The following is a 46,115-nucleotide window of genomic DNA, read 5'->3' on the forward strand; positions in this document are numbered from 1 at the left end:
CATCTCCCCCGCAAGGGGGGAAGATCGGCAGCTTCGCCGCCCCGCAAACATCTGAGGCGTTGCTACCGATCCACCCGCGTCGACAAAATAATCGACGACGAGGTCCGCTCTACCCCGTCCATCGCGCCGATCCGGTCGAGCAGCGCGTCGAGATCGCGGATCGACGGCGCGTCGACGATAACGATCATGTCGAAATTCCCGCTCACCGAATGCACCGTGCGGACCGGCGCCATCGCTTCCAGGCTGCGCACCACCTTGTCGGCGAGTTTCGGCGTGACGGTGAGCAGCACATGCGCCTTGACCAGCCCTTGCTCGTAGTCGAGCGACAGCCTCGCCCCATAGCCGGCGATGATGCCGCGCTGCTCCAGCCGCTCGATGCGGCTCTGCACCGTCGTGCGCGACACGCCGAGCTGCCGCGCGAGCTCCGCCGTCGAAGCGCGGGCGTTGGCGCGCAGCAGGGTAAGCAGGGCTTGTTCGGCTTCCGTGATCATTTCGACGAAACCTTTCGGCAGATCGCTTAAAGTTTGGCTTCATATTGCCAGATTCCACGCTTCCTTTCGACAGGTAAGCTGCGAAGATTCTCGTCAATCGAATTGGCCCAAATCAGGATTGGCCCAAATCAGAATTCGCAGGGGATATTGATCATGAAGAACATCGTTGTCGTCGGCGCCGGCAAGATCGGCTCGACCATCGCCGAAATGCTGAGCGCCACGGGCGACTATCGCGTCACGCTCGTCGACCGCTCGGCCGCCCAGCTTGCCGCCGCCGAACTGCCGGCCGGCGTCGAGACGCAGGAGCTCGACATCGCCGCCGTGGGTGAGCTCGAGAAGGTTCTCGCCGGCAAGTTCGCCGTGCTGAGCGCCGCGCCCTTCCACCTCACCACCCGCATCGCCGAGGCGGCCGCCGCCACCGGCGTGCACTATCTCGACCTGACCGAGGATGTCGTTTCGACCCGCCGCGTCAAGGAGCTGGCGCGTGACGCCGAGAGCGCCTTCATCCCGCAATGCGGCCTGGCGCCGGGTTTCATCTCGATCGTCGCCAACGATCTCGCCAGCCGCTTCGACACGCTGGAAAGCGTGCGCATGCGGGTCGGCGCGCTGCCGCAATATCCGTCCAACGCGCTGAACTACAACCTCACCTGGAGCACCGACGGCGTCATCAACGAATATTGCGAGCCTTGCGAGGCGATCGTCGAGGGCGAGCTGATCGAAGTGCCTCCGCTGGAGGAGCGCGAGGAATTCTCGCTCGACGGCGTCACCTATGAGGCCTTCAACACCTCGGGCGGCCTCGGCACGCTCGCCGAGACGCTGAAGGGCAAGGTGCGCACGCTGAACTACCGCACCATCCGCTATCCCGGCCACGCCGCGATCATGAAGGCGCTGCTCAACGATCTGGGCCTGCGCCACCGCCGCGACGTGCTGAAGGACATCTTTGAGAGCGCGCTGCCTTCGACGCTGCAGGACGTGGTTATCGTCTTCGTCACCGTCTCGGGCCGCCGCAACGGCCGCCTGCTGCAGGAGACCTACGCCAACAAGATCTATTCGCAGCGCGTCGGCAACATCGTGCGCAGCGCCATCCAGATCACCACCGCTTCCGGCATCTGCGCCGTGCTCGACATGCTGGCCGACGGCTCGCTGCCGGCGAAGGGTTTCGTGCGCCAGGAAGACATCGCCCTCGACGCCTTCCTCGCCAACCGCTTCGGCCGCGCCTACGCCCAGCACGAGATGGCGAGCAGGCTGGCGGGTTGAGCGGCGCCTTTCCTCTCCCCCGTCGATCGGGGGAGAGGTGTCGAGCGCAGCTCGACGGGTTGGGGGTCGACCGGCGCCGGGCGGTTGCTATTTCAAGCCGGATGCCTGGCCCTGGTTGAGGCCCCGGTGGTGATGTGTAGTTGTCAGCGGCAGCGCATCTGAGCAGCGCCTTCCCCCACTCCGTCGCCGCTTCGCGGCGCCACCTCTCCCCCCTCCGGAGGGAAAGGAAAGGAGCTTGGCGGACTAAGTTCGCGCCTTTCCTCTCCCCCGTCGATCGGGGGAGAGGTGTCGAGCGCAGCTCGACGGAGCGGGGGTCGACCGGCGCAGGACTCAGACATGCAGCGCGTGGCCGAGCGCCTTCAGCGCCGCTTCCTGGAAACCTTCGCCCTGCGTCGGATGCGCATGGATCGTGCCGGCGATGTCCTCAAGCCGCGCGCCCATTTCCAGCGCCAGGCCAAAGGCGGCCGCCAGCTCCGAAACGCCTTGCCCGACCGCCTGGATGCCCAGCACCAGATGATTGTCGGCCCTCGCCACCAAGCGTACGAACCCATCCTCGCCTTGCTTGGTCATCGCCCGGCCGTTGGCGGCGAACGGGAACTGGCCGATCTTGATCTCGCCGGCTAGCGCCTTCGCCTCTTCCGGTGACAGGCCCGCGGTGATCAGCTCCGGATCGGTGAAGCAGATCGCCGGAATGGCGCGCTTGTCCCAGCTTCTTTTGTGGCCGGCGACGATCTCGGCCACCATCTCGCCTTGCGCCATGGCGCGATGCGCCAGCATCGGCTCGCCGGTGACGTCGCCGATGGCAAAAATGCCGCGCATCGAGGTGCGGCACTGGTCGTCGATGCGGATGAATTTTCCCGCCTTGTCGAGGTCGATCTGCTCCAGGCCCCAGCCCTCGGTCAGCGGCTTGCGCCCGACCGTCACCAGTATCCTGTCGGCGGCGAGTTTGGCGTTCTTGCCGTCTGATGTCTCGACCAGCAGCGCGTCGCCCTTGCCCGCCTGTCCCTGGGTCGACAATCCCTTCGCCTTGGCCCCCAGCATCACCTCGACGCCGAGCTCGCCGAGCCGCTTCAGCACCGGCCGGGTCAGCTCGGCGTCGTATTGCGCGAGCACGCGCGGCAGCGCTTCGACCACGGTGACCTTGGCGCCCATCTTGGCGAAAGCCATGCCGAGCTCGAGCCCGATATAGCCGCCGCCGACGACCGCGAGCTTCTTCGGCACGTCGCTCAGCGCCAGCGCTTCGGTGGACGAGATGACCGGCCCGCCGAAAGGCAGGAACGGCAATTCGACCGGCGTCGAGCCGGTGGCGATCACCACCGTCTCGGCGCGGATCACCTGCGTGCCGGTCTCGGTCTCGACCTCGACGGTCTTGCCGTCCCGGAACGTCGCCCAGCCTTGCACGGTCTTGACCTTGGCCTTCTTGAGCAATCCGGCAACGCCGCTATTAAGGCGGCTAACGATCCCGTCCTTCCAGGCGACGGTTTTTGCGAGCTCCAGCGTCGGCGCGGCGACCTTGATGCCCAGCGGATCCTTGCCGCCTGCCATATGCGCGACCTTCTCGAACTCCTCCGCCGCATGGATCAGCGCCTTGGACGGGATGCAGCCGACATTAAGGCAGGTGCCGCCCGGCTTGCCTACCTCGACGATGACCGTGTCGACGCCGAGCTGTCCGGCGCGGATGGCGCAGACATAGCCGCCCGGACCGGCGCCGATGACCAGCAGCTTGCAGGAGATCTCTTTCATGGGGTCCTCGTCGCTAAGCACGGGGATTTTGCCAAGCGGGCACACGACGGCGAATGTCGAGAGCCCAGGCGGGAACCAAGGTGGTTGGCGGATATCGTCCGAACTTCGTCATTCCAGGGCGAAGCAAGGAGCGAAGCGACGCGCGCAGACCCTGGAATCCATGCCGTGACGTTCGAACGTTGCAACGGTGCAGAATTCTGCGCCGCTGCGTCCTTCGCCGTCGGGCGCGGCATGGATCCTCGGGTCAAGCCCGAGGATGACGAAGGTGCGCGGGCAACGTCTCTATCCATAACCTCTAATCCACGAAGATCAGCGCCGGCGTCTCGAGCAGCGCCTTGATCCGCTGCACGAACACCGCGGCATCCCAACCGTCGATGATGCGATGGTCGAAACTGGACGACAGGTTCATCATCTTGCGCGGGATGAACTGCGTGCCGTCCCATACCGGCCGCACCATGATCTTGTTGACGCCGATGATCGCCACTTCCGGATAGTTGATGACCGGCGTGGTCGCGACGCCACCCATGGCGCCGAGCGAGGTGATGGTGATGGTCGAGCCGGACAGCTCCTCGCGCGTCGCCGTACCGGTCTTGGCCGCGTCGGCCAGCCGGTTGACTTCCGCAGCACTATCCCAAAGGTCGCGCGCCTCGGCATGTTTCACGACCGGCACCACCAGTCCGTTGGGCGTCTGCGCGGCGATGCCGATATGGATGCCCTCATGCTGGTGGATGATGCCGGCATCGTCGTCGAACAGCGCGTTGAGATTGGGCTGCTCGGCGATCGCCTTGACCATCGCCCGCATCAAAAACGGCAGCAGCGTCAGCTTGGGCCTTTCCGTCCCCCTGGCCCCGCGCTTCTCCTTGTTCAGCGTCGCGCGCAATTCCTCCAATGCCGTGACGTCGATCTCCTCGACATAGGTGATGTGCGGAATGCGCGACTTCGCCAGCGACATCCTTTCGGCGATCTTGCGCCGCAGGCCAACCACCTTGATGTCCTCGACGCCGTCCTTCCGGGCAAGCCCGGTCGCGCGGGCCAGTTGCGGACCACGCGCGACGAACGCATCGATGTCCTCATGGCTGATGCGCCCGGCCGGACCACTGCCCGCGACCTGGCGCAGATCGATGCCGGCCTCCCTGGCGCGCAGCCGAACGGCAGGCGAAGCCAGCGGCTTTTCGCCTTCCGCACGCGGCGCGGCGGAAACGGGGGCGGGACGCGTGGTTTTCGACGCGCCGGCGATCGTCTTCTGCGCCTCTGCCGGCTTTGATGCCGCCCTCGGCGCGGCCGGCGCTGGCGCCGGCTTTGTTTCAGCCGGCTCAGCCGGAGCTTTCGCCGCGGGCGCGGCCTCGGCGCCCTTCACATTGCCCTCGCCGGCTACCTTCAACCGCACGATCGGCGAGCCGATCGCCACCGTGTCGCCGATCGCCGCGCCGAGCCAAAGGATTTCGCCATCGACCGGCGACGGGATCTCGACGGTCGCCTTGTCGGTCATGACGGCGGCGAGGACCGTGTCCTCGCGCACGAGGTCGCCGACCTTGACGTGCCACTCGACGAGCTCGGCCTCGGCGACGCCTTCGCCGACATCGGGCAGTTTGATGATGTGTTCGCCCAACCAGGCCTCCCCGCTCTAAGCTTCCAATGTCTCGATAAGCGCGCGCCCGACCCGCGCCGGGCCGGGGAAATAGTCCCATTCCTGCGCATGCGGATAGGGCGTGTCCCAGCCGGCGACCCGCGCCACCGGCGCTTCCAGATGATAGAAGCAGTTTTCCTGCACCAGCGAGACCAGCTCGGCGCCGAAGCCGGAGGTCAGCGTCGCCTCGTGCACGACGACGCAGCGGCCGGTCTTTTTCACCGAGGCGACGATCGTGTCGAGGTCGAGCGGCAAAAGCGTTCTCAGATCGATCACCTCGGCGTCGATGCCGGTCTCCTCGGCCGCGGCCTGCGCGACATAGACCATCGTGCCATAGGCAAGCACCGTGACCGCCGAGCCTTGCCTGCGTATCGCAGCCTTGCCGAGGGGGATCGTGTAATGGCCGTCGGCGACTTCGCCGAGCTCATGCTTCGACCATGGCGTCACCGGACGGTCGTGGTGACCGTCGAACGGACCGTTGTAGAGCCGCTTCGGCTCAAGGAAGATCACCGGATCCGGATCCTCTATCGCCGCGATCAGCAGACCCTTGGCGTCGTGCGGGTTGGACGGCACCACCGTCTTCAGGCCGGAGACATGGGTGAACAGGGCTTCCGGGCTCTGGCTGTGCGTCTGGCCGCCAAAGATGCCGCCGCCGGTCGGCATGCGCACCACGATCGGGCAGGTGAAGTCGCCGTTCGAGCGGTAGCGCAGCCGCGCCGCTTCCTGCGTCAGCTGGTCGTAGGCCGGATACATGTAGTCGGCAAACTGAATCTCGACACAGGGCTTCAGGCCGTAGGCGGCCATGCCGATGGCCGAGCCGACGATGCCGGATTCGTTGATCGGCGCGTCGAAGCAGCGGCTGCGGCCATACTTCGCCTGCAGGCCCTGCGTGGCGCGGAAGACGCCGCCGAAGAATCCGACATCCTCGCCATAGACGATGACTTTGTCGTCGCGCCCCATCGAGACGTCGAGCGCGTCGCGGATCGCCTCGATCATGGTCTTCCTGGGCATGGTCAGACCCCCGCCTGCTGGCGCTGGCGCCTCAGATGCGGCGGCATCTCTTCGTAGAGCCCTTCGAACATGTCGCGGGTCGATGGTTTGCCGCCGGCATGCAGCGTGCCGTGGCCCTCGGCCTCCTTCTGCGCGGCGATCACCGTTTCGAGGATCTCGGCTTCGGCCTGGGTGTGACGATCCTCCGACCAGACGCCCTTGTGGATAAGATGGTTCTTCAGCCGGATGACCGGATCGCCGAGCGGCCAGGCATCCGATTCCGCCTTTGGCCGGTAGGCCGACGGATCGTCCGACGTCGAATGCGCGCCGGTGCGGTAGGTGACATATTCGACCAGCGTCGGCCCGAGATTGGCGCGCGCCCGCTCCGCTGCCCATTTCGCCACGGCGTGCACCGCGAGATAGTCATTGCCGTCGACGCGCAACGCCGGAATGCCGAAGCCAAGGCCGCGCGCTGCAAACGTGCCGGAGCCGCCGCGCGCGATACCCTGGAAGGTCGAGATCGCCCACTGGTTGTTGACGACGTTGAGGATGACCGGCGCCTTGTAGGTCGAAGCGAAGACCAGCGCGGAATGGAAATCGGACTCCGCGGTCGAGCCGTCGCCGATCCAGGCGGCCGCGATGCGCGAATCGTTGGAGATCGCCGAGGCCATCGCCCAGCCGACCGCCTGTATATATTGCGTCGCCAGATTGCCGGAGATCGAGAAGAAGCCGTGCTCCTTCGAGGAGTACATCACCGGCAGCTGCCGGCCTTTCAGCGGATCGGCCTCGTTGGAATAGATCTGGTTCATCATCGTGACCATCGGATAGCCGTCGGCGATCAAAAGGCCGGCCTGCCGGTAGGTCGGGAAGTTCATGTCGCCCGGCTGCAGCGCCTTGCGGAAAGCGCAGCTCACCGCCTCCTCGCCGAGATGCTGCATGTAGAAGGAGGTCTTGCCCTGGCGCTGCGCCATCTGCATGCGCGCATCGAAGGTCCTGAGCGTCATCATATGGCGCAGGCCTTCGAGCAGTTCCTGGTCGCTGAGCAGCCCGGCCCATGGCCCGACCGCCTCGCCGGCGCGGTTCAGCACCCGGATGATGGAAAAGGCCATGTCGCGGATGGTGCGCGGATCGACGTCGATCTCCGGACGCGGCACCGAACCGGCCTTGGGAATGGTCACATTCGAGAAATCGGGCGTGCCGCCGGGCCGAACCTCGGGCTCGGGCACATGGAAGCGCAACATTCCAGCATCGGCCATGAGCTCACATCCTCCAATGTTGCCGGTGCGATCTTTGCACATCCGCGCCGCCAGACCAGTGCCAATTCGCCGGGTCTGGGCACAGCCTTCCCCTTCGGCCGTCGGCTCGTGGAACCGATGCGGCACACAAGCGCCAAGATGCAGATATGGCGGCGAAATTTCTTGTCGATGTTTTTGCGCTGCGCGCAATTTGGCGGAAGTTTGCGGGGCGATTGCCGCCAGAAAAGACAACCAAAGCATGCGCCGCGGCCGCCGCAGTTAATCTCCCAGTCGTGGGAGAGACGCCCGGCAGAGCAGAGGCGGGCGTGACAGCGCTAATTTAGGATCGTCATTCTAGGGCGGAGCAACGAGCGGAGCGACGCGCGTAGACCCTAGATTCCGTGCCGTGACGTTAAGGCGTTGCAGCAGTTACAGAATATTCTGCACCCTTGCGTCTTTGGCAGAGGGTCACTGCATGGAGTCTCGGGTCAAGCCCGAGAATGGCGAAGAGAGGCCGGCCGCTTCTCCGTTCACTCGGCCCCCGCCCCGTGCTAACCCACCCGCATGGCACAGAAGAAAGGATACGAGGTCGATTCGTGGCTGGCGAGGCCGGATCCAGCCATGGCGATCGTCCTGCTTTACGGCCCCGACCGCGGCCTCGTCGCCGAGCGGGCGAAGACCTTCGCCGCGAAAACCGGCCTGCCGCTCGACGACCCATTCTCCGTGGTCAGGCTGGACGGCGCGGAAGTCGACCGCGACGAGGGCCGGCTGCTCGACGAAGCCCGCACCGTGCCGATGTTTTCCGACCGGCGGCTGCTTTGGGTGCGCAATGCCAGCGGCCAGAAATCGCTGGCCGACGACGTCAAGGTGCTGACCGCCGAACCCGCGCGCGACGCCATCATCCTCATCGAAGCCGGCGACCTGAAGAAGGGCACCGGCCTCAGGGCCATCGTCGAGGCCGCCGGCAACGCCATCGCTTTGCCCTGCTATGCCGACGAGGCCCGCGACCTCGATACGGTGATCGACGACGAACTGCGCAAGGCCGGCATGTCGATGACGCTCGACGCCCGCCAGGCGCTGCGCCGCAATCTCGGCGGCGATCGCCTCGCCTCGCGCGGCGAGATCGAGAAACTGGTGCTTTATGCGCACGGCCAAAAGGAGATCGACATCAGCGACGTCAACGTCCTGTCCGGCGATGTCTCCGGCGCGTCTTTCGACGCCGCGGTCGACGCCGTGCTGGACGGCAAGGTCGGCGACTTCGACATCGCCTTCAACCGCCATTGCCAGTCAGGCGGCCATCCCTTCCTGGTCCTGTCCTCGGCGATGCGGCAACTGCAGGCGATCCAGGTGATGCGCGGCCAGATGGAGACCGGCGGCCGCAATGCCGCCTCGGTCGTCGCCGGCGCCCGTCCGCCCGTCTTCTTCTCGCGCCGCAGGCTGGTGGAAAAGACGCTGGAGCGCTGGACTGTCGAGGCGCTCGGTCGCGCGCTCGGCCGGCTGCAGACGGCGGTGCTGCAGACCCGCAAGCGGCCGGACCTGTCCGAAGCGCTGGCAAGGCAGGCGCTGCTCGGGATTGCGATCGAGAGTGCGAGGCTGGGGCAAAGGTAAACGCCGGCGATTGGCGACCGCCGGGCGACAGCTAACTCCCTCCTTGTAGCGGTGATGGCCTGCCCACCCTCCGGAGCTGCTGCGCAGCTGCTGCGAAGGACGGGCAGGCCAAATGAGTGCTGTCCCACCAGCGTATTCTTCGTCATTCTAGGGCGAAGCAAGGAGCGAAGCGACGCGCGCAGACCCTAGAAACCATGCCGTGACATTGGCCGTAGACTGCTGCCGTCCAGAATAGCCGTTGCCGACAGCGCCAGCTAAGATCGCAACATGACAGGCTACGTTTACATGACCGCGAGCCAGAAGGGCGGCACGATCTATATCGGTGTCACCAACGACCTTGCTCGTCGCATGCCAGAGCACAAGACCGGCCAAGGCTCCAGCTTCACCAGCCGTACGGTGTGCAGCGTCTGGTCTGGTACGAGGAGTATCTCGACATCACCGACGCCATCCAGCGTGAGACATCATTGAAGCGCTGGCCGCGCCAATGGAAGGTTGAATTGATCGAGAAGACCAATCCTGAATGGTTCGAGTTGTTTCGCGGAATTGGCTGGTGAATGTCCTGAACTGTCGCGGCGCTCAGGCGTCACGGCATGGTTTCTAGGGTCTGCGCGCGTCGCTTCGCTCCTTGCTTCGCCCTAGAATGACGAAGGATACGTCCTGCCCTGTCGTTGCTCAATTCTCAATTCATCATCATCTGGTCCATCGGCTGGAAGGTCGGCAGCGCCTGTGGAAAGACCAGCACCGCCGCGCCGTAAGGGAGCAGAGCGATTCCCGACACCCTGGCTATCCGCTCTCCCGACGGCAGGGTCTTTTCCGCAAAGATCAGCAAGGTGACCACGGCTATTGCGGCGACATTCATGATCCCGAGCAAAAAGACGGCGAGAAACAGGAGCCAGCAGCAGCCAAGACAAAGGGCCCCATGCTCGATGCCCATGCCTGCCGCGCCCCAACGACCGTCGCGCCATGAGGTCAGGATGAAACCGATGGGCGTGCGGCATTTGGCCAGGCAAATATCCTTCAATGGGGAGAGCTGATAGGCACCCGCAACGATCAGCAGCACGCCGCCGATGCGCGCGGCCGTCGCGGCGGACATTCCCATCTGCCCGCCAAGCATCTCCGCGCCGGCCGCGCCGGCAAAGGCGAGAACGCCAATCGCGCCCCAAACCAGCATGTAGCCGGCCACGAACACCCAGGTGGAGACGAAGGTTTCGCCGCGCCCCCGCTTGGCCGCTTGAACCTGGTGAAACGTCAGGATCATCGGGGCGGCCGTCGGAAACATCATGGCAATCATCATGACGATCCAGACGGCAAGAAAGAGCGGCGCCGTCATGCCCATGGTGGGCGAGTAGATTTCCATGCGCATGTCCGCATCCATGCCGATCTGCTGTCGGATGAGCAGAGTCCACGACGCCGCGGCGCTCGCAATCAGCAGCGCGAGAACGATGTTTCGCTGCAGTGTCAGCGTCATGGGCGAGTCCGTCCGGCCATGCGGTCAAGGACTATTGCTGGCCGGACCAATTGATCGGAGCGTAGTGCGCGTTTCGGCGCGAATTATCCCAACTCATGCCATGGTCGCTGAACGTATTGCCTTCCACGCCCATCGCCAGGCCTAGCCAGTCTGGATTGACGGGATGGCCGGTGGCCGCCCACATCTCGCCGTCCTCGCGCATTGTCGGCAACGGTTCGACCGCCAGCTGCATCACGCCGGCAACCTCCACCGACCGCTTCTTGCCATCGACCTGGTATTTGATCGGCGCCTTCTTCGCTCCCAGATTGGTGCTGATCATCGGCGCGAAGGCAGCCATCGGCCCACCCGCGGCGCCGGTGAAGATGGCGCCTAGCGCCTCTGTTTGCCGGTCATCCGCACGTTCGTCGATATAGGCCGCCGCCGTCCAATTGCCCTCCGCCATCGGACCTGGCGTGTGAGCAACCATCGCGACATTGAGCCCGTCCAGTCGAACGTCGCCGAAACTGCCCTTGTCGATATGAAAGACCAGGGCGACGTCGCAAACGCCTTTCGTCGGTTTCGATGTCAGCTGCGCTTTGGTCGACAGCAGGCAAGGACATACGACATCGCAGCTGCAATTTTCGAAGTAGCTTCCAGACAATTGCCAACTGACTGCCATTTGCACCTCCCGTTTGCGTCAGGCGCGTCGGGCATATCGCTTTGGCGAGGCGGTGCCGTTTCACGAACACGATCGGAACGGCAGAGAGCCCTCTTCGCGACTGATCGGCACGCCGGGGCATAACTTAAGTTCGAGCTAATAGAAGGTACGCCGTTGCCCCGGACTGTCAAGCGGAGGGCGCCGGCGCTGGAACGTCGGGTCGCTCGGCCGCGTGCGGCTGCAGACAGCGGTGCTGCCGACGCGCAAACGGCAGACCTGTCCGATGCACTGGCGCGACAGGCTGTGTTTCGCGATTGTGCTGCAAAACGCTTGTGATTGGCGAAACCGACGCGCCGGCTGATCTCCCCTCGTGGGCTTTTGTGAGGGAGGATGTCCAGGAGGACAGAGGGGGCGCGAAGGAACGCCAACCATCTCCGTCGTCATTCCAGGGCTGAGCAAGGAGCGGAGCGACGCGCGCAGACTCTAGAATCCATTCCGTGACGCTAAGGCATTGCAACGTTTACAGAATTTTGTACCGCTGAGCCCTTCGGCCTCGGTCACGGAATGGATCCTCGGGTCAAGCCCGGGGATAACGACGCGTGGGTTGCGGCTAGAGAAGCGCTGATACGCTGGCCGGACAGCGTCCCTCCTGTCCTGTCGGCCAACTCCCCTCAAGTCGGAGATCTGCCGCCACCCGCCTTCAATGATCGGCGCGCAAAAAAAAGGGCCGGCGCATCGCCCAAGCCCTGTTTATCACCGATATATCACGCATATCCAGCCTTAAGCCAAAACCTCAGGTTCCAGCAAATACCGTTGCGCCGCAGCCGCCTACCGCTCGTCCTTCAGCCGCCGGCACAACTCGTCGAGCTGGTCCAGCGAGCGATAGTTGACCCTGAGCGTGCCGCCCTTGCCCTTGTGCTCGATGCTGACGATCATGCCGATCGTATCGGTCATCAGCTTCTCGAGCGCTAGCGTGTCGGGGTCCTTGTCCGACGCGCTTGCCGCGGGCCTGGTCTTGGCCGGTGTCGGGCCGGCGGGCATCTGCGCCAGCGCTTCCGCCTGGCGCACCGAAAGCCCTTCCTTGACGATGCGCTTGGCGAGCCCGGCCGGGTCCTCCGCGGTTACCAGCGTGCGGGCATGACCGGCCGAGAGATCGCCGTCGACCAGCATGCTATGGATGACGGGGGGCAGCTTCAGAAGCCGTAGTGTGTTGGCGACATGGCTGCGGCTCTTGCCGATCACCTGGCCGAGATCGGCCTGGGTGTAGCCGTGCTCGTCGATCAGCTGCTGATAGCCTTGCGCCTCCTCGACCGGATTGAGGTCGGCGCGCTGCACGTTCTCGATGATCGCCAGCTCCAGCGCGGTGCGGTCGTTGACGTCGCGCACGATCAGCGGGATCTCGGTCAGGCCGGCGCGCTGCGCCGCCCGCCAGCGCCGCTCGCCGGCGATGATCTCGTAGCGGCCGGGCTGCGAGGGCGAGGGGCGCGCCACGACCGGCTGCACCACGCCGTGCTCACGGATCGACTGGGCGAGATCGGTGAGCTCGGCGTCGCCGAAATGCCGGCGCGGATTCTTCGGGTTCGGGCTGACGAACTCGATCGGCACCTTGCCGTCGGCCGCCACCGCCGCGCTCGGCTTTTCGGGCGCTGCCGGACGGTCGATCTCGCCGATCAGCGCCGCGAGGCCGCGGCCCAGTCTTTTTCTCGATTGGTCTTCGCTCATGAGTTTGTCCAGATCGTTTCGGAATCGAATAGGCTAATTAACCAAGCCGCGCGATGATGCAGCTCAGGCCGCGCGCAGCTTGCGCTCGCGGCGGATCACTTCGGAGGCGAGCTGCAGATAGGCCTGGCTGCCCGAGCATTTCAGGTCATAGAGGATCGCCGGCTTGCCGTAGGACGGCGCTTCGGACACACGTACATTGCGTGGAATGATCGTCTCATAGACCTTGTCGCCCATATGGGTGCGAACATCCTGCACCACCTGGTTGGCGAGGTTGTTGCGCCCGTCATACATGGTCAGCACGATGCCCTGGATGGTGAGGTCCGGGTTGATGGTATTGCGCACCTGCTCGACCGTCTCCAGCAATTGGCTGAGACCCTCCAGCGCGAAGAACTCGCATTGCAGCGGCACGAGAATGGAATCGGCCGCTGCCATTGAATTCAAAGTCAAAAGGTTGAGTGAGGGCGGGCAGTCGATCAGCACATAGCCGAACGGGGCCGAACGCTCGGAGGCGGCGCGCAGCGCATTGCGCAACTTGAGCACGCGGTCGGGCGCCGAGGCGATTTCCATCTCGATGCCGAGAAGGTCGAGCGTCGAGGGTATGATGGACAGGCCGGGCACCGCCGTCGGCACCGCGGCCTGCTCCAGCTCGAGCTCGCCCGTCAGCACGTCATAGGACGAGACGGTGCGGTCCTTGCGGTCGATGCCGAGGCCGGTGCTGGCATTGCCCTGCGGGTCAAGATCGACGATCAGCACGCGCTCGCCGATCGCGGCCAGCGCCGTGGCCAGGTTGATGGCCGTCGTCGTCTTGCCGACGCCGCCTTTCTGGTTGGCAACAGTGATGATACGCGGTGCTGTGCTCATGGGCCTATGCCAGTAATTCATTGCTGTTTCGCCGGGCGCAATTCAGTGATTTCAAGGATGACGCCGTGTGGGTCGGTCATGCTCGAATGTTCTACCAGATCGAAGCCCCAGCGGTGAGTGCTTTCTTCCACCTCGGCACGGTAATCCCGGCCTTTATGGAAAAGCGCGCGTGACCCTTTGGTCAGCCACGGCGCAGCCAGGTCGAGCAGATCCGGAAGGGCGGCCAGCGCTCTGGCGGTTACGATTTCCGGTGCGGAAACAAGCGCATAGCTGTCGTCGATGCGCTTGGCCAGGACCCGTGCGGGCAAATTGAACTGGCCGATGACCGATTGCAGAAACGAAGCCTTCTTGCGGTTGCTCTCGACCAAGTCGATCGACGCGCCGGTCCGCTCGGCCAGCAGAAAGCCGAGCACCAATCCCGGAAACCCGCCGCCCGAACCAAGGTCGACCCAGCGCGTGGCAGTGGGTGCGATTCGCGCGAGTTGGGCGCTATCCAGGATATGGCGGCGCCAGACATCGTCCAGTGTCGATGGCGCAGTCAGGTTGATGCTGCGGTTCCATTTCAGGAACAGCTCTTCGAAGGCCCGAAGCCGCTCGAATGTTTCACGTGAAACCGGACCCGCCGCCTTTTGCAGATCGTCCCAGGCGCTCACGCCACGTCCCTTCGCGCGGCGAGCTCGGCGTTGCGGACATGAGCCACGATGATGGCCAGCGCAGCGGGCGTCATGCCTTCCATCCGCTGAGCATCGGCGATCGAACGCGGCTGGCGCGTCTTCATCTTCTGCTTCAACTCGTTCGAAAGTCCGGGAACATCAGAGAAATCGATCGCCTCGGGGATGAGCCGCGATTCCTCATGCCTGATCTGGGCGACATCGGCCTGTTGCCTATCAAGGTAAACCGAATATTTCGCTTCCGTTTCGAGCCGTTCCGCCGTCTTGGCGTCAAGCGCGGCAAAGCGCGGCTCGACACGAATCAGCCACGCCATGTCGACGCCCGGATGCGCCAAAAGCTCATAGGCCGTGCGGCGCACACCGTCCTTGTTGATCTCCAGCCCATGCCGCGCCGCTTCGTTCGGCGTCAGCGTCACGGACTTTGCCAGCGCGCGGGCCTGATCCAGTTTCAGCGCGATCTCGCCGAACCGCTGCATCCGCGGCGAGGCTACGATGCCGAGCTTGTCGGCCAGCGGCGTCAGCCGCTCATCGGCATTGTCGGCGCGCAGCGACAGCCGGAACTCCGCCCGCGAGGTGAACATCCGGTAAGGCTCGGCGATGCCGCGGCTGGTCAGGTCGTCGACCATCACGCCGATATAGGCCTCGGTGCGGCTGAGCACCACCGGTTCGCCGGCGGAAGCCTTGCGCGCCGCATTGATACCGGCGAGCAGACCTTGCGCGCCGGCCTCTTCGTAGCCGGTCGTGCCGTTGATCTGCCCGGCCAGGAACAGGCCGGTCACGCGGTTCGTCTCCAGCGTCGTCTTGAGCTCGCGCGGATCGACATGGTCGTATTCGATGGCGTAGCCGGGCTGCAGCATCGTCGCCTTTTCCAACCCGGGAATGGTCTTCAGGATGTCGAGCTGCACATCTTCCGGCAGCGAGGTCGAAATGCCGTTCGGATAGACGGTATCGTCGTCGAGACCTTCCGGCTCGAGGAAGATCTGGTGACCCTCGCGGTCGCCGAACTTGACGATCTTGTCCTCGATCGAGGGACAGTAGCGCGGCCCGACGCCTTCGATCGACCCGGAATACATCGCCGAGCGGCCAAGATTGGCGCGGATCAGGTCATGCGTCGCCGGCACGGTGCGCGTGATGCCGCAATGGATCTGCGGATTGACGATTGCGTCCGTCATCAGCGAGAACGGCACCGGATCCTCGTCCGCCGCCTGGCTTTCCAGCGACGCCCAATCGATGGTGCGGCCGTCGAGGCGAGGGGGCGTGCCGGTCTTCAGGCGCCCGAGCTTGAAGCCCGCACGCGCCATGGTGGCCGAAAGCCCATGGCTTGCCTGTTCGTTCATGCGGCCGGCGACGATCTTCCTCTCGCCGATATGGATCAGCCCGCGCAGGAACGTGCCGGTGGTCAGCACCACGGCGCCGCAGGTCAGCCGCCGGTCGCCGGAGACCAGCACCGCCGCGACACGACCGTCCTCGATTGCGAGATCGAGAACCTCGCCCTCGACCACGTCGAGATTGGCCTGTTCATCGATCGCGGCCTGCATGGCAAGTCGATAGAGCTTGCGGTCGGCCTGGGTGCGCGGACCGCGCACGGCCGGCCCCTTGCGGCGGTTGAGCAGGCGGAACTGGATGCCGGCGGCATCCGCGATGCGGCCCATGAGCCCGTCCATGGCATCGATCTCGCGCACGAGATGGCCCTTGCCGAGGCCACCGATCGCCGGATTGCAGGACATGACGCCGATCGTGTCGAAGCGCAGCGTCACCAGCGCGGTCCTGGCGCCGGCGCGCGCGGCAGCGCTCGCCGCCTCGCAGCCGGCATGGCCGCCGCCCACCACCACCACATCATAGTGATCGGTCATTTTCCAAAAATCCGCTTTCAGAGATTGCCCGACACATGTCCCCGGTCATCACGCTCTGTCAAGGACGAAGGCCCGACTCGTTTCACGTGAAACACGCATCCGAAGCCCGAATGTTTCACGTGAGTCATCGCCGCACAGGACCCGCGTCGTGTTTCACGTGAATCATTTACCGATGCAGAACTGCGAAAAGATGACGTCGAGCAGATCCTCGACATCGACCGCGCCGATGATCCGGCCGAGGCGATCCGCCGCCAATCGTAATTCCTCGGCCCTCAGTTCCTGGCTGTGCCCGGCCAGCGCCGCCCGCAAGAAGCCCGTCGTCTCCTTGAGCAGCTCGACATGCCGCAGCCTCGACGGAAGGACTTCACCCGCGGCCCCGGCTGCCTTGGCGGCACGGTTTCCGATCTCGTCGAGAAGAGCGCCGAGCCCGGCGCCGTTCCTGGAAGAGATCGCCAAATCATATGCGCCAGCGCCGACGCCGGCGATATCGGACTTCGTCCCGACGCGCAGCAGCGGAGCCCCGCTCGCAACTTCGCCGACGGGCACAGGGTCGGCCATGTCCTCCAGCAGCAGGATCAGGTCTGTCTCCCCGGCCTTGGCCCTGGCACGCTCGATGCCGATCGATTCGACCGTACCCGCGGCATCCCGCAGGCCGGCCGTGTCGACGATCCGCACCTTCAGCCCGTCGAGGTCCATGGCGACCTCGAGCAAATCGCGAGTCGTGCCCGGCTCGTCGGTGACGATCGCTGCGTCGCGCCTGGCCAGCGCGTTGAACAGGCTGGACTTGCCGGCATTCGGCGCACCGAGGATCACAACCTCGAACCCGTCGCGAATGATCTCGGCTGCCTTGAATCCTTCAACATGCCGATCGATCTCGCCGATCATTGCCGACACGTCAGACCAAACCGCATCCGAAACGGAGCCCGGCACGTCCTCTTCGTCGGCAAAGTCGATTTCCGCCTCGATCATGGCCCGCGCATGGATCAGCCGGCGCCGCCAGTTCGAATAGAGCTCGCTCTGCGCACCGTCCGCGTTGCGCAAGGCGAAACGGCGCTGCGCCTCGGTCTCGGCATTGACCAGATCGGCCAATGCCTCCGTCTCGACCAGATCCAGCCTGCCGTTGAGAAAGGCGCGCCGGCTGAACTCGCCAGGCTCGGCATGCCTGACACCTTCGAAGCCCGTGATCGTCTCCAGCATCTTGGCCGCGACGGCGCGGCTGCCATGGACTTGGAATTCGGCAACATCCTCGCCCGTAAAGCTGCCGGGACCTGGAAAGAACAGGACAAGCCCGTGATCGATGACCGAGCCGTCCGCGGCCCTGAGCTTGCGCAACGTGGTAAACCGATCCTTAACGGTGCCCGCAATCGTTTCGACCACGAATCGAGTCTTCGGGCCAGAGACACGGATGACGGCAAGGCCGGCGGGCAGGCGGCCGCTGGACAGCGCAACGATCGAATCCTTCGAAGCCATTGGTGAAACCATTTGCCGGACCTGCCGAACCGCCTAGATTAGAGGTAGAGCATGTCGGTCGAAAATCGCTCACGGTTTTCGACATCACGCTTTGCCGCATCAAACCCAAATGCCGAGCCCGCCCATCGTGACCTTGCCCGCACGAAACCTGCTTGCCGAAGAGGCCAGCCCCTATCTGCAGCAGCACAGCGACAATCCCGTCCATTGGCGCGGCTGGTCGCCCGCGGCCCTTGCCGAGGCGAAGCAGCTCGGGCGGCCGATCCTGCTCTCCATCGGCTATGCCGCCTGCCACTGGTGCCATGTCATGGCGCATGAAAGCTTCGAGAACGACGCCGTGGCGGCCGTCATGAACCGGCTCTACGTGAATATCAAGGTCGATCGCGAGGAACGGCCGGACATCGACCAGATCTATATGGCCGCGCTCCACGCCATGGGCGAGCAGGGCGGCTGGCCGCTGACCATGTTCCTGACGCCCGACGGCAAGCCCTTCTGGGGCGGCACCTATTTCCCGCGCGAGGCGCGTTACGGAAGGCCGGGCTTCATCCAGGTGCTGGAAGCGGTCGACAAGGCCTGGCGCGAAAAGCGGCAGAGCCTTGCCGAAAGCGCGGACGGGCTGACCGCCCATGTCGAGCAGCGGCTTGCCGGCGCGACAGGCAGGGCCGTGCTCGACCGCGATACGCTGGCCGATCTCGTCGGCCGCATCGACGGCATGATCGACCGCGAACTCGGCGGCTTGAAGGGCGCGCCCAAATTCCCCAACGCGCCGTTCATGCACGCGCTTTGGCTGTCCTGGCTGCGGGACGGCCGGGCGGAACATCGCGATGCCGTACTCGCCAGCCTCGAAAAAATGCTCGCCGGCGGCATCTACGATCATGTCGGCGGCGGCCTCAGCCGCTACTCGACCGACGCCGAATGGCTGGTGCCGCATTTCGAGAAGATGCTTTACGACAACGCCCAGCTCATCCGCTTGTGCAACTGGGCCCATGCCGCCACCGGGAACGACTTGTTTCGCGTACGAATCGAAGAAACCGCCGGCTGGCTGCTGCGCGAGATGCTGGTCGACGGCGGCGCCTTCGCCGCCAGCCTCGATGCCGACAGCGACGGCGAGGAGGGGCTTTTTTACACATGGAACCGCGAGGAGGTCGAAGCCGCGCTCGGTGACGATGCGTCGACCTTCTTCCGGTATTTCGAGCTGGCCGCCCCGCATGGCTGGGAAGGCAAGCCGATCATTCGCCAGACCGAAGCACAGCAAAGTCAGGGCATCGCCGATTATAGTCAGCTCGTGCCGCTGAAGGCCAAGCTGCTGGCCGTCCGCGAACAGCGGATCAGGCCTGGCCGAGACGGCAAGGCGCTCACCGACTGGAACGGGCTGATGATCGCGGCGCTCGCCGAGGCAGGCCGCTCACTTGGGCGCCGTGAGTGGATCGATGCCGCAGCCAAGGCTTTCGCCCATATCGTCGAGGCCAGCCAGGATGGCCGCCTGCCGCATTCCATGCTCGGCGCGAAGAGACTGTTCCCGGCGCTGTCCAGCGACTACGCCGCCATGACCAACGCGGCCATCGCGCTGTTCGAGGCGACCGGCGATCCGGCTTATTCGGATCGCGCCATGCAGTTCATCGGCGAGCTCGACCGCTGGCACCAGGACGACGACAAGACCGGCTACTGGTTGACGGCGTCGGACAGCGGCGACGTTCCGATCCGCATCCGCGGCGATGTCGACGAGGCGATACCTTCCGCCATCAGCCAGATTATCGAGGCGCTGGTGCGGCTGTCGTCGCTCACCGGCGACCTCGATATCGCGGAAAAGGCCTGGACGGCCGCCGAGCACGCCATGGGCCGCGCGTCCCAGCAGGCCTATGGCCAAGCCGGCATCGTCAATGCCTGCGCGCTGGCGCTCGAGCCATTGAAGCTCGTGATCATAGATAGGCCAGATACCCCGAGCCTCGTTCCGGTTGCGAATCGGAATCCCGATCCGCGCCGGGTGGACATCGCAGTGTCGATCGGAACGGAAGCGAATCGACCGCTATTGCCGGGCGGCGTGCTGCCGCCGACGGACAAGGCAGGCGCCTGGTTCTGCAGCGGGCAGGTGTGTCTGCCGGTGGTGACGAATGCGGGTGAGTTGGAGAAGTTGCTGCGGCGAAGCTGAGAGGCCCGCGAGGCCGAGATCGGTTTCTTCGTCATCCTCGGGCTTGACCCGAGGATCCATGCCGTGACGTTTGCCGAAGAACGCAGCGGCGCAGAATTCTGCACCGCTGCAAGGCCCAAAAGTAACGGCATGGATCCTAGGGTCTACGCCGCGTCGCTCCGCTCCTTGCTCCGCCTTGGAATGACGAAGAAAAGGGGCGGACTACCGCGCCCACCCAATCACGTATTCATCGAATCGAAGAAGTCCGCGTTGGTCTTGGTCTGCTTGAGCTTGTCGATGAGGAACTCGATCGCGTCGGTCGTGCCCATCGGCGCCAGGATGCGGCGCAGCACGAAGATCTTCTGCAGGTCCCCGCGCGGCACCAGTAGGTCCTCCTTGCGGGTGCCCGACTTGAGGATGTCCATCGCCGGGTAGATGCGCTTGTCGGCCACCTTGCGGTCGAGCTGGATTTCGCAGTTGCCGGTGCCCTTGAACTCTTCGAAGATGACTTCGTCCATGCGGCTGCCCGTATCGATCAGCGCGGTGGCGATGATGGTCAGCGAGCCGCCTTCCTCGATGTTGCGGGCGGCGCCGAAGAAGCGCTTCGGGCGCTGCAGCGCGTTGGCGTCGACGCCGCCGGTCAGCACCTTGCCGGATGACGGCACGACGGTGTTGTAGGCGCGGCCGAGACGCGTGATCGAATCGAGCAGGATGACGACGTCGCGGCCATGCTCGACCAGACGCTTGGCCTTCTCGATCACCATTTCGGCGACCTGCACGTGGCGCACCGCCGGCTCGTCGAAGGTCGAGGAGATGACCTCACCCTTAACCGAGCGCTGCATGTCGGTCACTTCCTCCGGACGCTCGTCGATCAAAAGCACGATCAGATAGCATTCCGGATGGTTGGCGGTGATCGAATGGGCGATGTTCTGCATCAGCACCGTCTTGCCGGTGCGCGGCTGCGCGTTGATCAACGCGCGCTGGCCCTTGCCGATCGGCGCGACCAGGTCGATCACGCGCGGCGAGATATCCTTGGAGGTCGAATTGTCGATCTCCATCTTCAGCCGCTTGGTCGGATAGAGCGGCGTCAGATTGTCGAAGTGGATCTTGTGACGGATCTTTTCAGGATCGTCGAAATTGATGGTGTTGACCTTGAGCAGCGCGAAATAGCGCTCGCCCTCTTTCGGGCTGCGGATCGGCCCTTCGACCGTATCGCCGGTCTTGAGCGAAAAGCGCCTGATCTGCGACGGCGAGATGTAGATGTCGTCGGGACCCGGCAGGTAGTTTGCGTTGGCGGAGCGCAGGAAGCCGAAACCGTCCTGCAGCACCTCGACCACGCCGTCGCCGATGATCTCGATGTCCTGGGCGGCGAGCTTCTTCAGGATCGCGAACATCAGCTCCTGCTTGCGCATGACGCTGGCGTTCTCCACCTCGAGCGTCTCGGCATAAGCGATCAGCTCTGGCGGCTTCTTGTTCTTGAACTCTGCGAGTTTCATTTCTTGCATTAGATAGACTCTGGGTAGGCTTTGGGGAGGAAAATCGGCTGAATACGACAAATGCCGGGCGCGGCCGAAAGCGAGTGAAAGGGGCGGCGCATGACGGGAAGGAAGACCCGTCTTTTATCGTCGGTCGCCTGAAAGAGCAAGCCGCCTTTTGCTGGGCTTCTGCTGGATTGAAGGAAGCCTGGAGCACGATCCCGAAAAGTGGCAACCGGTTTTCGGAAAGATCATGCTCCCGATCTAAAACGGCTTCACGACGACCAGGATGACGATGACGATCATCAGCAATGTGGGGATCTCGTTGACGATCCGCCAGTGCCGCGCCGGTTTTTCGTTCTTGTCCTCGGCGAATTTCCGGACCGCGGCGGCGAGATAGCCATGCAGACCCGACAGGACGAGCACCAGCGCGATCTTGGCGTGCAGCCAGCCGCCCTGGAAGCCAAAGCCCTTCCAGGCGAGCCAAAGCCCGAACACCCAGGTCACGATCATCGCCGGGTTGATGATTCCCCGCAGCAGCCGGCGTTCCATCACCTTGAAGGTCTCGGACTGCACCGAGCCTTTCTCGGCATCGACGTGATAGACCAAGAGCCGCGGCAGATAGAGCATGCCGGCCATCCAGGCGATGACGGCGATCACATGGATCGCCTTGGCCCAGGGGTAGAAGCCGTCGCCCGCCACGAAATAGAGCAGCGCGCTAAGCACGACGAGCACGACAATGCCGATCGCCATGCGCTTCATCGCCTGGCCAGTGCTGTTCCCACTGCTCGCGCTGTTCTCATTGCTCATCGGCGGCTCCTCACCATTTTCACCATCGCCTCGACATGCGCCACCGGCGTCTCCGGCGTGATGCCGTGGCCGAGATTGAAGATCAGCGGCCCACCACCCAAAGTTCTCAGAATCGCATCGACGCCGTCGGCCAGCGCCTTGCCGCCGGCGACCAGGCGCAGCGGATCGAGATTGCCTTGCACCGCTCCGTCGCGCTGCAAGTCCTTCGCCATCGACAGCGGCACGGTCCAGTCGAGGCCGAGACCGACAATGCCGGTCTTCCTCCTGTAGTCGCGATAGCGCTCGCCGGCGCCCTTCGGAAAACCGATCACTGGCACGTTCGGGTGAGCCGCCTTCACCTGCCGGACGATCTCGGCCACCGGTTCGACGCAGAAGGCCTCGAAGGATGGTTCGTCCAGCACGCCCGACCACGAATCGAAAATCTGCACCGCATCGGCGCCGGCTTCGATCTGGCGAATGAGATAGGCGGCCGAGTGTTCGGCCAGAATCTTCAGAAGCCGTGCGAAGGCCTCGGGCTCGCGATAGGCGAAAAGCCGGGCAGGGCCCTGGTCGGGCGTGCCGTGCCCGGCAATCATATAGGTCGCCACCGTCCAGGGCGCTCCGCAGAAGCCGAGCAGCGTCGTCTCGTCGGGCAGTTTTGCGCGCAACCGGCGCACCGTCTCGTAGACCGGTTCGAGATTCACGTGAAACATACCGCCGTCCAGCCCGTGAATCTCCGATGCCGAGATCGGCTTCAGGATCGGGCCGCGGCCCTCTTCGAAGCGGACATCCCGCCCCAGGGCGTTGGGCACGACGAGAATATCGGAGAACAGGATCGAGGCATCGAAGCCGAAGCGTTCGATCGGCTGCAGCGTTACCTCGACGGCAAGGTCCGGGTCATAGCAGAGATCGAGGAAGGATCCGGCCCGCTTCCTGGTCTCCCGGTATTCGGGAAGATAGCGGCCCGCCTGACGCATCATCCAGAGCGGCGGCGGTGCAACCGTCTCGCCCTTGAGGACGTCCAGCATGATCCGTTTCGCAGCCATTTGGCGCTGTCCCCTCCGGTGTCTCTTAAATCAAATATCTATTTTAAAAGAGTCTTCTGATTCTAAGAGTCTGTTGGTTGTGATGGTTGCGACCTGTCCAGCCTGCGGCTCGAAAAGACCAGTCAGCATATTGTCGCGTACTCGCTTTCGCAATTTGGAGGGATCTGGGGACGAAGCGGATTCAGGCTTTCGAGTCAAAAGCTTGGCCTTTCGGCTCTGGACTTCCCGCTGTGGACGAAATCGGCCAAGAAAAGTTGATCCCCAGTTTTGTCCCCAGCGCCGCGACAAAGCCTACAGCGGGTCGAATTGTGGACAAGCGGCCATCTGATACAGTCGCTTCCCGACCCGAGGCCTGCCCATCCAGCCTTGTCCACAATTGCCCACAGCCTGGACCCATCCCCTGTGAACAAACCTCAGAGCTTCTTCCACCTGCATCTGATCTCCGACGCCACCGGCGAGACGCTGCTCGCGGCCGGCCGCGCGGCGTCGGCGCAATACAAGGATGCGCGCGCCATCGAGCATATCTATCCGCTGATCCGCACGGAAAAGCAGATCGCCAAGGTCTTCGAGGATATCGAGGAGGAGCCCGGCATCATTCTCTATACGGTGGTCGACCAGAAGCTGGCGCGCTCGATCGACGAGCGCTGCGCGGCGATGGGCCTGCCTTGCGTGTCGGTGCTGGAGCCGGTGCTGACGGTCTTCCAGTCCTATCTCGGCACGCCGGCCGGCCGCCGCGTCGGCGCCCAGCACGTGCTCGACGCCGAATATTTCCGCCGCATCGATGCCTTGAACTTCACCATGGAGCATGATGACGGCCAGCTGCCGGCCAATATGGACGATGCCGATATCGTGCTGATCGGCATCTCGCGGACCTCGAAGACGCCGACCAGCATCTATCTCGCCAATCGCGGCATCAAGACCGCCAACATCCCGATCGTGCTCGGCGTGCCGCTGCCCGAAAGCCTGATCGCCGCCAGGACGCCCTTGGTCGTCGGCCTCATCGCCACGGCCGAACGCATCTCGCATGTGAGGCAAAACCGCATCCTCGGCAACAGCGCCGCCTTCGTGCCGACCGACTATGTCGACCGCGCCGCCATCAACGAGGAGCTCGCCTATGCCCGCCAGCTCTGCACGCGGCATGGCTGGCCGATGATCGATGTCAGCCGCCGCTCCATCGAGGAAACGGCGGCCGCGATCGTTGCCCTGCGGGGAAAGACGCGCTAACTGGGATTTGCCGAGACGCCGGCCGCTTCGTCATCGTAGGGCGGAGCAAGGTGCAAAGCGACGCGGCGCAGACCCTAGGATCCATGCCGTGACGTCGAACTGTTGCGACGGTGTAGAATTCTGCTCCGCTGCGCCCCCCGGCTGAGGTTATGGCATGGATCCTAGGGTCTTCGCTCCTGCTTCGCCCTAGGATGACGAAGTTCGTAAGGCTTTGGCCATTCTCCAAAGTTTGTGCTGGACCCCCAGACAAACGATGGGTCAACAGCGTCAGGGAGCTAGTTGGGCGAAACATCATGGCCGAGAAAATCATCCTCGCTTCGGGCAGCCCCTACCGTAAGGCGATGCTCGTCAGCGCCGGCCTCGACATCGAGGCGGTGCCGGCAAATGTCGACGAGCGCGCGCTCGAGGCTCCGCTGAAGGACAGCGGCGCTTCACCCGAGGATGTCGCGTCGATCCTGGCCGAGGCCAAGGCGACCGAGGTCAGCGAACGCAAGCCGGGCGCTCTGGTGCTCGGCTGCGACCAGACGCTGTCGCTGGGCGACGAGATCTTTCACAAGCCCGCCGACATGGAAAGCGCGCGGAGACATCTGCTCGCTTTGTCCGGCAAGACGCATCAATTGAACAGCGCCGCCGTGCTTTGCCGCGACGGCGAGGTGCTGTGGCGCCATGTCGGCGTCGCCAGCCTCACCATGCGCAAGCTCGATCCGGCCTTTATCGGCCGGCATCTGGCGCGTGTCGGCCCCAAGGCGCTGTCCAGCGTCGGCGCCTACCAGATCGAGGGCGAAGGCATCCAGCTGTTCGAGAAGATCGAGGGCGATTATTTCACCATCGTCGGCCTGCCGCTTTTGCCGGTGCTGAAGGAGCTGCGCGAACTGGGGGCCATCGATGGTTGAGAAAAAGGCCTTCGTCACGGGACATCCGATCGCGCATTCGCGCTCGCCGAAAATCCACGGCTATTGGCTCGAGCAATACGGCATCGACGGAAGCTACCAGGCGATCGATGTCGCGCCGGCGGATTTCGCCGCGTTCCTGAAATCTCTCGGCGAGCACGGCTACCGCGGCGGCAACGTCACCATTCCGCACAAGGAGGCAGCCTTCGCCGGCGTCGCCCGCCGCGACCATGCGGCCGATGAAATCGGCGCCGTCAACACCTTGTGGTTCGAGGATGGCCTTCTCTGGGGCGGCAACACGGACGGCTACGGCTTTGCCGCCAACCTCGACGAGCATGCGCCCGGCTGGGCAATCAATGGGCCGGCCGTGGTTCTGGGTGCCGGCGGCGCCTCCCGCGCGGTCATCCACGCGCTGAAGGAGAGTGGCATCAAGGACATCCGCATCGTCAATCGGACGCTGGCAAGGGCCGAGGAACTCGGGCGCCATTTTGGCGCCGGGGTCTCGGCGCATGGCGCCGATGCGCTCGGCGAGCTGCTTGCCGATGCCGGCCTTCTCATCAACACCACATCGCTCGGCATGCATGGCAATGAAACCTTGGCCGCCGATCCGGGCGCGTTGCTGGACCACGCCATCGTCACCGACATTGTCTATGTGCCGCTGGAGACGCCTTTGCTCGCCGCCGCCAGCGCGCGCGGCCTGAAGACCGTCGATGGTCTCGGCATGCTGCTGCATCAGGCGGTGCCCGGCTTCGAACGCTGGTTCGGCCGGAAACCCGACGTTACGTCCGAGCTGCGAAGCATGATCGTCGCCGACATCGAGGGCCATCGATGATCGTGCTCGGCCTCACCGGATCGATCGGCATGGGCAAGTCGGCGACGGCGAAAATGTTCGCCGAGGCCGGCGTGCCGGTGCATGATTCCGACGAGACCGTGCATCGCCTCTATTCCGGCAAGGCGGCCCCCCTGGTCGAGGCGGCCTTCCCGGGCACGACGCAGGCAGGCGTGGTCGATCGCGTCAAGCTCGCCGGAAAAGTGCTCGCCGATCCCGCCGCGCTGAAGAAGCTCGAGGCAATCGTCCATCCGCTGGTGCGCGCCGATGCCGACGCGTTCCTGGCCAAGCACCTCGCCGCCGGCGCGCCGCTTGCCGTGCTCGACATCCCGCTTTTGTTCGAGACCGGCGGCCGCGGCCGGGTCGACAAGGTCGTGGTCGTCACCGCCTCGCCCGAGATCCAGCGCGAGCGCGTGCTTGCCAGGCCGGGCATGAGCGAGGAGAAGTTTTCGTCGATCCTCGCCAAGCAGGTGCCCGATGCCGAAAAACGCCGGCAGGCCGATTTCATCATCGACACTGGAAATGGCTTCGAGGCGGCCCGTCAGGCGGTCGGGGCCGTCATCGGCGAATTGACGGGGGATAAGTCCGGCCGCGATCGCTCCTGACGTTCGCTGACAGCAGTCCCCATTGCCATTTTGTTCTGGTTTGTGATTCTGCTCATTGGAGCGGATTGATTCGCATGCGTGAGATTATCTTCGATACGGAAACCACCGGCCTCGATTTGCGCGAAGACCGCATCATCGAGCTAGGCGGCATCGAGCTGGTCAACCGTTTCCCGACCGGCCGCACCTTCCACAAATTCATCAATCCGCAAGGCCGCGCGATCCATGCCGAGGCGCAGGCCGTGCATGGCATCAGCGCCGCCGACCTTGTCGGCAAGCCGACCTTCGCCGAAATCGCGCAGGAATGGCTGGACTTCACCGACGGCGCCAAGCTGATCGCGCACAACGCCACCTTCGATATCGGCTTCCTCAATATCGAGTTCAGCCGGCTCGACCAGGCGGCCATCGATCCCGGCCGCATCGTCGACACGCTGGCGCTTGCGCGCCGCAAGCATCCGATGGGGCCGAACTCGCTCGATGCGCTCTGCCGTCGGTACGGCATCGACAACACCCGCCGCACCAAGCACGGCGCGCTGCTCGACTCCGAACTGCTGGCCGAGGTCTATATCGAGCTGATCGGCGGCAAGCAGGCGGCGCTGGTGCTGGAAGCCGTGGCGGTGCACATGAACGGCGCCGGCGAGGTGGCCGATATCGACATCTCGATCGGCGCCCGGCCGATCGTCCTGCCGTCGCGGTTGAGCGAAGCGGATCGCGCGGCGCATGCCGGGCTGGTTTCGACGCTGGGTGAAAAGGCGCTGTGGCTGAAAGTAGCGACAGCGGGCTGAGCGGGCGCGCTGGCGCCGACGTTGGAAATTGGCCGAAACCCCCGTGACGTCGTCATACTCAGGCTTGACTCGAGTATCCATGCCGTGACCTCGGCCGTAAGGTGCAACGGTGCAGAATTCTGTAACCGCCGCAATGCCTTGGCGTAACATGGATTCCAGGGTCTGCGCGCGTCGCTCCGCTCCTTGCTCCGCCCTGGAATGACGCGGCGACGGCCAATCGCGAAGGTTGGCAACTGCTCGCTGGCCTGATCAACAAAAAAGCCCGGCGCGAAGCCGGGCTCTCGATACGGTGTGGCGGTGCGCCTTTTCAGCTCACCTGGATCTTGCTCGCCGCCGCCTGGTCCTCGGCGACGCGCTGCTGGAACATCTGCGCGAAATCGATCGGGTCGAGCATCAGCGGCGGGAAGCCGCCATTGCGGGTGGCATCGGCGATGATCTGGCGGGCGAACGGGAACAAAAGCCGCGGGCATTCGATGAACAGCAGCGGCAGCATATGCTCCTGCGGGAAGCCGTTTATGGCGAAGACGCCGCCATAGACCAGCTCGACATTGAACAGCACTTCCTGGTCGAAGGAGGCCTTGGCGTTCAGCGTCAAATTGACGTCGAACTGCTTGTCCGAGAGCGGATTGGCGTTGACGTTGACATTGATGGCGATGCCCGGAGCCTTGTCGCGGCCGCGCAGCGAATTCGGCGCGCCGGGGCTCTCGAAGGACAGGTCCTTCACATATTGCGCAAGCACATTGAGCGAGGGCTGGTTCTGGGCTCCGTTGCCGTTGCCGTTGCCGTTGGCGGCGCCGGTCGCCGCGTCATCGTTGCTGGCCATTAGCCTTTAAGTCCTTTTGCCTGGGCAGCATTGCTGACCGGATTGAAATCGCGGGTTCGCTACCATGGTCGGCCGGACAAAACAAGTTTTGCCGCCCTTATCGGCAGGAGGAACAGGACAGCGCAAACGCTGGGGATTGGCTGAAGCTCGTCAACCTCGTCATTCCAGGGCGAAGCAGCCGCGAAGCGGGGTCGCGTGGATGACGATCGCGATGGGCGCTCCGGCCAATCTCCAAGGCATCCTGCCTGCCAATGCGAACCACCGGCCTGAATCCGACTAGTCGTTCTTCAGCCGCCGCCAGGGTGAATTGTGGTCCGGCCGGTTCGGATAGTCGTCGCGCGAATAGTCTGTGTCGTCGAGGTCGATGACAGTGTCGCGCCGGCGGGCCGAAAAGCCGCTGCTGAAGCTGGTCGCCATGATGATGCGGTTCTTGAGCGCGCGCCAGGCGAAGTCGCGCACCGGCGGCAGCAACAGAAGAATGGCGAAGATGTCGGTGATGAAGCCCGGGATGATCAGCAGGACCGCCGCCAGCACGATCATCGCGCCATGCGCTAGCTGGCGGCTGGGGTCGCGCCCGGCATCCATCTCCGTCCGCACCCGCGCCATGACGCCAAAACCCTGGTGCCGCAGCAACAGGCTGCCCGCGACGCTGGACAGGATGACCAGCCCGACCGTCGTCAAAGCGCCGATCTCGCGGCCGACGACGACGAAGCCGGCGATCTCCAGCAGCGGCAGCAGGAGCAGGAACAGCGGGATGAACGAAATGCGCAAGTCTCGACCGATCGCTTTCTTCTTTTGCGGCCGGCGGACAATCGCCGCTGGCCTTGGCGCCCTTAGATAGGTATGGCTGCCTTTGATTTGAATGATTGCGCCTGCCGTTCTATATGCTTTGAGTGTTGAACGCTATGCGACCGCGATCCCCCATGGGTTACGCCGGTCCGGCACGGACAGGGATCGGTTGGCGGAAAATATGGGTTTCTTCGACTTCGGCACGATTTTCTTCCTGATTGCGGCAGTTGTGATCTTTTTCCAGCTGCGCAACGTGCTTGGACGTCGCACCGGAAACGAGCGTCCGCCCTTCGATCCCTATTCGGCGAGCCGCACGCGCGAGGCCGATGCGGCGCAGAAGCCTGAAAATGTGGTGTCGCTGCCGCGCAAGCGCGCGCCGGGCGAAACCGCGCCCGAGACCTATGCCGATATCGACGCCTTCGCCAAACCCGACACCGATCTCAACAAGGGCCTGCGCTCCATCAAGGACAATGATGCGTCCTTCGAGCCGAAGGGCTTCGTCGACGGCGCCAAGATGGCCTACGAAATGATCGTCATGGCCTATGCCGATGGCGACCGTAAGACGCTGAAGAACCTGTTGTCGCGCGAAGTCTATGACGGTTTCGTCGCCGCGATCGGCGAGCGCGAGGCCAAATCCGAGAAGATCCAGTCCTCCTTCGTCGGCATCGACAAGGCCGACATCGTCGCCGCCGAGATGAAGGGTTCGGAAGCGCATATCACGCTGCGCATCGTCTCCGAGCTGATCTCGGCGACCCGCGACAAGGCCGGCGCCGTCATCGACGGCGACCCGGAAACCGTGGCCGAGGTCAAGGATGTCTGGACCTTCGCCCGCGACACCCGCTCGCGCGACCCGAACTGGAAGCTCGTCGCCACCGAAGAAGAAGATTGAGATCAAGCGGCGGGGCCCCAGTCGTGCCGCTCTCTCCCGCATTCAGCGAAAAATCCTTCGATGACCTGGCCGGTTGGAGCGGGGACGACCACCCCGCGGCCTTCGCCGCGTTCCGCCGTTCGGCCTTCCACGCCCCGATAAAACCCTACCGCACCGGATCGCTCGGCGTCGATTTCAATGCTTTTGCAGCGGCCTATGCCGAGGCGCGTGCCGTTTCGGCGCCGAGCAGGTCCGAGGCGCGGTCGTTCTTCGAACGGCATTTCGTTCCCGCTCTGGTCGTACCCGACAATGGCGGCGCCGGCCTCGTCACCGGTTTTTACGAACCCGAGGTCGAGGCCTCGCCGGTCAGGACCGAGCGGTTCACCGTGCCGCTGCTGTCCCGCCCCGTCGACCTGATCGACATCGACGACGGCAACCGGCCGGCCGGCATGGATGCCTACCTTGCCTTCGCCCGCCGCACGGATGCTGCTCCCGTCGAATATTTCGACCGCGGCGCGATCGAGCGCGGCGCGCTCTCCGGCCAGAACCTCGAGATCGCCTGGCTCGCCGAAAAGGTCGATGCCTTCTTCATCCATGTGCAGGGCGCAGCTAGACTGAAGATGACCGACGGCAGGCTCGCCCGCGTCACCTACGCCGCCAAGTCCGGCCAGCGCTTTTCCGGCCCCGGCAAGACGTTGAGCGATCTCGGCGAGATCCCGCTCGAAAAAGTGACGATGCAGTCGATCCGCGCCTGGTTCAAGGCGCATCCCGACCGCGTCGACGAGATCCTGTGGCGGAACCGCTCCTACATCTTCTTCCGCGAAGCCGAAGTCGACGATGCCGCGCTCGGCCCGATCGCCGCCGCCAAGGTGCCGCTGACGCCCGGGCGCTCGGTCGCGGTCGACCGCCTGCTGCACACATTCGGCACGCCCTTCTATATCGACGCGCCGACGCTCACCGCCTTCGACCAAAAACCGTTCCGGCGGCTGATGATCGCGCAGGACACCGGCTCGGCCATCACCGGCCCGGCCCGCGGCGACCTCTTCGCCGGCTCGGGCGACGCCGCCGGCGAGATCGCCGGCGTGGTTCGCAACGCAGCCGACTTCTACGCGCTGGTGCCCCGCGGCCTGTTCGATGGAGCGCGCCGGTGAGCCGCCGCGACGATCATCTCAGCGACGACGACCGCATCCTGTGGAACCTGGTGGCGCGTTCGGCGCGGCCGCTGAAAGGCAAGACCGCCGTCGAGATCCCCGACATCGTCGAGCCGAAACCGGCGCCGGCCGCCGCTCCGGTCAACGGCGTTCCGGCCGCTGCCGCAAAACCCAAGCCGCAGCATGTCTCGCACGCGCTCGACGACCAGACGCTGCACAAGCTGAAAAAAGGCCGGCTGCCGATCGAGGGCCGCGTCGACCTGCACGGCATGACGCAGGACGAGGCCTATTCGCTGCTGCTCACCTTCCTCAACCGGGCGCATGCCGGCGGCATCCGTTACGTGCTGATCATCACCGGCAAGGGCTCGTCCTCCGGCGGCGACGGCATCCTGCGCCGCGCCGTTCCGGCCTGGCTGTCGACGCCGGCCTTCCGGCATCTTGTGTCCAGCCACGATCACGCCGCCCGCAACCATGGCGGCTCGGGCGCGCTCTATGTGCGGCTGCGGCGGACGCGCCCATGAGGGACCTGGTATGACCCCGTTCGGCGAGAAGCTCAGGGCGCTGCGCGCCGAGCGTGGCGTCAGCCAGAAGGCGATGGCCGAGGCTATCGGCGTCAGCGCCGCCTATCTGTCGGCGCTCGAGCACGGCCGCCGCGGCGCGCCGACCTGGACGCTGATCCAGAAGATCATCGGCTATTTCAACATCATCTGGGACGACGCCGAGGATCTTGCCCGCCTCGCCGAAAGCTCGCACCCAAGGGTCAGGATCGACACGTCCGGCCTGTCGCCGGCGGCCACCGAGCTGGCCAATCTTTTGTCCGAGAGCATCGAGAGGCTCGATGAAGCGGAACTGCGCCGCCTCAGCGCATCGATCCGCGCGGCACTTGGGTTGCGAATATAGTCCCGGCGTTTCGCACCAGCGGAGGAGTAGCGATCCGCTGGTGCTTGGCTGGTTTCCATCTGAAGCCGTGAGATCAGGACTTGCCGGCTCCAGCGCCGTTGGTGCTGCCCCGGCCGCCATTGTCGTGATCGCCGCCGCGACCGTGCCCGCCCATGCAACTCGCGTCGCCGGCGCCGCAGCAGTGGCCGCTCCACAGATCATTGAGGTTGCGCTTGGCGCAGCTTTTGACAGTCTCGTCCGCCAGAGCCGATCCGGTCAGGGCCGATACCGCGACGGCGGCAAGCAGCGTGTTCCGCAGAAAAGCAGTCATTTGAATTCTCCATGGTTTGGTTTCCGTCAACGGCCGTGTGTCGCCGGCCGGGAGGAAATGGTTCATGGAGCTGTGAGACTTCGTCATCCACGGGCGAAGCGGACGCGTAGACCCGAGGATCGTTCCGTGACCTCGCGCGAAGAGTAAAGGCGGTGCAGAACGGAGGTCGTTTTGCACCGCGGTGACGCTTTTAGGTAACGGAGCGGATCCTATGGTCTGCGCCGTTGGCGCCTACTGCACCGAGCCGACCAGCACCGCCTGGCCGTCGCGGATCGAGACCCAGCGTCCGGTGTTGTCGATCGCCTGGCGCTTGAGGAAGCGGTAGCCGGTCGCGTCCCAGGCTTTGACCTTGTCGGTCAGGTTGTCGAGCACGTAGTCGCCCTTGTCGGTGCGCACAGTCAGCACCGAGTGGCCTTCGCCGTCGGGCTTGCGCACGACGGTGATCAACAGGTCGGCCAGCGACATGCCCAGGCGGTAGAGCTGGCGGCGCTTTTCCAGCACATAGTCCTCGCAGTCGCCATAGCCGTCGTCCGGATAGGCCCAGACTTCGTCCTTGCCGTAGTGATCGAGGTCGCTCAACGGCTTGACGGCGGCGTTGACCTTGGCGCTCACGTTGATCAGCCGGCGCCACAGACCCTCCGTCATCTTGGCCGGATCGAGATTGGCCGGGCGGATGTTGCATTCGTTCGGACGCGATTTGCAGAAATCATAGTGGCCGATCGGCTGCGAGGTCAGGCCGCCCGTGGCCATCGCGCCCGCCGCCCAGGCAGGCACCGCCCAATGCGCAGAGATCGTCAGCCCTGCGACTGCACACAAACGCAGAATCCGCGTCATCGCTGAGGAAGTCATTGTCCCCGCCGCCCTGTTCTTTATTAACGAAACGTTAAAGGCGATTTACAGTCCGTGTCAATTAGAGACGACGGCCAGTTTGACGGCATGGTTACCTGGACGATCCCGTAGCGGCACTTTCGCAACAGAGGCGTGGGCGCAACACGGCCGGCCGCCGGGCGGCGGCAGGGCTAATCGGGGCTCCGGCGTTCAGCCTTTGGCCGAACGGACCAGCTTCGGCTTCACCGCCACCCGCTGCCGGCGGCCATAGCTGGAGATGAAGTCGGCGATGCGCGGCACGATCTCGGAGCGGAAGCGCGAGCCATTGAAGACGCCGTAATGGCCGACGGCCGGCTGCATATAATGGACATGGTTGTCGGCGGGAATGTTGACACACAGATCATGCGCGGCCTGGGTCTGGCCCAGCCCTGAAATGTCGTCGTTCTCGCCCTCGATGGTGAGCAGCGCCACGTTGCGGATCGCCGCGCAGTCGACGGGCTCGCCGCGATGCTTCATCTCGCCTTTCGGCAGCGCGTGGCGCACGAACACGGTGTCGACCGTCTGCAGGTAGAATTCCGCCGTCAGGTCCATCACCGCCAGATATTCGTCATAAAAGTCGCGGTGCTTTTCGGCGCTATCGCCGTCATGCTTCACAAGGTGCATGAAGAAATCCTTGTGGGCGATGATGTGGCGGTCGAGATTCATGCTCATGAAGCCCGAAAGCTGCAGGAAGCCCGGATAGACCATGCGGCCGAAGCCCGGCACCGGCCAGGGCGCCTGCATCACGACATTGTCGCGGAACCAGTCGATGCCTTTTTCCTTGGCCAGAAGATTGACCGCGGTCGGGTTGCGGCGCGTGTCGACCGGGCCGCCCATCAACGTCATGGTGGAGGGCACGAAGGGATCGCCGCGCTTTTCCATCAGCGCCACCGCCGCCAGCACCGGCACCGAAGGCTGGCACACGGCCATCACATGCGTGTCGGGGCCGAGCGCGTGGAACATCTCGATGACATAGTCGATATAGTCGTCGAGATCGAAGCTGCCTTGCGCCGCCGGTACCATGCGGGCATCGACCCAGTCGGTGATGTGCACGTCGGCATGGGGCAGCATCGCCTCGACCGTGCCGCGCAGAAGCGTCGCGTAATGGCCAGACATCGGCGCCACGATCAAAAGCTTGGGGTCCGGTTTGCGGCCGGCGGGCAGCGCGCGCTCGAAACGGATCAGGTTGCAGAACGGCTTCGACCAGACCGTCCTTTCCGCGACGGCGACGCTTTTCCAGTCGACCACCGTCTTGTCCAGGCCGAATTGCGGCTTGCCGTAGCGGCGGGTGGTCCGCTCGAACAGTTCCGCGGTCGCCGCGACCGATCGGCCGAAGGGAGTGTGGGAAATCGGATTGAGCGGATTCGAGTAGAAGAGCCGCACCGCGTCGGCATAGAGGCGGGCCGGCTGCAGCGCCGCATGGTTCATTTCGTAGAGCTGGTAGAACATCGCGAACCCCGCTGCCGTCCGATGACCAAAGGGACGACGGACAGCGCCGAGCCTTGAATGTCTCGCGCGGAGGTTAACAAGATATTGTTGCGATGCAATACGTCACGTCGCGTGAACAATGCGTCTTTGGTGTAAAGCGTTGAGAATCCGGCTCGAACGGCGGAGCCGGCTCAATGTGCGCTGCGGAAATGTGAAGGATATGTGTCCGGCCCCTCATGCCGGACACCGGCCATGATCCCGAACCACTTGGTCCGCATTGGGATCATGGTCCGATAAACGGAGGGCTCAGACGCGCGCCATGCAGACGGCGGTATGGCCCGAACCGATGAAGCCCAGCTGGCCGGCGGCGCCGCGGGAGAGATCGAGCATGCGTCCCTTCACGAACGGACCGCGATCGTTGATGCGCACGACGACGCTGCGGCCGTTGTTCTTGTTGGTGACCCTGAGCTTGGTGCCGAAGGGCAAGGAGCGATGGGCGGCGGTCAGCGCCGAGGGGTTCATGCGTTCCCCTGAGGCGGTTCTGGAATGCAGCGCATACCAGGAAGCGCGGCCGCACTGCGCGGCGGCGGAGGAGGCGGAAGAGGCGCCGGCCATCAGGCCAGCCGCGATCGTTACCGCGACAAGCGCGGTCTGATTGGTTTTCTTCATGCTTTGGGAGTGGCTCCGTTACAGGTGGGCCCCGCCGATATGTGCCGAATGAGGCGGGAAATGCGGCATTGATCTGGCGGTTCCATGGCGAGAGCACACGTTTGGAGTCGCCGCGAAACAGTTTGTCATGATATTTCCGGCACCGGGAAGGCGTATTCTCAATGAATATCGGACCGATATCCGGATCGTTCCGGCCAACATCGGTCTCAGGATTCAAGTACAGAGGAACGGAGCCGCTTCGGTTCCTCTGCGTCTTTTGTTGTGTTCCCATTGCCGTTCAGGATCGACTTCCGGAGAGGGTCAAGCCGATGCGATTGATCAGGTTTGTGCTGGCGCTGATTGTGCTGGGGTTGGGTGCGCTGTGGTCGCTGCAAGGTCTTGGCCTCGTCAAGGGCAGCTTCATGACCGGCCAGACGCAATGGCTCTATATCGGCCTCGTCACAATGCTGGCCGGCGTGGTCGGGCTGCGCTGGGCGAACCGCTCGCGCATCTGACCTTGCCGGCCGCGCGGAGACGGCTGGCGAAAAAGGTTAGTCTGCGACCCGATCATTGCGACCAGTACCGCCAGGCCCGGTAGAAGCTCTCGTCGCGCGGCCGCAGGCAGTCGCGTTCGCCGGCAAGCAGCACCCTTGCGCGTTGGCTGAGCGTCTCTTCTGTCGTCATTCTGAGGTCTACGCTCCGCTCCAGAATGACGAAGGAACGTAGGCCGCCATTCTCAGGCCGAACGAAAAATCCGCCCGTCACACCACCCGGGGAAATCCATGCCTCAAATGGCGCGGCAATTGGAACTCTTGTTTCGTGCCCGGCTCGGTTAGTATAGTAATCTTATCAACATTGGGAGTGAGAGAACGATGCGCGATCTTCAAAAGACCGTTCCGGTGATCGTTCGTGGCTTGCGGCCGAGGCCGCCCGCGGCGCTCGCCGCGCGCTGATCGCTCCGTTTCGGCCAGCAGTCATGGTTGGACGCGCCAATTCCATCATCATTGTCGGCGGCGGCGCCAGCGGCGTCGTGCTGGCCGCGCATCTTTTGAAATCGCCAAATCCAGACCTGCGCGTCACGCTGATCGAGAAGCGGCCGCATTTCGGCCAGGGCATGGCCTATTCGACGCTGCTTTCGGCGCATGTGCTCAACGTCAACGCCTCCGGCATGAGCGGCTATGCCGACGACCCGACGCATTTCGCGCGCTGGGTGCTGGAACGCGGCCTCGCCAGGCCGGACCAGGGGCCGTTCTATGCGCCGCGCAGCCTCTATGCCCGCTATCTGCAGGAATTGCTCGACGGCCTCGTGGAGCGCGAGCGCGACACCCGCCGGCTCAGGCTGATCCGCGAGGAGAGCCTGTCGATCGCGCCGACGCACGCTGGCGTTGAGGTCGCGCTTGCCAACGGCACCAGCGTCGTCGCGCATCTTGCCGTCCTGGCCACCGGTCACGACGAGCAGCCCGGCGCCTTCCAGGGCCACGCCGTCCGCATGGGGACGGAGGCCGACACCATGCTTGATCCGCAAGCCCAGGTGCTGCTGCTGGGCACCGGCCTGAGCATGGTCGACGCGTTTCTCTCGCTGGAACAGCGCGGCCATCGCGGCGCCATTGTCGCGGTGTCGCGGCGCGGGCTGCTGCCGTCGCCGCACCGCAAGGGCAATCCGATCAAGCTCGATATCGCTGATATTCCGCTCGGCACAGAGCTTTCCTACTTCGTCGGCTGGTTCCGCAATCTGATCCGCGAGACCCAGAAGGCCGGCGGCGACTGGCGCGACGTCGTCGATGGCCTGAGACCCTTCAACCAGACGATCTGGCAGAACTGGCCATCCTCGGCCAAGCGCCGCTTCGTCGAGCACACCAAGGCCTGGTGGGATATCCACCGCCACCGCATGGCGCCGGAAGTCTACGCGCGCGTCACCGGGGCGGTAAGGTCGGGCCGCATCCGCCTCGTCGCCGGAAGGGTCGTGAACGTCGAGGCGAACGGTGGCTTCGCCGTGAAAATCCAGCCGCGCGGGAGGCAGGATGTCGAGACCCTGGACGTCGCCCGCATCTATGACTGCATGGGCATCGCCCGCGACATTTCGAGGACGTCGAACGGCGTCGTGCGCTCGCTGGTCGAGCGCGGCCTGGCACGGCCCGATCCGCTGCGCCTCGGCCTCGATGTCACCGCCAAATGCGAGCTGATCGCGGCCGACGGCACGGTGTCGTCGAAGCTGCTCGCCGTCGGCCCGCTGACGCGCGGCACCTTCTTCGAGATCGACGCCATCCCCGACATCCGCGTGCAATGCGCGAAGCTGAGTAAGCAGCTGCTGGGGTGAATTTCTGCCGAGGTCGGCGCTCTACGGCGTCCCCCCGGCCTGCCGGCCATCTCCCCCGCAAAGGGGGAGATTGGCTGTCGCCAATCGCCGAGATTGCAGAAGAAGACGCTGCGGGCGGAGCTGCTGATCTCCCCCAAGTGGCGGAGATGTCCGGCAGGACAGAGGGGGGCGCTGTCCCGCCAAGTTCAACAGGAGAGGTGATAGAGCGCCCACAGCTGAAATTCCATTCCCCCACTCGCCGCGGGATTGGCATGATCTATCTTCTTTCCAGACGAAAAGGGCTTGAAAAGACACCTCGCAATCCGCGAAACCGGAATGGATCCCGGCGGCTAGAGCATGATCCCAAAAAGTGGGAACCGGTTTTTGGAAAAGATCATGATCCAACAAGGATGCGCGAGATTGCGAACACCCGCCGAACTGCTTCCATGGAGCATCTGAGATGAGCGAGCAGAGACAACCGGCGCCCGGCGGCGCGCACACCGAGCTGTCGAGACTCCGCCCGCCTTACGCCTCGGTGCTCGACCTGATCGGCCAGACGCCGGTCGTCGAACTGACCAAGTTCGACACCGGCAAGTGCCGGCTGTTCATCAAGCTCGAAAGCCAGAATCCCGGGGGCTCGATCAAGGACCGCATCGCGCTGTCGATGATCGCGGCGGCCGAGAAATCGGGCGCGCTGAAGCGGGGCGGGACGATCGTCGAAGCGACCGCCGGCAACACCGGCCTCGGCCTCGCCCAGGTCGGCATCCCCAAAGGCTACCGCATCGTCCTCGTCGTGCCCGACAAGATGTCGCGCGAAAAGATCCAGCATCTGCGTGCTTTGGGCGCCGAGGTGCGCATGACCCGCTCCGACGTCGGCAAGGGCCATCCCGAATACTACCAGGACATGGCCGAGAAGATCGCCGCCGAACTGCCCGGCGCCTTCTATGCCAACCAGTTCGCCAATCCCGCCAATCCGCTGGCGCATGAGACGACGACCGGACCGGAAATCTTTTCGCAGCTCGAAGGCGATGTCGACGCGGTGGTGGTCGGCGTCGGCTCCGGCGGCACGCTGACCGGCCTCGGCCGCTATTTCGCGAAACATTCGCCGAAGACCGAGATGGTGCTCGCCGATCCGGTCGGCTCGGTGCTGGCGCCGCTGATCAAGACCGGCAAGATGGAAGAGGCCGGAAGCTGGACGGTCGAAGGCATCGGCGAGGATTTCGTGCCGCCCAATGCCGATCTGTCGCTGGTGAAAAAGGCCTATTCCATTCCCGACAAGCAGAGCATGCTGGCGGTGCGCGATCTGTTGTCGCGCGAAGGCATCTTGGCCGGCTCGTCGTCGGGCACGCTGTTGTCGGCCGCCCTTCGCTATTGCCGCGAGCAGACGGTGCCGAAGCGCGTCGTCACCTTGGTCTGCGACAGCGGCAACAAATACCTGTCGAAGGTCTTCGACGACATCTGGCTGGCCGAGCAGGGCCTTGCCGACCAGGAACAGCATGGCGATTTGCGCGACCTGGTCATGCGCTCGCCGCGCACCGGCGACATTGTGACCGTTGGCCCGGAAGAAACCCTACTCAACGCTTATGGCCGCATGCGCCGCTCCGACGTCTCGCAGCTGCCGGTGCTGGACGAGGGCAGGCTGGTCGGCATCGTCGACGAGAGCGACATCTTGGCCAAGGTCGACGGCCCCTATGACGGCCGCTGGGACCGTTTCAATGGCCCGGTCCGCTCGGCCATGACGTCCAACCTGCACACGCTGCAGGCCAGCCAGACGCTCGATGCGCTGCTGCCGGTCTTCGACCGCAACGAGGTCGCCATCGTCTTCGATGGCGAAGAGTTCATCGGCCTGATAACCCGTATCGACCTGATCAACCATTTGAGGCGCCGCGCAAAATGACGTCGACCGGCAAGAACCGCCTGGCCTTTTCCACCCGCACCATTCATGGCGGCCAGAGCCATGATCCGCTGACCGGCGCGGTGATGGTGCCGATCTACGCCACCTCCACCTACGGCCAGCAGTCGCCCGGCGTGCACAAGGGTTTTGAGTATGCCCGCAGCCAGAACCCGACGCGCTTTGCCTTCGAGCGTGCCGTGGCCGACCTCGAAAGCGGCTCGGCCGCCTTCGCCTTCGCCTCCGGCCTGGCCGCGATCGGCACGGTGCTCGAGCTCCTCGATTCCGGCGCCCATATCGTCGCCACCGACGACATCTATGGCGGCTCGTTCCGCCTGATGGAGCGGGTGCGCAAGCGCTCCGCCGGCCTTGAGGTGAGTTTTGCCGATTGCACCGACCTTGCCGCCGTCGAGGCCGCGATCCGCCCGGAAACAAAACTGCTCTGGGTCGAGACGCCGACCAACCCGCTGCTGCGCATCGTCGACCTCGAAGCGATCGCGGCACTCGGCCGGCGCAAGGGGCTGCTCACCGTCGCCGACAACACCTTCTGCAGCCCCTATATCCAGCGCCCGCTGGAGCTCGGCATCGACATCGTCGTGCATTCGACGACGAAATATCTCAACGGCCATTCCGACATGGTCGGCGGCGTGGCGGTCGTCGGCGACAACAAGGATCTCGCCGACCAGCTGAAATTCCTGCAGAACGCCATCGGCGCCATCTCCGGCCCGTTCGACAGCTTTCTCGCTTTGCGCGGCATCAAGACCCTGGCGCTCAGGATGGAGCGTCACTCGGCCAACGGCCTGAAAATAGCGCAATGGCTGGAAACGCGAAAAGATGTCCGCCGGGTCATCTATCCCGGCCTCGCCAGCCACCCGCAGCATTCCATCGCCGTCCAGCAGATGCTCGCCTTCGGCGGCATGATCTCGGTCGACCTCGACCGCGACCTGGCGGGGACCAAACGTTTCCTCGAACGCACGCAGCTCTTCACGCTCGCCGAAAGCCTGGGCGGCGTCGAAAGCCTGATCGAGCACCCGGCGCTGATGACGCACGGCTCGATCCCTGCGGAGAAACGCGGCGCCATCGGCATCACGGATTCGCTGGTGCGGCTGTCCTGCGGGATCGAGGACGGCGATGATCTTATCGCGGACCTGGAGCAGGCGTTGCAGACCTGAGAACTCGTAGACACGCGTCATCGTGGTGTTCCTTCGCGCCCCTCTCTGTCCCGCCAACCTGTCCTTCGTCATTCTAGGGCGGAGCAAGGAGCGAAGCGACGCGCGCAGACCCTAGAATCCATGCCGTGACGGTTGAGAGCCGCCACGGTCCAGAACATTCACCAGCCAATCCCGCGAAACAGCTCGAACCATTCCGGATTGGTCTTCTCGATAAGTCCGATCTTCCATCGCCGTGGCCAGCGCTTCAATGACGTCTCACGCCGGATGGCGTCGGTGATGTCGAAATACTCCTCGTACCAGACCAGACGCTGCACACCGTAACGGCTGGTGAAGCTGGAGCCTTGGCCGGTCTTGTGCTCGGGCATCCGACGAGCAAGATCATTGGTGACGCCGATATGGATCGTGCCGCCTTTCTGGCTCGCGGTCATGTAGACGTAGCCTGTCATGTGGCGATCTTAGCTGGCGCCATTACCACCCGCTATTCTGGACCGTTGCATTCTATGGCCAATGTCACGGCATGGATTCTAGGGTCTGCGCGCGTCGCTTCGCTCCTTGCTCCGCCCTAGAATGACGAAGCGCCATTTGCGATCGTCGTGCCCGCGAGAGACGCGCTGTCCTGCCGACATCTCGGTATGTGTGCCATTGCAGACTGCAGCTTACACCTTACAGTGAGCCAGCTTTGCGATCTCCGGAGGCGTCATGCGCGTGATCGTGTTGGGTGGGGGCGTGGTCGGCGTCACCACCGCCTATCAGCTGCAGAAGGACGGGCACGAGGTGGTCATCCTCGAGCGCCAGCCTCAGGTCGCCGCCGAGACGAGCTGGGGCAATGCCGGCATGATCGCGCCGGGGCATTCCTTCGTCTGGTCCTCGCCCAAGGCGCCGATGATCCTGTTGAAGTCGCTGGTGATGAAGGACCAGGCGCTGCGCTTCAAGCTTTCGGCCGATCCCCGGCTCTACAGCTGGTCATGGCTGTTCCTGATGGAATGCACGGCTGAAAAGGCCAAGCGCAACACGCTGCTCAAGCATCGGCTGGCGGTCTATTCGCAATCGGTCCTGCAAGAGGTCGTCGCCGACGAGGCGATCGAATACGACCGCAACGATCGCGGCATCCTCTATTTCTATCGCAGCCAGCAGGCGCTCGACAAAGGCGTCGAGCATATGCGGCTGCTCGAATCCGACGGCCAGCTGATCAAGGTGCTCGATCGCGACGCCATCGTCGCGCTCGATCCGTCGCTGGCTTCGGCCAGGGAAAAAATCGCCGGCGGCATCCATTGCCCGACCGACGAGACCGGCGATCCGGCGAAGTTCACCCGCGCGCTTGCCGCCAAGGTCGTCGAGCGCGGGGGCGAGATCCGCACCGGCACGACCGTCACCGGCATCGAGACATCCGGCGACGGCGTCGCGCAGGTGATGACGGACAAGGGGGCGGTCAAGGGCGACGCCTATGTGCTGGCGCTCGGCTCCTACAGCCCGTTGATCGCCAGGACCGTCGGCATCAGCCTGCCGATCTATCCGGTCAAGGGCTATTCGCTGACCATTCCGGTCGGCAACCGGCCGGCGCCACCGACCATCGCCGCCATCGATGAGCACAATCTGGTCGCCGTGTCGCGCTTCGGCGACCGGCTGCGCGTCACCGCCACGGCGGAGTTCGCCGGCTACGACACCAGCCACAAGCCGGCCGATTTCGCCTTCATGAAGGGCGTGACCGAGGAGCTTTATCCGGAAGGCGCCGATTACGACCGCGCCGAGATGTGGGCGGGCCTGCGGCCCATGACCCCCAACAATTTGCCCGAATTCGGTCAGCGGCGCCTGCGCAACCTCTATCTCAACACCGGGCACGGCCATATCGGCTGGACTATGTCGCATGGCTCGGCCCGCATCACCGCCGACCTGATCGCCGGCCGCAAGCCGGCCATTTCGATGGATGGACTTTTGAACTGAGAGCGGGATCGATCCCGCTCCGACAAGAAAGGGAACGCCATGTCCGCCAATCTCGCCCCCGCGCCGCTTGCCGCGTCAGGGCCTGTCGGTCCCATGCCAGTCGATCTGGGCGTGCTGCCATCGGAGATCGACGGCGGCCTCGCCTCGCGCGCGGCGATCGGCCTGGCGATCCTCGCCACCGACCAGACGCTGGAGCACGAGTTCCGCGCGCTGGTGCGCATTCCGGGCGTCGCCTTCTACGAGGCGCGCCTGTTCAACGACAACGACATCACGCCGGAAACGCTGCGCGCCATGGGCCCGCGCATCGCGCCCACCGTCGACCTCATCCTGCCCAGCATCCCGCTCGACGTCGTCGGCTTCGGCTGCACCTCGGCCACCATGACCCTCGGCGAGGAAGCCGTCTTCGCCGAGATCAGGAAGGCGCGGCCGGGCGTCGCCTGCACCACGCCGGTCACCGGCGCCTTGGCCGCCTTCAAGGCTTTGGGCGCCAAGGGCATCGGCCTGCTGACGCCCTATGCGCCCGAGATCAATCAGGGCCTGGTCCGCTATTTCACGGGACGCGGCCTCGACATCGCGGCCGTCGCCACCTTCGACCGCCGCGACGACCGCGAGGCGGCCCGCATCTCGCTCGCCTCGATCGAGGCGGCGGCCGAACGGATGGCTGAAGTGCCGGGGGTGGAAGCGATCTTCATCTCCTGCACCAGCCTGCGCGTCGCCGAGGCAGTCGCCGATCTGGAACGGCGCATCGGCATTCCTGTCACCTCCTCCAATCACGCCATGGCCTGGCATTGCCTGCGGCTTGCCGGTATCGACGACGTCGTGCCGGCCGGTGGGAGGCTGTTCGCGCTGAAAGCCGTTTGAGTGTTGGTTTTCTCGACACAGGAATTTTGAAAAGTCGCCGTTTGCCGAAGGGCCTTCACCGTGTGAAATTGGTGCAAACACTGGGCATTAGCCGAAGCTCTCAGCCTCGTCATTCCAGGGCGGAGCAGCCGCGAAGCGGCGTCGCGCAGACCCTGGAATCCATTCCGTGACCTGAGCCGTGGACTGCAGCGGAGCAGAAGCACCGCTGCGGCGCTCGGAAGTCACGGAATGGATCCTCGGGTCTGCGCGTCCGCTTCGCTCCCGCTCCGCCCGTGGATGACGATCGCGATGGGCGTTTCGGCCAATCTCCAACGCATGCCGAAGCCGAGACGGAGAGGGGGTTGGCGCCGCCCTTCGCGATTCCAGCAGATCGTAGCCCGTTAACCCAATCGGAAGGAGATGTTTAACGCTTCCTCTCTATGTCCCCTTTCCGGGAGGCACCACAGAGCGAGCATGATGAACGACGAAAAGCGAAATGAATGGCGCGCCATCTTCTACGTGCAGGCGCGCGTCGCCATCCTGTTTGTGCCGGTCGTGCTCAGCCTGCTCCTCATCGGCATCTTCGCCGGCAACGATCGCAAATCCGTGCCCGACGCCATCGATCAGACGGTGACGGGTTCGGTGCGCTGAAAGCGCACCCTCAAACAAACTTCGGGATCGGCCCGTTCTGCGGCGTCGTATCGCCCTCGAGGTCGACAAAAACCTCGTCGACGAAGCACCAGCCCCAGCCTTCCGGCGGGTCGTAGCCTTCGATGATCGGATGCTGCGTGGCATGGAAATGCTTTGTCGCGTGGCGGTTGGGCGAGTCGTCGCAGCAGCCGACATGACCGCAGGTGCGGCAGAGCCTCAGATGCACCCACCAGGAGCCGCTCTTCAGGCATTCCTCGCAGCCCAGCGCGCTCGGCGTGACCTTTTTGATGTCCTTCGTATGCCGGCATTCATCCATCACGCTCTCCTCGCCAATTCGCCGTCCCGCGCCAGATAGGTATGCAATGCCGCGACCACCTGCGCGCCTTCGCCGACGGCGGCGGCGACCCGCTTGGTCGAGCCGCAGCGCACGTCGCCGATGGCGAACACGCCGCTTCGGCTGGTCTCCATCAGCCCGTGCCCGGGTGTCGTCTCCGGTCCGGTGCGCACGAAACCCTTGGCATCCAGCGCCACGTTGCAATTCGCCAGCCAGTCGGTGTTCGGGTCGGCGCCGATGAACAGGAAGAGGTGGCGGATCGGGCGCGTCGTCTCTTCGCCGCTCGCCCGGTTGCGCCAGCGCAGCGCTTCGAGATTGCCGTCATGGCCCTCCAGCGCCGTGACCTCGGTCTCGGTCAGCACCTCGATGTTGGGCTGCGCCGCGATGCGCTCGACGAGATAGCGCGACATGGTGGCGTCGAGGCCGTCGCGGCGCGCCAGGAGCGTCACCTTGCGCACCTGGCTCGCCAGGTAGACGGCCGCCTGTCCTGCCGAATTGCCGGCACCGACCAGCGCCACCTCCTGGTCGCGGCAAAGCCTGGCCTCGATCGGCGAGGCCCAGTAATGCACCGAGGCCCCCTCGAACTGCGCCAGGTTGGCGATATCGAGGCGGCGGTAGCGCGCGCCGCAGGCGATCACCACGGCGCGCGTGCGCACGCTCTCGCCGTCGCCGATGGCAAGCCTGTAGCGGGCGCCGTCGCCGTCGAGCAGCTTCGCCTCGTTGGGGATGACCATCTCGACGCCGAATTTCTGCGCCTGGTTATAGGCGCGCGCCATCAGCGCCATGCCGGTGATTCCGGTCGGGAAGCCGAGATAGTTTTCGATCCGCGCCGAAGCGCCCGCCTGTCCGCCGAAGGCGCGGCAATCGAGCACGATGGTCGACAGCCCTTCCGAGGCGGCATAGACCGCCGCCGCCAGCCCCGCCGGCCCCGCGCCGACGATCGCCACGTCATAGACCTTGCCGGCATCGATCGGCCGCAGCAGGCCGACGCAGCGGGCGAGCTCGGTCTCGCCCGGATTGTGCATCAGCTTGCCGTTGGGGCAGAGCACGATCGGCAGGTGATGCGGATCGATATGGAACCGCTCGATCAGCGTTTTCGCGCAAGGGTCGGTGTCGGAATCGAGGGCACGATGGGGAAGTCCGCTGCGCCGCAGGAACCCTTCGAGCCGCAGCACGTCGCCATTGCCGGGCGGGCCGATGACGACCGGCCCGCTGGCGCTGCTTTCGAGCAGGCCGACCCGGCGCAGGATCAGCGCCCGCATGACGCGCTCGCCGAGATTGGCCTCCTGCACCATCAGGTCGCGCAGCCGCTGCGAGGGGATGACGATGGCCTCGACCGGTCCCTTCGCCTCTGCACTGACCAGCGACGGCCGGTTCGACAACTGTGCCAGCTCGCCGACGAAGTTGCCGGCACCGTAGCTGATGATCGGCTCGCGCGGCCCGATCCCGCCGGCCTGGGTGATGTCGACCTTGCCCGACAGGATGAGGATCACCCCGGGCGACACCGTGCCGGCCTCAACCATATGCTCGCCGGCCGCGTAAGTGCGCGCCTCGCCAAAGCGGCGCATGCGCTCGATATCCGCGTCGGTGAGCACGGGAAACATCTGGTCGCGGCGGTTGGCGATGGTCGGGCTGACGGAAGGGGCCATGAGACGGACCGTAGCGCCGAGGTCGCGAGGTTTGAAGCGGTTTGTTGAGGGACTGGCCGGAAGGGGAGATTGGGCCAACGGCCACATGTCGTCATTCTCGGGCTTGACCCGAGAATCCATGCCGTGACGCGGGTCATATAGTACAACGGAGCGGAATTC

43 protein-coding genes and 1 pseudogene are annotated in these 46,115 nt (G+C 64.5%); 20 read left to right on the plus strand and 24 right to left on the minus strand.

Annotation, left to right across the window (positions count from 1 at the left end; translation table 11 throughout):
• Positions 1-62: 62 nt before the first annotated feature.
• Complete coding sequence (locus FJW10_RS27650) at positions 63-491, minus strand: Lrp/AsnC family transcriptional regulator (RefSeq protein ID WP_140902427.1); 429 nt, start codon at positions 489-491, stop codon at positions 63-65.
• 153 nt (positions 492-644) lie between these two features.
• On the opposite strand from FJW10_RS27650, the gene FJW10_RS27655 reads away from it, so the two are divergent.
• Entirely contained in the window at positions 645-1,748 is a 1,104-nt protein-coding gene (locus FJW10_RS27655) for a saccharopine dehydrogenase family protein (RefSeq protein WP_140902428.1), read from the plus strand.
• Between the two features lie 330 nt (positions 1,749-2,078).
• Here FJW10_RS27655 and lpdA read toward each other — a convergent pair whose 3' ends face one another.
• The 4 genes from lpdA to FJW10_RS27680 all read right to left on the minus strand — a co-directional run bounded on the left by lpdA (position 2,079) and on the right by FJW10_RS27680 (position 7,364).
• Positions 2,079-3,491 (minus strand): dihydrolipoyl dehydrogenase, encoded by a 1,413-nt coding sequence (lpdA, locus tag FJW10_RS27665; RefSeq protein ID WP_140902430.1) that lies wholly within the window; start codon positions 3,489-3,491, stop codon positions 2,079-2,081.
• A gap of 295 nt (positions 3,492-3,786) precedes the next feature.
• Positions 3,787-5,100, minus strand: a complete 1,314-nt coding sequence (locus tag FJW10_RS27670) for a dihydrolipoamide acetyltransferase family protein (RefSeq protein ID WP_140902431.1) — start codon at positions 5,098-5,100, stop codon at positions 3,787-3,789.
• A gap of 15 nt (positions 5,101-5,115) precedes the next feature.
• Entirely contained in the window at positions 5,116-6,129 is a 1,014-nt protein-coding gene (locus FJW10_RS27675; RefSeq protein WP_140837023.1) for an alpha-ketoacid dehydrogenase subunit beta, read from the minus strand.
• 2 nt (positions 6,130-6,131) lie between these two features.
• Complete coding sequence (locus FJW10_RS27680; RefSeq protein ID WP_140902432.1) at positions 6,132-7,364, minus strand: 3-methyl-2-oxobutanoate dehydrogenase (2-methylpropanoyl-transferring) subunit alpha; 1,233 nt, start codon at positions 7,362-7,364, stop codon at positions 6,132-6,134.
• A gap of 543 nt (positions 7,365-7,907) precedes the next feature.
• Between FJW10_RS27680 and holA the strand changes: the two genes are divergently transcribed.
• Together holA and FJW10_RS27690 are read left to right on the plus strand one after the other, a co-directional pair.
• The gene (gene holA, locus FJW10_RS27685; protein ID WP_140902433.1) at positions 7,908-8,951 is read left to right on the plus strand and encodes a DNA polymerase III subunit delta; all 1,044 of its coding nucleotides are present in this window, start codon (positions 7,908-7,910) and stop codon (positions 8,949-8,951) included.
• A 267-nt stretch (positions 8,952-9,218) separates the two neighbouring features.
• Positions 9,219-9,505, plus strand: a pseudogene (locus FJW10_RS27690) (GIY-YIG nuclease family protein).
• Between the two features lie 125 nt (positions 9,506-9,630).
• Here the strand turns inward: FJW10_RS27690 and FJW10_RS27695 are convergent.
• From FJW10_RS27695 to mnmE, 7 genes are all read right to left on the minus strand, one after another.
• A complete protein-coding gene (locus tag FJW10_RS27695) occupies positions 9,631-10,419 on the minus strand; it encodes a DUF2182 domain-containing protein (RefSeq protein WP_140902434.1) in 789 nt (262 codons plus the stop codon).
• 31 nt (positions 10,420-10,450) lie between these two features.
• Complete coding sequence (locus tag FJW10_RS27700) at positions 10,451-11,077, minus strand: DUF1326 domain-containing protein (RefSeq protein ID WP_140902435.1); 627 nt, start codon at positions 11,075-11,077, stop codon at positions 10,451-10,453.
• A gap of 807 nt (positions 11,078-11,884) precedes the next feature.
• Positions 11,885-12,778 (minus strand): ParB/RepB/Spo0J family partition protein, encoded by an 894-nt coding sequence (locus FJW10_RS27705; protein WP_140645986.1) that lies wholly within the window; start codon positions 12,776-12,778, stop codon positions 11,885-11,887.
• A 63-nt stretch (positions 12,779-12,841) separates the two neighbouring features.
• Entirely contained in the window at positions 12,842-13,639 is a 798-nt protein-coding gene (locus tag FJW10_RS27710) for a ParA family protein (protein ID WP_140902436.1), read from the minus strand.
• Between the two features lie 17 nt (positions 13,640-13,656).
• Complete coding sequence (gene rsmG, locus FJW10_RS27715; protein WP_140902437.1) at positions 13,657-14,292, minus strand: 16S rRNA (guanine(527)-N(7))-methyltransferase RsmG; 636 nt, start codon at positions 14,290-14,292, stop codon at positions 13,657-13,659.
• Positions 14,289-16,163, minus strand: coding sequence for a tRNA uridine-5-carboxymethylaminomethyl(34) synthesis enzyme MnmG (mnmG, locus tag FJW10_RS27720; protein WP_140902438.1), 1,875 nt, complete (start codon positions 16,161-16,163; stop codon positions 14,289-14,291). Before mnmG ends, rsmG begins: the two co-directional genes overlap by 4 nt.
• 162 nt (positions 16,164-16,325) lie before the next feature.
• The gene (gene mnmE, locus FJW10_RS27725) at positions 16,326-17,633 is read right to left on the minus strand and encodes a tRNA uridine-5-carboxymethylaminomethyl(34) synthesis GTPase MnmE (RefSeq protein WP_140902439.1); all 1,308 of its coding nucleotides are present in this window, start codon (positions 17,631-17,633) and stop codon (positions 16,326-16,328) included.
• A gap of 127 nt (positions 17,634-17,760) precedes the next feature.
• On the opposite strand from mnmE, the gene FJW10_RS27730 reads away from it, so the two are divergent.
• Entirely contained in the window at positions 17,761-19,779 is a 2,019-nt protein-coding gene (locus FJW10_RS27730; protein ID WP_140902440.1) for a thioredoxin domain-containing protein, read from the plus strand.
• A gap of 218 nt (positions 19,780-19,997) precedes the next feature.
• Here FJW10_RS27730 and rho read toward each other — a convergent pair whose 3' ends face one another.
• The 3 genes from rho to hemE all read right to left on the minus strand — a co-directional run bounded on the left by rho (position 19,998) and on the right by hemE (position 23,068).
• Positions 19,998-21,263 (minus strand): transcription termination factor Rho, encoded by a 1,266-nt coding sequence (rho, locus tag FJW10_RS27735; RefSeq protein WP_140902441.1) that lies wholly within the window; start codon positions 21,261-21,263, stop codon positions 19,998-20,000.
• 234 nt (positions 21,264-21,497) lie between these two features.
• Positions 21,498-22,043 carry a protoporphyrinogen oxidase HemJ gene (gene hemJ, locus FJW10_RS27740; RefSeq protein ID WP_140902442.1) on the minus strand — a complete coding sequence of 182 codons (546 nt, stop codon included), beginning with the start codon at positions 22,041-22,043 and terminating at the stop codon, positions 21,498-21,500.
• Positions 22,040-23,068 carry a uroporphyrinogen decarboxylase gene (gene hemE, locus FJW10_RS27745; protein WP_140902443.1) on the minus strand — a complete coding sequence of 343 codons (1,029 nt, stop codon included), beginning with the start codon at positions 23,066-23,068 and terminating at the stop codon, positions 22,040-22,042. The genes hemJ and hemE overlap by 4 nt, the downstream gene beginning before the upstream one ends.
• 402 nt (positions 23,069-23,470) lie before the next feature.
• On the opposite strand from hemE, the gene FJW10_RS27750 reads away from it, so the two are divergent.
• The 5 genes from FJW10_RS27750 to dnaQ all read left to right on the plus strand — a co-directional run bounded on the left by FJW10_RS27750 (position 23,471) and on the right by dnaQ (position 27,398).
• Complete coding sequence (locus tag FJW10_RS27750) at positions 23,471-24,292, plus strand: pyruvate, water dikinase regulatory protein (RefSeq protein WP_140836999.1); 822 nt, start codon at positions 23,471-23,473, stop codon at positions 24,290-24,292.
• A gap of 293 nt (positions 24,293-24,585) precedes the next feature.
• Positions 24,586-25,185, plus strand: coding sequence for a Maf-like protein (locus FJW10_RS27755; RefSeq protein ID WP_140902444.1), 600 nt, complete (start codon positions 24,586-24,588; stop codon positions 25,183-25,185).
• Positions 25,178-26,014: a shikimate dehydrogenase gene (locus FJW10_RS27760; RefSeq protein WP_140902445.1), complete on the plus strand. Its 837-nt coding sequence runs from the start codon at positions 25,178-25,180 to the stop codon at positions 26,012-26,014. Before FJW10_RS27755 ends, FJW10_RS27760 begins: the two co-directional genes overlap by 8 nt.
• Positions 26,011-26,616 (plus strand): dephospho-CoA kinase, encoded by a 606-nt coding sequence (coaE, locus tag FJW10_RS27765; protein WP_140902446.1) that lies wholly within the window; start codon positions 26,011-26,013, stop codon positions 26,614-26,616. Before FJW10_RS27760 ends, coaE begins: the two co-directional genes overlap by 4 nt.
• Before the next feature lie 74 nt (positions 26,617-26,690).
• Positions 26,691-27,398 (plus strand): DNA polymerase III subunit epsilon, encoded by a 708-nt coding sequence (dnaQ, locus tag FJW10_RS27770; RefSeq protein WP_140902447.1) that lies wholly within the window; start codon positions 26,691-26,693, stop codon positions 27,396-27,398.
• Between the two features lie 307 nt (positions 27,399-27,705).
• Here dnaQ and secB read toward each other — a convergent pair whose 3' ends face one another.
• Complete coding sequence (gene secB, locus FJW10_RS27775; protein WP_140783131.1) at positions 27,706-28,221, minus strand: protein-export chaperone SecB; 516 nt, start codon at positions 28,219-28,221, stop codon at positions 27,706-27,708.
• 276 nt (positions 28,222-28,497) lie between these two features.
• Entirely contained in the window at positions 28,498-28,992 is a 495-nt protein-coding gene (locus FJW10_RS27780; protein WP_140902448.1) for an FxsA family protein, read from the minus strand.
• Positions 28,993-29,191: 199 nt separating this feature from the next.
• Between FJW10_RS27780 and FJW10_RS27785 the strand changes: the two genes are divergently transcribed.
• The 4 genes from FJW10_RS27785 to FJW10_RS27800 are packed head-to-tail and all read left to right on the plus strand — an operon-like array spanning position 29,192 to position 31,929.
• Complete coding sequence (locus FJW10_RS27785) at positions 29,192-29,899, plus strand: Tim44/TimA family putative adaptor protein (RefSeq protein WP_140659563.1); 708 nt, start codon at positions 29,192-29,194, stop codon at positions 29,897-29,899.
• Between the two features lie 23 nt (positions 29,900-29,922).
• The gene (locus FJW10_RS27790; RefSeq protein WP_140902449.1) at positions 29,923-31,029 is read left to right on the plus strand and encodes a murein transglycosylase A; all 1,107 of its coding nucleotides are present in this window, start codon (positions 29,923-29,925) and stop codon (positions 31,027-31,029) included.
• On the plus strand, positions 31,026-31,550 hold the full coding sequence (locus tag FJW10_RS27795; RefSeq protein ID WP_140902450.1) for a Smr/MutS family protein: 525 nt from the start codon (positions 31,026-31,028) through the stop codon (positions 31,548-31,550). Before FJW10_RS27790 ends, FJW10_RS27795 begins: the two co-directional genes overlap by 4 nt.
• Before the next feature lie 10 nt (positions 31,551-31,560).
• Positions 31,561-31,929, plus strand: coding sequence for a helix-turn-helix transcriptional regulator (locus FJW10_RS27800; RefSeq protein ID WP_140836963.1), 369 nt, complete (start codon positions 31,561-31,563; stop codon positions 31,927-31,929).
• Positions 31,930-32,002: 73 nt separating this feature from the next.
• Here FJW10_RS27800 and FJW10_RS27805 read toward each other — a convergent pair whose 3' ends face one another.
• The 4 genes from FJW10_RS27805 to FJW10_RS27820 all read right to left on the minus strand — a co-directional run bounded on the left by FJW10_RS27805 (position 32,003) and on the right by FJW10_RS27820 (position 35,203).
• Positions 32,003-32,239, minus strand: coding sequence for a hypothetical protein (locus tag FJW10_RS27805; protein WP_140902451.1), 237 nt, complete (start codon positions 32,237-32,239; stop codon positions 32,003-32,005).
• 231 nt (positions 32,240-32,470) lie between these two features.
• Positions 32,471-33,088: a transglutaminase-like cysteine peptidase gene (locus FJW10_RS27810; protein ID WP_140902452.1), complete on the minus strand. Its 618-nt coding sequence runs from the start codon at positions 33,086-33,088 to the stop codon at positions 32,471-32,473.
• 189 nt (positions 33,089-33,277) lie between these two features.
• Positions 33,278-34,555: a polyhydroxyalkanoate depolymerase gene (locus tag FJW10_RS27815; RefSeq protein ID WP_140836942.1), complete on the minus strand. Its 1,278-nt coding sequence runs from the start codon at positions 34,553-34,555 to the stop codon at positions 33,278-33,280.
• Positions 34,556-34,840: 285 nt separating this feature from the next.
• A complete protein-coding gene (locus tag FJW10_RS27820) occupies positions 34,841-35,203 on the minus strand; it encodes a septal ring lytic transglycosylase RlpA family protein (RefSeq protein ID WP_095767965.1) in 363 nt (120 codons plus the stop codon).
• A gap of 308 nt (positions 35,204-35,511) precedes the next feature.
• On the opposite strand from FJW10_RS27820, the gene FJW10_RS27825 reads away from it, so the two are divergent.
• The 4 genes from FJW10_RS27825 (at position 35,512) to FJW10_RS27845 (ending at position 40,541) form a co-directional block, all read left to right on the plus strand.
• A complete protein-coding gene (locus tag FJW10_RS27825; protein ID WP_140836935.1) occupies positions 35,512-35,697 on the plus strand; it encodes a hypothetical protein in 186 nt (61 codons plus the stop codon).
• 461 nt (positions 35,698-36,158) lie between these two features.
• Positions 36,159-37,499: an FAD/NAD(P)-binding protein gene (locus FJW10_RS27830; RefSeq protein ID WP_140902453.1), complete on the plus strand. Its 1,341-nt coding sequence runs from the start codon at positions 36,159-36,161 to the stop codon at positions 37,497-37,499.
• Between the two features lie 439 nt (positions 37,500-37,938).
• On the plus strand, positions 37,939-39,375 hold the full coding sequence (locus FJW10_RS27840) for a pyridoxal-phosphate dependent enzyme (protein WP_140902455.1): 1,437 nt from the start codon (positions 37,939-37,941) through the stop codon (positions 39,373-39,375).
• Positions 39,372-40,541: a PLP-dependent aspartate aminotransferase family protein gene (locus FJW10_RS27845; RefSeq protein ID WP_140902456.1), complete on the plus strand. Its 1,170-nt coding sequence runs from the start codon at positions 39,372-39,374 to the stop codon at positions 40,539-40,541. The genes FJW10_RS27840 and FJW10_RS27845 overlap by 4 nt, the downstream gene beginning before the upstream one ends.
• Positions 40,542-40,699: 158 nt before the next feature.
• Here the strand turns inward: FJW10_RS27845 and FJW10_RS27850 are convergent, their stop codons facing one another.
• Positions 40,700-40,987 (minus strand): GIY-YIG nuclease family protein, encoded by a 288-nt coding sequence (locus FJW10_RS27850; RefSeq protein ID WP_140902457.1) that lies wholly within the window; start codon positions 40,985-40,987, stop codon positions 40,700-40,702.
• Between the two features lie 253 nt (positions 40,988-41,240).
• On the opposite strand from FJW10_RS27850, the gene FJW10_RS27855 reads away from it, so the two are divergent.
• The 3 genes from FJW10_RS27855 to FJW10_RS27865 all read left to right on the plus strand — a co-directional run bounded on the left by FJW10_RS27855 (position 41,241) and on the right by FJW10_RS27865 (position 43,973).
• Positions 41,241-42,482 carry a D-amino acid dehydrogenase gene (locus FJW10_RS27855; protein WP_140902458.1) on the plus strand — a complete coding sequence of 414 codons (1,242 nt, stop codon included), beginning with the start codon at positions 41,241-41,243 and terminating at the stop codon, positions 42,480-42,482.
• Positions 42,483-42,521: 39 nt separating this feature from the next.
• A complete protein-coding gene (locus tag FJW10_RS27860; RefSeq protein ID WP_140902459.1) occupies positions 42,522-43,343 on the plus strand; it encodes an aspartate/glutamate racemase family protein in 822 nt (273 codons plus the stop codon).
• Positions 43,344-43,796: 453 nt separating this feature from the next.
• Entirely contained in the window at positions 43,797-43,973 is a 177-nt protein-coding gene (locus tag FJW10_RS27865) for a hypothetical protein (protein WP_140645956.1), read from the plus strand.
• 10 nt (positions 43,974-43,983) lie between these two features.
• Here the strand turns inward: FJW10_RS27865 and FJW10_RS27870 are convergent, their stop codons facing one another.
• Both FJW10_RS27870 and FJW10_RS27875 read right to left on the minus strand, forming a co-directional pair.
• Entirely contained in the window at positions 43,984-44,289 is a 306-nt protein-coding gene (locus FJW10_RS27870) for a UBP-type zinc finger domain-containing protein (protein WP_140681002.1), read from the minus strand.
• Complete coding sequence (locus FJW10_RS27875) at positions 44,289-45,956, minus strand: cyclic nucleotide-binding domain-containing thioredoxin-disulfide reductase (RefSeq protein WP_140902460.1); 1,668 nt, start codon at positions 45,954-45,956, stop codon at positions 44,289-44,291. Before FJW10_RS27875 ends, FJW10_RS27870 begins: the two co-directional genes overlap by 1 nt.
• Between the last annotated feature and the right edge of the window lie 159 nt (positions 45,957-46,115).

This window comes from Mesorhizobium sp. B4-1-1 (assembly GCF_006439375.1).
Lineage (GTDB): Bacteria > Pseudomonadota > Alphaproteobacteria > Rhizobiales > Rhizobiaceae > Mesorhizobium.

What these genes read in the sequence shown, in the direction of transcription:
- FJW10_RS27650 (WP_140902427.1), bottom strand. Translation starts at nt 491, where the DNA reads ATGATCACGGAAGCCGAACAAGCCCTGCTTACCCTGCTGCGCGCCAAC.
- FJW10_RS27655 (WP_140902428.1), top strand. Translation starts at nt 645, where the DNA reads ATGAAGAACATCGTTGTCGTCGGCGCCGGCAAGATCGGCTCGACCATC.
- lpdA (WP_140902430.1), bottom strand. Translation starts at nt 3,491, where the DNA reads ATGAAAGAGATCTCCTGCAAGCTGCTGGTCATCGGCGCCGGTCCGGGC.
- FJW10_RS27675 (WP_140837023.1), bottom strand. Translation starts at nt 6,129, where the DNA reads ATGCCCAGGAAGACCATGATCGAGGCGATCCGCGACGCGCTCGACGTC.
- FJW10_RS27680 (WP_140902432.1), bottom strand. Translation starts at nt 7,364, where the DNA reads ATGGCCGATGCTGGAATGTTGCGCTTCCATGTGCCCGAGCCCGAGGTT.
- holA (WP_140902433.1), top strand. Translation starts at nt 7,908, where the DNA reads ATGGCACAGAAGAAAGGATACGAGGTCGATTCGTGGCTGGCGAGGCCG.
- FJW10_RS27695 (WP_140902434.1), bottom strand. Translation starts at nt 10,419, where the DNA reads ATGACGCTGACACTGCAGCGAAACATCGTTCTCGCGCTGCTGATTGCG.
- FJW10_RS27700 (WP_140902435.1), bottom strand. Translation starts at nt 11,077, where the DNA reads ATGGCAGTCAGTTGGCAATTGTCTGGAAGCTACTTCGAAAATTGCAGC.
- FJW10_RS27705 (WP_140645986.1), bottom strand. Translation starts at nt 12,778, where the DNA reads ATGAGCGAAGACCAATCGAGAAAAAGACTGGGCCGCGGCCTCGCGGCG.
- FJW10_RS27710 (WP_140902436.1), bottom strand. Translation starts at nt 13,639, where the DNA reads ATGAGCACAGCACCGCGTATCATCACTGTTGCCAACCAGAAAGGCGGC.
- mnmG (WP_140902438.1), bottom strand. Translation starts at nt 16,163, where the DNA reads ATGACCGATCACTATGATGTGGTGGTGGTGGGCGGCGGCCATGCCGGC.
- mnmE (WP_140902439.1), bottom strand. Translation starts at nt 17,633, where the DNA reads ATGGCTTCGAAGGATTCGATCGTTGCGCTGTCCAGCGGCCGCCTGCCC.
- rho (WP_140902441.1), bottom strand. Translation starts at nt 21,263, where the DNA reads ATGCAAGAAATGAAACTCGCAGAGTTCAAGAACAAGAAGCCGCCAGAG.
- hemJ (WP_140902442.1), bottom strand. Translation starts at nt 22,043, where the DNA reads ATGAGCAATGAGAACAGCGCGAGCAGTGGGAACAGCACTGGCCAGGCG.
- hemE (WP_140902443.1), bottom strand. Translation starts at nt 23,068, where the DNA reads ATGGCTGCGAAACGGATCATGCTGGACGTCCTCAAGGGCGAGACGGTT.
- FJW10_RS27755 (WP_140902444.1), top strand. Translation starts at nt 24,586, where the DNA reads ATGGCCGAGAAAATCATCCTCGCTTCGGGCAGCCCCTACCGTAAGGCG.
- FJW10_RS27760 (WP_140902445.1), top strand. Translation starts at nt 25,178, where the DNA reads ATGGTTGAGAAAAAGGCCTTCGTCACGGGACATCCGATCGCGCATTCG.
- coaE (WP_140902446.1), top strand. Translation starts at nt 26,011, where the DNA reads ATGATCGTGCTCGGCCTCACCGGATCGATCGGCATGGGCAAGTCGGCG.
- dnaQ (WP_140902447.1), top strand. Translation starts at nt 26,691, where the DNA reads ATGCGTGAGATTATCTTCGATACGGAAACCACCGGCCTCGATTTGCGC.
- secB (WP_140783131.1), bottom strand. Translation starts at nt 28,221, where the DNA reads ATGGCCAGCAACGATGACGCGGCGACCGGCGCCGCCAACGGCAACGGC.
- FJW10_RS27785 (WP_140659563.1), top strand. Translation starts at nt 29,192, where the DNA reads ATGGGTTTCTTCGACTTCGGCACGATTTTCTTCCTGATTGCGGCAGTT.
- FJW10_RS27800 (WP_140836963.1), top strand. Translation starts at nt 31,561, where the DNA reads ATGACCCCGTTCGGCGAGAAGCTCAGGGCGCTGCGCGCCGAGCGTGGC.
- FJW10_RS27805 (WP_140902451.1), bottom strand. Translation starts at nt 32,239, where the DNA reads ATGACTGCTTTTCTGCGGAACACGCTGCTTGCCGCCGTCGCGGTATCG.
- FJW10_RS27810 (WP_140902452.1), bottom strand. Translation starts at nt 33,088, where the DNA reads ATGACTTCCTCAGCGATGACGCGGATTCTGCGTTTGTGTGCAGTCGCA.
- FJW10_RS27815 (WP_140836942.1), bottom strand. Translation starts at nt 34,555, where the DNA reads ATGTTCTACCAGCTCTACGAAATGAACCATGCGGCGCTGCAGCCGGCC.
- FJW10_RS27820 (WP_095767965.1), bottom strand. Translation starts at nt 35,203, where the DNA reads ATGAAGAAAACCAATCAGACCGCGCTTGTCGCGGTAACGATCGCGGCT.
- FJW10_RS27825 (WP_140836935.1), top strand. Translation starts at nt 35,512, where the DNA reads ATGCGATTGATCAGGTTTGTGCTGGCGCTGATTGTGCTGGGGTTGGGT.
- FJW10_RS27830 (WP_140902453.1), top strand. Translation starts at nt 36,159, where the DNA reads ATGGTTGGACGCGCCAATTCCATCATCATTGTCGGCGGCGGCGCCAGC.
- FJW10_RS27840 (WP_140902455.1), top strand. Translation starts at nt 37,939, where the DNA reads ATGAGCGAGCAGAGACAACCGGCGCCCGGCGGCGCGCACACCGAGCTG.
- FJW10_RS27845 (WP_140902456.1), top strand. Translation starts at nt 39,372, where the DNA reads ATGACGTCGACCGGCAAGAACCGCCTGGCCTTTTCCACCCGCACCATT.
- FJW10_RS27850 (WP_140902457.1), bottom strand. Translation starts at nt 40,987, where the DNA reads ATGACAGGCTACGTCTACATGACCGCGAGCCAGAAAGGCGGCACGATC.
- FJW10_RS27855 (WP_140902458.1), top strand. Translation starts at nt 41,241, where the DNA reads ATGCGCGTGATCGTGTTGGGTGGGGGCGTGGTCGGCGTCACCACCGCC.
- FJW10_RS27860 (WP_140902459.1), top strand. Translation starts at nt 42,522, where the DNA reads ATGTCCGCCAATCTCGCCCCCGCGCCGCTTGCCGCGTCAGGGCCTGTC.
- FJW10_RS27865 (WP_140645956.1), top strand. Translation starts at nt 43,797, where the DNA reads ATGATGAACGACGAAAAGCGAAATGAATGGCGCGCCATCTTCTACGTG.
- FJW10_RS27870 (WP_140681002.1), bottom strand. Translation starts at nt 44,289, where the DNA reads ATGGATGAATGCCGGCATACGAAGGACATCAAAAAGGTCACGCCGAGC.
- FJW10_RS27875 (WP_140902460.1), bottom strand. Translation starts at nt 45,956, where the DNA reads ATGGCCCCTTCCGTCAGCCCGACCATCGCCAACCGCCGCGACCAGATG.